This is a genomic window from Moorena sp. SIO4G3, from assembly GCF_010692305.1.
GTDB lineage: Bacteria > Cyanobacteriota > Cyanobacteriia > Cyanobacteriales > Coleofasciculaceae > Moorena > Moorena producens_A.
Genome location: NZ_JAAHIG010000014.1, coordinates 1 through 57,671 on the forward strand (window position 1 = coordinate 1; position 57,671 = coordinate 57,671).

Here is a 57,671-nt window from a genome sequence, read left to right on the forward strand (position 1 = left end):
TGATTTGCGCGGTCTTGGGGGTTTCCCCCATGAGCGACTGCATCAAGACAAGGCGAGCCTGTCTTACGGTAACTTCTAACCATGAGCGACTGCCGTGGTTTCCCCCATGAGCGACTGCATCAAGACATAGAAAGCGAAAATACGAGATTGAGACATTATTTAGCTAGACTACATAGAAAAACTCTCTGCTACTCTAAATCTGAAGAGATGTTGCAGTTATCAATTAGGCTTCTTATTTATTATTTAAAATACCATAAAATCCCCCTTTCTGGTGAAACCATTTCATGAATCAGCAATGCCAAATCCTGAGCCTGGACCTGAGCCTGGAATTGGCGACTAAAAAATAAAATCTTGTTGCGATCGCTCTAATAGAGCGGTCTTTTTTTTTATACCTCGGGAAATTGCCAAAACGGGATGCTCCCGGTGCAATCTTGATATATAAGGGTTTCAGAACCTTAACCGCTCGGGGATCTTAGATCCCCGAGCTGAAGCGCTCATGGTCATCTAAAGATGACTACGGAGTTTGAATATGTTGCAACCCTCTGCCCCAACAGGTAATTTTAGAAACTACATGAGGTTTGGAGTGATTCAAATTAGGTCTGAGGCTCGGGAAATACAGTATTCAAGATCCATTTGCCGTTCTTCTGTATAAAGCCAAAGAAAACTGAATTTGCCATGTACGAATCCCAAGTTATGCACTTACCTTTTATATCAGCTTTTTGACAAGAGTAAGCACCAAGGTTTCCCATACCTAAGTTTTGAAGTGAAACACTTTGCTGAGCTTGACCTGAAGCTCCACAATTAACAGGGTTTGTCACGTACTTATATTGCCTCCATGCAGAATCATACTTGCCCTGCGCCTCAAAAAGTGTTTTATCCACCTGTGATGTACCTGGTGGTGGTTGCATTCCATAGATGTGCTGTGTTACATGTCCTCCCGCAGCCGTATTTGCAGTAGCAACGGCACTGTTCTTAACTGTGGTAATATCTCGGCAAGTAGCAGCTAAAGTAGGTGAAGGTATTGTTAGGCAACTAAGAAGGGAAAGAAATAAGGCCGCAGCGCACAATGACAAAAATTTCATGATTAGCTTCCTTCAGAATTCAAGACAACATTTCCTACGAACTCAGATCATTTATAGTATAGACGATTTGAGCAATTTCTACAGTTTTTTCGAGTTAGAGGTTGTTTTTCTCAACTCACTCCATACAATAGATCCTTTTTTATCGCAGATTGAGGATTAGCGATCCAAAACTGTAGCTCGACTTGCGGCGTTGCATCATTGCGGGATGATATTCAAATTCTCAGAGGCTGAAACCATTCGACTTCTCTCAGGAAGTTTTTGGATCGAAAGTCTAAAGACTGTTCTTGATGGGAGCAGGTCAATTTTGTAAGAACACTTGAACTACAAACCCTTGAACTACAGTGTTTTCGGGGCTTCAGTACCAGTCATGATTTTTTAGTACATTTGTTCTACGAATTTGACCTTCTCCCCAACATAACCTTCCAAACTGAAGTTCCCCCATACACGTGTACTATGAATCCCTCAACTCTTGCGGTGCCTACATTTTGACAGATATTACAAATGTACTACTAAATACAAATCGATTCATCGCCTTATGTAGTGCTGATTTTGGCGCTTATCTATTACTGAAGTTCCCCTGTACAAATGTACTATCTACGCCCAAAAGTTATGCCAATCCTAGCTTTGAGTGCTGTAGAACAATAGTACTACTGGGTACAACCAGTTTGAGAAAATGCTTGTACCTATTGCTATGATTATCTTTCAGCGTACTAGACTAGTGTGGCGCGTACGCGAATGGCTGTTCATTATAGCACAACTTAGTATCCCATGGCCAGAAAACCCTGTAGCCATGTGAAGGTTTGTTTTTGATTAGTGTACACTCTATAATAAAAAATTAATAGACTGAAGTTCCCCTGTACATTTGTACTACTAGATCACGGAAAGGCTATCCCCATAAGGGATAAGTTTTATTTAGCCTGACCCTTGTGTGCCCATGTAATTTTCCAATTTTCTTAAGATTTAAGGTTGGGTAACTTCGGCTATAATGTAGTCATGTATATAGAACGAGTTCCCAATCGAAATTCACCACCTGCTGTCCTTCTCAGGGAATCATACCGAGAGGGAAATAAAGTTCGTAAACGCACCCTAGCGTTCTCTGTCTAAATTACCTGATGATGTCATCGAAAATTTACGCATTGTACTCAAAGGAGGAGTGGCCGTTGAAAATTATGGGGAGGCTTTTCAGATAAAAAGAAGCTTACCTCATGGCCATATTTCAGGGGTTCTAGGCACTCTGAACAAATTAGGAGTTCCAGAACTAATAGATGGGAAAGCTTCAAAAAATTGGGCAGTTATCATCGCCATGATAGTTGCCCGAATAATTGACCCCTGTTCAAAATTGGCAACGGCTAGAGGATTAAATCAGGAAACTTGTGGTTCATCTTTGAGCCATCTACTCGGAGAACGAATCAACAGATGAAGATGACTTATATGAAGCCCTAGATTGGCTAATAGCTAGACAAACAAGAATTGAAAATGAACTGGCGAAAAAGCATTTAGAAGAGGGTGCATTAGTTCTGTATGATGTCAGTTCCACCTATTTTGTTCGCGAAGCGTCGGCTTTGCCGAAAGGAAAAACCTGTCTAAGAGCGAGCTACGGTTATAGTCGAGACAAAAAAAGCGGTGCGACCCCGGTCGGGTTTCCCGACCATGGGAACGCGCACCAAGAGAGAGGAAAACAACAAATAGTATTTGGCTTGCTGTGTAATCGAGAAGGATGTCCCATTGCTGTGGAAGTTTTTGAGGGAAATACATCCGACACTAGCACAATGGCCTTACAAATGGAGAAAGTCCGTCATCGCTTTGGACTCTCCAGAATCATCTGGGTTGGAGATAGAGGCATGATTACTCAAACCCGCATCAACCAAGAGTTCTCGACAAGGGAGGATCTCGATTGGATTACAGCCTTAACTGCTCCTCAAATCAAACTCTTGGCTGAGCAAGAAGTGATTCAACTGGGACTGTTTGATGAACAAAATTTAGTGGAAGTCGAATCAGTAGATTATCCGGGGGAAAGATTAATCGCTTGTCGCAATCCAATAACTGCTGAATCGAGGGCTCAAAAACGAGAAAAACTCTTACAGAAAACAGAAGAAGAATTAGAAAAAATTGTCCAAGCCACTCTCCGAGAAAAAAGGGTTTTAAAGGGTGCTGACCAAATTGGCCTCCGAGTCGGAAAGGTGATTAACAAGTATCGAGTGGGGAAGTTCTTTGAACTGGAAATCACGAACAACAGCTTTTCCTACACCCGCAAGCCCCAAGACTTAAAAGTCGCCTCTGCCTTGGATGGATTATATGTGATTCGTACTTCTGTAGAAACCGAAGTTTTAGATGCTCCGGCTACAGTGAAAGCTTACAAAAGTCTGTCTCAAGTCGAACAGGCTTTTCGCTCTTATAAGACGATGGATTTAAAAGTCCGTCCCATTTATCACCATCTCGAAAGCCGAGTCAAATCTCATGTTTTTCTTTGTCTGCTGGCTTATTATGTGGAATGGCATATGAAGCAGGCTCGCTTCACCGATTCTTTTTGATGACGAGGACGACACCCCCATTGATTGGGATGGAGTTACTCCTGTTAAACGTTCAAAAAAAGCTAAATCCCACGGCTCGTAAGAAGCGGACAGCCCAGAACTTACCCGTACACAGCTTTTCGACTTTGATGACAGATTTAGGAACAATTACTCTCAAAACAATTGCTTCTAAATTAGAGGGGGCTGATCTGACTTTTTTGAAAATTACTCAACCCACACCAGTCCAACAAAAGGCGTTAGATTTACTTGGTGTTTCCCTATTTGTACCCAGTAAATGACCGAGATAAAATCTGCTATTCCTTACCCTGCATAGGTTGCCCTTTTTGTCAAAGGGGGAACTTCAGTCAAAAACAGTCCGCAACTTGCTTTCCTTTGCTCATTATCGGTTCAAGCAATTCTTAAAACATAAAGCTTTTGAGACAGGCAAGCTTGTGGTTGATGTCTGGGTCGCCTACACTAGTAAAACTGTTAGCTGGACAGGGGAACTCGTAAAAATTGGTGGAAGTAAAATCATCAAGTCTCAAATTGATGGTAAAAAAATGGATAGAGATATAAATGGCGCTCGTGGGATATTCCTGAGAGCTTTGGTAGATACACCCTGGGTGAACGATCACCTTGCATTGGCGGGCTAATGTCTATCTTGGTAGACTTTGGTAGCTAAAAAGTATCGGAACTATAGCAATCCTAAACTCTGTGATTCTGAACTCCTGCAACTGCTTGATTACTCCGCTTCCCCAATCAGGGTAAAAGCCGCCCATTCCACTGGATTTGGGTACTGTTTAAGAGTCGTAAGCATGGCTTGACGCAGAGCAACTGCTTTGTCAGGTGTTTGTTGTAGCTGGCGATAGAATTCAGTCATCAGGTCAGCTGTGGAGTCATCAGGTACTTTCCAGAGGGAAACAACCACACTAGGTACACCAGCAGCAACTAAAGAACGGGATAATCCAATCACGCCATCACTGGTAACTCTACCTCTACCAGTGTTGCAAGCGCTTAAAACTACTAACTCAGCACTAAGCTTGAGGTCGAGTATTTCACTAGCACTGAGAAAACCTTTATCTGTTTTAGTCGGAGCAAGGGCGATCGCTCCTGGTAAACCTAATCCCTGGAAGTCATTCAGTAAGCCGTGAGTAGCTAGATGTATGATCTTTGCCTTTGACATTTGCTCAACTACTGCTTCCTTGGTGGCTTGATTGCCAATCAGGGCTTGAGTATTGAACATCTTGGCGATCGCTAGCGCTTCTGTTTCTGTTCCAGGAAGAGGGGGCAAACCTTGAGGCATAGTGGGATTACCAATTACTAGCATCTCTTCTCCTGAAACCTGTTCCCGTTGCTGGTTAGTTAAATCCAGCACCTGAATCGAGGGAGCAGTGAGCATAGTATGTTTTTCGATCAGGTATTGACCAGAAGCGTCTTGTAGTGCTGGGAAAGGTACTAGAAACAAAGATTCGTGGGGAATAAAAGTAACACGAGCTTCGGGATTAGTAGGTAAGAGTTCGGCAATTGGTTCAATGAGCAGTTGATGCAGTTGTTTTAATCGTTCAGTTTGACCAGCTCTCTCTGTTTTAGTCAATCTTTCTCTGGGAACTAAATCAACTAGGGATGGGCTTCTTCTTAAAAAAATCGATTTACGAGTGATAACAACCAATTCTTTCAGAGATGTATCCAGATTAGTTAAATCAACCTGACGAAAAGCGATTTTACCTGTAGGTTTAATTACCCAAATGTAAAGCTCTTTGTCTTGAAGTTGCCGCACACCTTGGGCTTCGACAACTTCTTTGATAATCGAGTATAAAACTATTGTCGAGTTTTGTTGTTGGGTAATTTTTTGAATTTGTTTGATGTTCGGAGGAGCAATCGGTTTGTGATTTTTGAGGTTTGGTTCAGACTCTGATAAACCTCTCGCTAATAGTTCAACAAAGGCTCTTGCTCGTCCTCTTTCAGTAATTTCTAGGGCTTGATTGAATTGTTTTCGTTCTACTAAATACTCTTGTAAAGTGCTATAAGTTGTTTCATGAGTTTCAAATATTGATACTCTCTCAAGGTCATTGCTGCCTAAGTTTGACCGCAAAGACTCCCAAATTTCAATGGCAGCAAAGAGAGCCTCATTTGCTTCTTGAGGATTTCCGGCTTGATAGAGAGCATCACCTAAGTTACTCAAAGCTCGTCCCTTGGCGTGGCGATCACCTAGTTGCTTGGCAATTTTTAAACTTTGGCGTTGGTAGTTTACTGCTTGGTTGTAGTCTTCTAGAGCATGGTAAATTATTCCCAAATTTTCTAGGGCTACTAACTCTCCATAGTTATCTTGCAGTTTTTGTGCGATCGCTAAACTCTGCTGAGAGTATTCAATTGCTTGGTTATAGTCGGTCAGGGTATAGTAGACCAAGCTCAAATTAGATAATGCTCTTGCCTTTCCAGGTAGGTTATCGGATGTTTTAGCGATCGCTAAACTTTTTTCTTGGTATTCAAGTGCTTTGGTATATTCCTTTTTAGCGTAGTAAGCTAATCCGATATTGCTTACTATATTCCTTTCCAGCTCAGACTCATCGGTTGAGTTTACTAGTTCTAGACCCTGTTTATAGTATTCAATAGCTTTGTCATAGTTTCCTATTGCGCCATAAGCTGCTCCTAAGCCACTAAAAGCTTGCGGTTTTCCTCTTAATTTTTGGTCTGATTTGGCAATAGTAAAATGCTGTTGATGATAGTCTATAGCTTTGCCATATTCTCCCAATCTATAGTGAGTTACTCCGAGGTTATGCAAAGCTTTTAATTCTCGCAATTTATCGCCAAATTTTCGTGCAAATTCTAAGTTTTTATGATAGCATTCGGCAGCTTTAGTGTAATCTTTAGCAGCAACTTGTAAGGAAAATCCTTGAGAATTTATGAGTAATTGTTCTTCTTCCAGACACTCTCGAATTTCCAGTACCAGGACTGTCAGTCGTTCTAGTTCAATTGCTTGAGTCTTGTTTGACCTCTTGCTCTGATTGACCGCCAAATCTGATCGATTAACCTGGGTTGGCAAGGCAGAGTTTTGATTGTCTGACCTTGGTGATGGTTTTCCTGGGGAAGGATTGGGAGGATTTACAGGATTTACAGGATTTACAGGTTCAATAATTACTGTTGTTGAAGGTTCTGGCGGTAGTAGTGCTGGAAAATCTGACTGTAGTTGTGGTGGTAGGGTTGCTAATGGCTTTGGGTCGATGACTGAAGCAGCTTCAATAATGGGTGGTTCTATAGGCAGGAACGCTGGAGCTTCAGGTGGTGCTGGGACTAGAGAGCCTGAACTTTTGAAAGTAAAATTCTGGTTTTCGAAATCTAGAATTGAATTAATATTAGGAGTATTAATTCCCATAGCATCAAAAAGAGTAACGTTGCCACTCTCACCATTACTACTAGCAGCATTTATATCACCAGCATTAATACTTCCCTCTGTAGCGAATAATTGAACCTCTCCTCCTTTACCTTCGACAGAGGAAGAATCAACTACCCCAGCACTAGTATCAATATTTCCTGTATCGCTAACGGCAGTAATATCACCACCATCACCATTATTACTGGAAGCCTTGAGACTCCCGGTAGTGATATTACCTTCTGCTTTCAGGTCAATATTTCCACTATCACCACTTACCGCCGTTGAATCCAGTGTGCCACTACTAGTATCAATCCCTCCTTGTCTACTATTGAGGAAAATTCTGCCACCATCGGAAGTAATTGATGCTGTCCGAAGATTACCTTCTGCTTCAATAACTACTTGCTGACCAGCGCTGATATCCTGCACCACCACATCACCAGGATTAATACGTCCCTGTCTAGCGAATAATTGAACCTCTCCTCCTTGACCTTCCACAGAGGAAGAATCAACTACCCCAGCACTAGTATCAATACTTCCTCTATCCCTAACGGCAGTAATATCACCACCATCACCATTATTGCTGGAAGCATTGAGACTCCCGGTAGTGATATTACCTTCTGCTTTCAGGTCAATATTTCCACTATCACCACTTACTGCCGTTGAATCCAGTGTGCCACTACTAGTATCAATCTCTCCTTCCCTACTATTGAGGAAAATTCTTCCACCATCCGAGGTAACTGATGCTGTCCGAATATTACCGTCTGCTTCAATAACTACTTGCTGACCAGCACTGATATCCTGCACTACTACATCACCATCTTCAACCTGGATACCAGAACCGATCAGTTGTACTGTACCATCACGATTTACCTCAATTCCTGTAGCATCACCGCCGCCAACTGTCAGCAGTTCCGGTAGGGAAAGGGGAGTGAAGGGAACAGTGGCAGAGGGGGAAACTTCTAAACTGAGAATATTACCTCGCTGGGAAATACGGAGTAAATTTTTTCCAGGCACAGCCTCAATAGTAACTTGACCACCAGGGGCAGTAAGAGTGCCATTACTGATCACAGTACCACCTACTAAGGTTAAATTCTGCCCCTCTTTAACTGCTAAATCCGCTAAATTGATGATCCCACCTGGTTGGGAAACAGCAAAATCAAAAGTATTGGGCTTGCCTACCAAAGAAGCATAGTCATTGCTACCAATGGCGTTAAACCACCCGCCATCAAAACCAATACCAGTAGCGGTGCTGGCGGTAAAAGAAGCAGGTAAATCGATGCTGGCACCAGCACCAAAGACAATCCCGGCGGGGTTAATCAGGAATAAATTGGAATTACCCCCTGTAACCTGGATTAAGCCATTAATTACAGAAGCATCACCACCAGTGACTCGCCCTAGGATATTTTCGATATTAGGATTAGAGAGAAAGTTGGCAATCTGACCTTCACTCAGACCAAATTTCTGGAAGCTATGAAAGAGATTCGCACCATCTCCCGACAGCTGACCACCATCAATGTTGAATTGGTTACCCTCAGGGTTGACAACAGTACCAGTACCATCGTTGGCTTCAACTATCGGTTGCGCTTGCACAGGGGTTGGCAACGGGCAACAGGTCAAATAGGTTGAAGAACAAACAAGCAGGAAAAACTTAGTTGCTGCTGATCTTCCCTTACCCATGATCTGGCTCAACAGGTGAAGACAGCTCAATGTTAGTCTCATAAGTTATGGAATTCATCGAGAATCTGGGTCGAATACACCCTTTTCAAGAAAGTAGACCTAGATTTAACAGGGGGCTACTAGAGCGGATTTGGTATCAAAGCTCTACAGCTTCATTCCTTCGGAGAAATCCCCCTTGGGATGAGAACACTTGGTTTAATCTTTGGGAAATATCCAGCATCTCAGTTTCCTGTCAACTATGTATTTATCAGGGCTAATTCCTCCGTTTTATGCAGATTGTTGGTTTTTGTTACAAAACTTAACATACAGACTCGTTGGGCCTGTCTGCTTGCCTCAATAGCCCATGGCACCGAGAGTGGGATCGAGACAAAAAAGCTTTCGCGTAGCGGCTCGTACCGAGCCTCGGGTTTTGTAATGAGCAATTTGAGGGGGTGGCAGGTCAGCTATAGTTCTGTTGAGAAAGTACTATGAACGCCATAGCCAGAGGGCAAATCTCAAGGGCAGTGCGCCTGTTTTCAACATCCCGATCATGCCGTAAACATATCAATAATTACTCCAACTACTGTTAGTTTAAAAAATCTTAGTTAACTTGGATTACCTAGCAGTTTATCCCGCAGCTGCTTAATGCGATCGCGTAACTTTGCTGCGGTTTCAAATTCCAAGGTCTTTGCTGCTTCCTTCATCTGTTCTTCTAACTGATTAATCAACTCCGGAATCTTCTCCAAAGGTACATCATCCACCTGTTCAAACACCGCTTCCAACTGTTGGGAATTCAACCGTCGGGAGACATCCAAAAATGTCAAAATCGGGTTGTTTGCTGTTTTGCGAATCGGCTGTGGTATAATGTTATTTGTGATATTATACTCAATTTGAATCTTACGACGGCGATTAGTCTCATCAATCGCTTTTCTCATGCTTTTTGTAAAGGTATCAGCATACATAATGGCTTGCCCTCGGACATGACGTGCTGCTCTGCCTATAGTTTGAATAAGCGATCGCTCTGCCCTGAGGAACCCTTCCTTATCGGCATCCAAAATTGCTACCAGAGAGACTTCCGGCAAATCCAACCCTTCTCGCAACAAGTTCACCCCAACCAATACATCAAATTCACCCTGGCGCAACGCCTGCAAGATTTCAATCCGTTCAATAGAGTTAATATCCGAGTGCAAGTAGCTTATCCGAATATCCCGTTCTTGCAGATACTCTGTCAAATCCTCAGCCATGCGCTTGGTTAAGGTTGTTACCAGCACCCTTTCCTGACAATCCACCCGCTGCTTAATCTCAGCCAACAAATCATCTACTTGACCTACTGTAGGACGGACAAAGATTTCTGGGTCAAGCACTCCGGTAGGACGAATGATCTGTTCCACAACTCGTTCTTGAGATTGTTCCATCTCCCAATCCCCAGGAGTAGCAGAGACAAAAATACACTGATTCACCTTTGCCCAGAATTCCTCTGCCTTCAGGGGTCGATTATCTGCTGCACTGGGTAAGCGAAAGCCATGGTCAATCAACACTTGCTTTCGAGCGCGATCGCCATTGTACATTCCCCGAATTTGCGGCACCGTAACATGGGATTCATCCACTACCAAAAGCCAATCTTCGGGAAAATAATCAATCAAACACTCTGGTGGTTCCCCAAGCTGGCGTCCAGCCAAGTGACGAGAATAGTTTTCCACACCATTGCAGTAACCAATTTCGAGCAACATTTCTAAATCATAGCGGGTACGCTGTTCCAACCGTTGCGCTTCTAACAAGTTCCCAGCTTGCTCTAATTGAGCCAAACGTTCCTCAAGTTCTACCTTAATAGCATTACAAGCTTCTTCCAACCGTTCATCGGGAGTAACAAAGTGACGAGCAGGGTAAATATTTACTCCCTCTACACTTTGGAAAATTCCACCGGTAACTGGGTCAACGTAGTGAATAGCATCAATTTCATCTCCGAAGAATTCTACCCGAATAATTCGGTCTTCATAAGCCGGACCAATTTCTAACACATCCCCCTTCACCCGGAACCGTCCGCGTCCCAATTCTAAATCATTCCGGGAATACTGTACTGAGACTAAATCCCGTAAGAGTTGGCGTTGGTCAACTTCGGTATTCACCCGCAGAGGAATCGAGGCTTTTAAATATTCTGAGGGGATACCCAACCCATAGATACAGCTAATGGAAGCCACCACAATGACATCCCGCCGTTCAAAAAGCGATCGCGTAGCTGAGTGCCTCAGCATATCAATTTCATCATTAATTGACGCGGTTTTCTCAATGTAGGTGTCAGTGACCGGGATATAAGCTTCCGGCTGGTAGTAGTCATAGTAGGAAATGAAATACTCCACCGCGTTATGGGGAAAAAACCCCCGCAATTCGTTACATAACTGGGCAGCCAAGGTTTTGTTGTGGGCAAGTACTAGGGTAGGTTTGCCGACTTTTTCAATTACCGATGCCACGGCGAAAGTCTTACCTGTCCCCGTAGCACCCAGTAGAGTTTGGATACGGTTGCCAGCCTTGAGGTAAGTGGTGAGTTGGGAAATAGCTTGGGGTTGGTCCCCTGTTGCTTGAAAAGGGGCTTCGAGGTTAAATAGCATCTTAGACGCTTCTGGCACAGCTAAAAAAAAATCCGTAAAAATACTATCTATAATTTCATCATAATTTCTGTAAATTTATAGGTACTGATGGATAGATTATTACCCAAAGTCATTGTCTTGATGCAGTCGCTCATGGGGGAAACCCCCAAGACCGCGCTGCATCGCTAGATAGTTTTAATACTTGGCGAAAATCCGGAGGGGAGGATGACAATTATCTGCTTAACTGCTAATCCCTTAAAGGGTTATCATTACGGATAAAGGATAATAGGTAATGGCTAATGAGTAACGGGTAATTCTACCAATTTTATAGCCATCACCATTTATCATTTACCATCGACTCTCCCATCTTTAATGGGAGAGCATTTTCATCTTTTGCTCAATCAGATAAGCTTTTTTTATTCAACTAATAGTTAAGTTTTTATTAAATAAATTAATATCTCCTTATAATGATGAAATAATAATCATATATTATATCGATACTTCCTTTTATTATTTGAGTAATTGTTGATTTTTGTAATGATTAATCGGTAATTGACATGCATATAATTATTACCGATTATCCCTTACAACCCCCCAATTCATCAAAACTTGTATGTATTCAAAAAAAACAAGTATAAACTCCAGAAACTTTTCTTGATTTAATATCAACATAAAAAACTAGCAATTATGAACTATAGAAATGCTATTCAGCGTATTGAAATATTGTTAGTCGAAGACAATCCTGGTGACTTAGATCTAACTAAAGCTACTTTAAACAATAGCAATATTCGCAATAATATCGAGACGTTTACTAATGGTAAGGAAGCTATGGCATTTCTACGTCGAGAGTCCCCTTATACTAAGGCACCCCGTCCCGACGTAATTTTGCTGGATTTGAATCTACCAGTGATGGATGGTCGTGAAGTGTTAGCACAGATTAAATCTGATCCAAAATTGAGTCTGATTCCAGTGATTATTCTCACTTCCTCAGATTCTGACCAGGACATCCTCACAAGCTACAAGCTAAACGCCAATGCCTACGTCACTAAGCCCTTTGAATTAGAGCAGTTTGTCAAAGTATTGAAGTCAATTGAAAACTTCTGGCTAAGTATTGTTAAACTGCCACCAAAAAATTAAGCATTTCCAATTCATGGTATAGCGTTTGTATCTGGTAATAGGTAATAGGTAATCTAGAATTGATAGTTGATGATTAGGGAGCATGTCACTTATGCAGAACATTTGTACGCTTATCTGGGTAATGGGTAATAGGTAATGGGTAATAGGTAATAGGGGGAGCATGTCACTATCGCCTAATATTTTTACCTGATCTATAGCCCCCTGATGGGTAAAAGCCAAGCTCATATGGTACTAAGTTGATCTGTTCTGCAACTAAGACCGGCTCAATTACAGAATTTTTAGTTTTTGTCAAGTAGTTCATTTGTTATGCAAATTTGACCTGCTCCCGATGATTACCTATTACCTATTACCGTCTTGATGCAATAGCGAGTGGGGGAAACCACGGCAGTCGCTCATGGTTAGAAGTTACCGTAAGACAGTTGAGCCTTAATCAATAAGTTTTACCCCTTTTCTGCATAGCCGACCAACCATAAAGGCTCAACTGTCTAAGGTTTCGTCTCCGGGGGGAACCCCCAAGACCGCGCTGCCTCCCCAAGACCGCGCTGCATCGCTATTACCTATTACCTATTACCTATTACCTATTACCTATTACCTATTACCTATTACCTATTACCTATTACCTATTACCTATTACCTATTACCTATTACCTATTACCCATTACCAAAAATCCCGAGACTATTTGATAACTGATTAACCGGACTTGATCGTAATAGTAAATTGACAATTAAAAAATTTTAATTGCTTTTGGTATACTACAAATCTTCACTGAGAACTTCATGGAAAGCAAACCCAGGGGCAGCCAATACAAAGACAATGGTAGGAAGACCAGCAGTTTTTAGCTGTAAGCTTTCGTAATATTGAGTAAACTTATCGTCTGGTATAGCCATACCCATAAAGATTAAGTCAGCATCAGCGGATGACTCATTAAGAATAGTATTAAAAGAACGCCCTTCGGAAACCAGCACCTGACAAATAACCCCAATCCGCAATTGTTTCACCCAATTACTTAGGTTTGCCCGTGCTGCTTGAGCTGCTATTTCATTAGGAACCACCAACTTGAGGTAAATCTCAGCATTTTGCCACTTCAGGTCGCTGCGCAATAGATAGGCGAGGAGCAACATCAGGCTACCATTGGCTTGCTTACCGCCCCACCAAACATCAATCCGTTGACGACTACCGAAACCCTGCTCCCGATTTTCCCGCAGAATCACTACATTACGCTTTGCCTGGTGTATGTGAGTAATCAAGCGACAGTAAGGCTGGCGACGGCTAAGGGTTTCGTTATCCCCGAGTAAAACTGTATTGGGAACTAGTGGTCCTATACCGTAAGTGTCTACCAGTTGCCGGGCTCCGGTAAAGGGATCCGGTGCTGTTACCAAGCGCACTAGAGCTTGTACACTGCGCCGTTCGAGATACTCACTGATGGTTTGTTCTAACTGTCTCTGCTTAGCAACACTATGGGAACTACTGGGTAAAATACTCGAAACGGTCACTAAACCGCGATTATGGGTCAGAGCATCGGCTAACTCGATCAAAGACCATCGTTTAGTGGGAGCTCCTGACAGCACCAAGATGTGGGGTCGCCAGTTTTTCGGATCAGGGTGATGACTAATCTGAAAAATACCAGTGCGCAACAGTGCCATCCAAATGCCCCGGCGTACATCCCCCCAAGCCGTGCGCAGTTCCCGCTGCTGTAACCAAAGGTAAACCCCCAAGACAATAACAGCTGCTGCCACTGTGGCAAAGGCATTGATCAAAAACATTACGATCAGGCAACCCAATGCCCCTAACAGTGACAGAAACCAATTAACTTTAAAGGAGGGTCGGAACGAAGGACTTTGCAAAAAGCCCTCAATGGCAGCTGCTACATTCAACACCAGATAGGTGGTCAGAAAGAACATACTTAGCACTGGTGCAATGATATCTAATTGACCAAGGCAAACTGCAGCAGTAGCTATTCCCAACGTTACAGCGGTACCAATCCGTGGTTCATCATCTCGTCCACTACCCGTACCTAGGAATCGCATCCAACGGGGTAATACCCCATCTCTAGCTAATGCCTGTAAAATCCGGGGAGCACCCAGAATACTCCCTAAAGCACTGCTGAGAGTAGCACCCCATACCCCAAGTAGGATTGACGGACCCCAAAATGCCATCTGCTTCATAATCAAAGGATTGGCAATTAGGGCATCTCCCCCTACCCGCATCGATAGAATAATTGGTACGATCATATAAACGGCATATCCTGTGCCTACTGCTGCCAGAGTACCGATGGGAATGGCGCGGATCGGGTTGCGTAGATCACCGGACATATTCACCCCAGCCATGATACCGGTTACGGCAGGGAAGAAGACAGCAAAGACACGCCAGAAGGATTCTTTGGAGGTCACCCACAGCTCAATATTAGCTACATCATAAGGGTAATCATGGTTACCGACGAATAGAGCAATTAGGGATAGCGCGATCGCAGCCATAATAAAGTATTGAATGCGGATGGCGAGGCTAGCGGAAGTCAAAGCCAGTATTGCCACTAAAATAGTAGTAATTAGCGCTACATAAAGCTGGTTGAGGTGGGGAAAGGTCTGAACTACGCTCTCGGCAAAACCAATAGTGTATAAGGCGACTGAGAGAGCTTGGGCAAAGTAAAGGGGAATTCCTACGGCACCGCCAGTTTCAATTCCTAGGGAACGGCTAATCATGTAATAGGCACCACCAGCCCTAACAATGCGGTCAGTTGCGATCGCAGAAATAGACAGAGCCGTCAAAAAGGTAATACTGGTGGAGAGGGTAACAATGATGAGGGTACCCACTAAACCAACATTACCAAGTACCCAACCAAAGCGCAGGTACATAATAACCCCCAGGATGGTGAGAATCGACGGAGTATAGACCCCACCGAATGTTCCCAAACCTGAAGTTTTTTCCTGAGTAGGCTCGACAACAGGAGATGAGCGGCGACCAAAGAATAACTTCATATGTCTAAAACACGAATATAGTGCATTAAGCTAATCTGACTATAGGGAATAGGGAATAGGTAACAGAGATTTTCATTCCTTTGGTGTGGGCGAAACGCCCATGGATTTCTGACTTGAAAAAGCCGTCGAGGCAAGCAAGTGCGAAGCGTCCTCGGTGAAATACCAGAGATGTTCATACTTTGTTCTTTGTTGTAAATTCATTTTTGATGGGGGTATAGCTGGAAAATTTTTCAAGTCCTTGGCAGACAATGTCAGTTGGTGAATTGATCCAGGTCCATGAACAACTCCACCAGTTCTACCCCCAAGCCACCGACATTGCAACTCAAGGATGTTACAACGTTGGTAGCCTGGGCTTTTGGTTCAACATTGGATGAATTTCACACCACAGGACTAACTGCTGTCATGGGGTTTTGGGCAAACAAGTAGAAACTGCTAATGAAACGAAGAGAACAGAAACGATAGTCTTTTACTCTGACAGTCTTTTAAGCTGACTACAGAATTAACTTGCTAAATTCCCAACTTTATGCACCCCAATCACGAATTTAAGACATTTTTTGCTCAATGACCAATAATTACCCAATATGGGTAATATCAACTCCGGTTAATCACTTGGTTGATCAATCCAGTCTTCAAGAAGAGCGCCAGTGTGTTGTACTTAACCGGACAATTCTATGTAGAATTCTGTTGGGCTAGATAGTCAGCCCACAGCCTGCGATACCATTCAACTGTAGCGTGAATGACAATAAGCACTATGGAGCCTGATTCTCTACCGACAGAGTTAATTTTGACCCACCCACGTCAGACCATTGGCAATGTTCAACTGGATTGGATACCTCAACCCGGTAACTATCTCGACTTTAAAGGTAAAACCTACACAGTTTTAGAGCGCCGCCACCGCTACTGTCTTAAGTCAGGGCGCTATCGTTTGTATAAAATTGCTCTGTATGTGCAGTCTTCTGGACACCCTAGTGAAAAAAGCCTGCTCCAGGGGCGTTGGGTAATTGGGGATGCCAGCTGCTATTTCAATGCTCACTCTGAATTGATTCGTTGTGCAGTCAATCCAGACGGACCGTGTGATTCTTGCCGCTTTTACAAACCCTTGAAAACCGGAACTAACTCACTAAGGATTACCTAGAACTTCTCCTAGTTCTAAACGCATACCATTGGCAAAATCCCAAGCAGATTGAGCACGTTTGCCAGCTAATTGCACTTGCTGCAACAACAACAGTCCATTTCCAGTTTGAATAATTGGACCGATTGCCTTGGCAATCTTGACAACTTCTCCAGGACGACCTGAACCAACATCAAGAGTAGACCACTCCTGCGATCGCATTTTTAACTGTGAAGGCAACTCGGATAAGTAAGCCGAATCTAAGGGAGCAGTGGCACTGATTTTCAGAGATTTACCCCGAAATGAGGTAACGCAGTTTGGGAAAAATCCCCGAATCTGATTGTGTAACTCCAAGTTGGAGCGTGACCAATCTAGGCCATAATCTGACTTTTGAATCAGTGGTGCATAGGTAGCCTCAGATTGATCTTGAGGAATTGCTTGGATTTCCTGTAACTCTTGCTTCAGTAGGGTTTCAATCAACAAATCAGCTCCCAAATTGCTCAGAGTTTTTGCCAAATCCTGGGCAGTATCCAATAGTCTGATTGGTGTATATGCTTTCAAGAGCATTGCTCCAGTATCCATTCCAGCATCCATCAACATCGTCGTGATGCCAGTTTGGGCTTCACCATTATATAGACACCACTGGATCGGAGCTGCTCCGCGATACTTAGGCAAAATTGAGCCATGTACATTGATACAACCTCCCGTAGGCATATCCAGAATCTCTTGGGAGAGAATCTGCCCATAGGCAACCACCACAAAAGCATCAGCCTTTACCTGCCTGAGCTGAGTTAGGGTTTCCCTATGCTTTTTCAGGCGCTGCGGTTGCCAAACTGGTAGTTTATGTGCTAATGCTATTGATTTTACTGGGGAAGGAATCAGCTGGTTACCACGTCCTCGACGCTTATCCGGCTGAGTCACCACACCCACCACCTCAAATTCAGGATGGTTCAACAAACCTTCCAAACAAGGTAGAGCAAATTGGGGAGTACCAAAGAATACAACTCGCATCTAGAAATTACCAATAACTAATGGGTTGAAGGTTAGCTGGTTGAAGGTTAGCTGGTTGAAGGTTAGCTGGTTGAAAGTTAGCTGGTTGAAGGTTAGCTGGTTGAAGGTTAGCTGGTTGAAGGTTAGCTGGTTGAACGCGCACGCGTGGCCTTTTGGCCAAGGTTAGCTGGTTATACATCCAGATTTGAGTTGTTAAGGCTCTAATCTTCAACCTACCCTACAAGGGACGCCCAAGGGAAACAACCAAATAACTTTCAAGCAAATAACCTTCTAACCTTATAACTAATGACTAATCCACAGCAATTTCCACCCGACGATTACGTTGCTGATTAACCTCAGTATCATTAGCGACCAGAGGACGAGTTTCTCCGTAGCCAATAATCAGCCAACGGTATGGATCGTCTAAAGCACTACTAAGATACTGCTGAACTGCTTTGGCACGCTTAAATGAAAGGTTTCGATTCTCTTTGGCTTCGCGGGGGTTGTCGGTGTGGATAGCAATCCGGATTGTACTGCCGGGATAGGCTTGCAAATCTGTGACAATTTTCTCTAGGATCAAACCTGCTTCTGGGCGTAACGTACTTTTACTTTTCTGAAATAAAATATCACTGGGCAACGTGACTTTCAACTTGTCGGCAGCCGAGGCAGCTAATCGATTGCCATTGCTATTACCAACTAATGGAGCATCGCTACTTAGAGTCGATGGTTCCTTGAGGAGCAAAGTGATCCCTTGGATGCGCTTTTCGAGAGATTCATTCCCTCCCGAGGTTCCCAATTGAGTTTCCAACATTGTCACGTCCTCACTCAATCTCTTCAGTCGCTTGTCTAACTCACTTAGCTGAGCTTTGACCTGGACTCTTTGAACCGGTGTCAATTGTTTTAGTAGATTGGCTTCCGTTGGTTCCCGAATTGAACTAAAATTGAAAAACCTTGATTCTCCCTTGTTATCCAGATGCTCCAGTAATTTTAATATCAGGGGTTTTTCTGGATTCGGGTTAGGGTAAGCATTGGCAACAACAATGCCAAATATCAAGGCCAAGCCACTCCCTACGCCTAGCAGTAGTAGCCTGAAAATTAAGATCAGTAGGCAGTTCAGTATACTTATTGAGGTTTCAGGTCTGTTATTGGTGTTGGAAGTAGCGGGTTGAGTCACACCGAATTTTGTTAGATCTCCTTCAACATAATGAGGCAGGATTCTCCAATTGTACTCCGTTAGGGGTCAAACGCGGGTATTTAACATTATATAAGAATTCAAGAAAACCAGGTTTAATTAAAAATGATTATCATAACACTAACCCCTCCAAACCAACCAGTTAATTCCAATTCCAAGCCTAACAACTTTTAACAACTTTTGTGTGAGGGCTACCCACTTCAGCCAAGACCTCTTAGGGGAAGGAAAGAGTGTTAATTGTTAATTTTTCCCTGGCTTATTTTCTTTGTCTGCCTTCGGTACCTTCATAGTGGAGGGTAATGGTAACTGACTGAGTCGAAGTGTAAGAAACCCCCTCCGTAATGCAGGGTCGGTAGGGCGAGTTGATCACTTTTGAGCCTTTTACACCTAAAGTTAAGGAACTATAGTCTAGTTTCTTGGGGTTGCTCCTCTAACTAGAAACGCTAATTAGTAACTGAAAGACCAATCAATGTTGAAAAGGCAATTGAGTTTAGCAGGATGGCTTAAAAATCAACCACTAGGACTCTTGTTAGCAACTTTGATGTTGATAACATCTAGCCTATTTGCTGAGAAAGCCAAGGCTAATGAATCCTTCGTAGCCAGTCAATCATCGGTGATATTTTCCCAGCCTTTAAGGGACGCAACAGAAGCTATCAAACCTGATCTAACGGAACCATACGTTCAGAGTGACCCGCTCAACAGTCCTTATCCTATTCCTTGGAATTGGGTCTTGGAAACCCACGCTGAACTGGTTGCTAATCAGAGTTTTGGGTCTAGGTACTATCGCAGCCAATCACTAGTGTCTCCCGATGGCAAGTATGCTGCCTATAGTCGGATTCAACTACAAGCACAGCCGGAACTGTACCGCAGCCGCATCAGTAGTGTAATGTTTCTAGAAAATTTGCAGACTGGAGATTTGCGCATCATAACTGCATCTTCTCCCTTAGCTAACCATATAAATGATGATAAATTAAGCGGCGCGATCTCTATTCTGATTCCGGTGTCTTGGACAGAGTCAAGCGATCGCCTTCTAGGGCGGCAATTTGAAGGTTTTTTTAATACCTCAGATGCTTCTGATTACGCAGTAATTTGGGATCGGAACCAAAATACTGTCACCACCTTGGCTCCTAAGCGCATTCATTATACTAATGCACTGTTGCTAGGCTGGAGTCAAGCTAATCCAGATCAAGTGCTATTTCAGGCTGGTGAGTTGGGCAATGAGTATTGGCCAATGTGGTCTGTTGAACCCAATGGTTACACTGCTCTTACCTTTGAGGATGAACCTATGGTTTATGGTGAATCAGTAGAACACATTTGGTCTGGTGCCCAGGCACGGTGGTAATGCCCAAGTATTAAGGATAAGGATGAAGGATGAAGGATAAATTTTCATAATTCATCCTTCATCCTTCATCCTTCATAGTTTACCAATTATCTTTGGTGTTGTGCTACCAATTTTTTTAGGTAAGAGTAAGCTTCTTCTGGTGAAAGAGTGAAGATTTGACCTTTGCATAGAATTTCGTACCTTCCTAAGTAATAACCATGTCCACCAATTAAACCCATCTTTGCGGCTTGATTGCCAAGCTTGGTTAATTCCTGTCGAATTGAATAGTCCAATTCTTCTATTGGTTGATCAATAACTTGATTAATAGTTTGTTCCTTCATGTTTGACCGCTCCTCGTTTATTTATAATACTGCTTTATGCACCCCATAACCCATCGACCTGGCGATAGCGGTCAACAAATTGGGCACTTGCCTGGATTAACTGCATGAATGTACTCACTTCCTGATGTCGGCCATCCCCGTTTATAGGATGCTTCTTCAGGTTTACCCCAACCTAACTGCAATATAATTTCCCAAAAGTTGTAATTCTTATATTCATAGAGATTTGCCCATTCCGTTTTTTGGGCGACCTCTTTTACATCATTGGGCATAATTTTTTGATAGTCTTTACCAAAATTAATACTTAGGTATAAGTCCATACCTTGGATGCCTGTATACCAAAACTCTAAGAGGTCAGCTTTGGCAGCTTTAAGGATTTTCAGGTCACTGTCTAGGGCGGCTAACTGCTCATCAATAGCAGGATAACGTAGAGTCTTTCCTTTCATAGTCAGTTCGCGCCAAATAATGCCTGAAACTTGGTGTTGCCGTTGGTAGCTGTGAACTGCGGCTTTAAAGTCGTTATAAGCACTGAACTTTTGAATTCCCTCCGGTTTCAGAAAGCGATCAATCACAGGGTTACCAGACACCGAAGCTGCCAGATTAAGACGTTGCCCATTCATGCACGAACGACGTTCTTGAGCCAAAATTTCGATTAGCTCCTGTGTGCTGTAAACCTTGGACATCAGCACGGATGTTAACTGTACTTACAAATAGCTTAACCCGTAAACGTGACAAAAAAATAGGGTAAACGCCAATGGCAGTTCACTCATGACTAAAACAATTGTCTTCATGTTACGTTGTGGGAGTTTGATTGGATGGATGTCTCAGCACTAAGCCAATTAAATCACTCTGATGTTAACTGAGCATTTATATCATTGACAGTGCGCAGCTTTAACTCTACAGATTCTGAACGGGGTAGTAAGTTAAACACTTCCCGAAACACATCATCTATCTGTTCATAAGGAACTTGTCCAATTTCGTTGAGTACTACCTCTGCATTTTGGTCAATCAGTACTGTCTGGGGAATTAAATCTTGGTAGTAGTATCCCGCTTCTGTGGGTGTATAGGTAGCATCGGCTAACAAAGTGTCGATGTTGACTGGAATAAAACTCGCTGCCCTACCATAAGGCTCCTGTAACTTAGAGATAGTCACAGAATATAGCTTGCAATCCCTACTGTCATCTACGTAGAACACCAACAAAGCTGGCTTTTTCCTGCGCAAAGAATCTTCTAAGGTAATTCGTGGTGGGACTATAGAGCCATTACCAGCATACAGAGCAAAAATATTACCATCAAAGCTGTCATCATCGAAACTTGCTAATGCTGATGGTGTTCCCAGTAGATACCAGCAGCTCAGTAAGCCGACAAGAATCAATAGGCATTTGGAAACAAATCTGCGCCTTACACAGGAACTATATGTAATAGTCCTGTATCGGAATCCTGCTAAACCGTCTATCATACCGAATTATTAGCCCTTATCTCAAATCCGAGGTGAATCCAAGTCCAAGGGTTTCAAAAATCGCAACAATCACTATAGCAATTGTAATTCAGTTGTGAACCCTAGTGCAGGCATATTGGCTGCACTACCAGCATAACTAGACTTAGGCGTACTTAGGCGTGAGTCAACCGGATGAATGATCAATGGTGACGAGGGTGTTTTCTCTCCCAGCAGAGAAATGCTACGGATGACTAACATCATATACTGCACCCACGCGATCGCATATACTGCACCCACGCGATCGCATTCATCACTGTATCACTGTCAGATCAGCAGGAGCGACCCAAGGGCAGTTTACCTGCCCATTGGAACGCGCGCCTTAGATTTCCGATCAGGGAAAATTATGAAAAATCCTCGGTTGCTGATGCCCAAGGCACAGTTGATCAGCAGAAGTGATGGGCAACACCACTCCAGCGAAAGGAATTGATAGTCAACTGCCTCAACCCTTGCTACCACAATATCTAGGAATATACCAATTACTCTTAGGTGTAACATTATTCGGTTCAGCCGTCAGGATAATCGTACCATCCTCCCCAACAGTCCAACCCTGAGCTTCCACAATTTTCTTCGGACGAGAAGGAGTAGGAGTAGAGGCAGTTCGGCGTTTCCCTCTCATGGGCAAGTAACTGACCTCAGGGGTAGGAGTAGAAGTAGCTTCTTCGATCTTCTCTTCTTCAGTATCAAGGGTGATCCAATCTACCAGTACAGACTGTTGATTGATTGGGTCTAGGGGACTCGGGGGTAAGCCACCTCGTCCAGTAACAATGAATTCACCCAGTTCATCTACAGCTACTTTTCCACTCCTGGGACAGTTGGCAACAATTAATGCTGAAGGGTCAACTACTGATGTTGGTAAGTTTTCAGGATCCTGTGCTGAGTTGGTAATATCCCTAGTCACAGGCCCAGATTGACCGCTGCTAAAGCTAATAGCTGCTATTTCACTATCATTATTCTCAAAAGCAAGGGATTCGATTATCTTTCCATCTGAGTCTGTAAACGCACTGGTATCTTCCAGTACTTTCATATTGAATAAGCCCTCGAGGGTGATGTCGATTCTTCCACCATCCCCTTTCTGAGCATTAGCAAATATATCGCTACCTTTCTCATCATTAGTTAAAGGCAGCGCTAGTAATACTCCACCAGAAATATCGATATTTCCACCATCGACCCCATTTCCTGTAGCGCTAGCCAAAATTAGGCTGTTGTTATCGAGTATGATCACTCCTGGTACATTGATATCGATAGTTGCTGCATCTTTGTCTTCGGTTTTTTGTCCAGTAGCAGCTATAAGTTGGCCGTTGTCTAGGGTTAGAGAATCAGCCTTAATTTCCAGTGTGCCAGCCTGTCCTAGCTTGCTCTCATCCACTTCAGTCTCTGGAAAACCATTCTGAGTTAATGGTACAGCGCTTACTGCTATTCGTGCTCCCTTCTCGACAGTTAGCTCGTCTGTTTCTATAGTCACATTTTGAGCCGTACCCCCTTCGGTTGCTGCAGCGAATATTCCTGCGGGAGATTTAGGATCCTCTGGTAGATTTGGACTTATAGGATCATCTGGTAGAGTTCCACTTAACAGCACTGAGTCTTTAGCCACCACTTCCACGTTTCCTGCGCTCCCTGTTTCGGTAGAAGCAGAAATTTCGCTGTTGTTTACGGTCAAGGTGTCTAAATCTAATCTTATGTCACCACCTCGGCTTTTTTGGGAAGTGGCGATGACTTTAGCACCATCGGTTACTTTCACGTCATTGGCATCAATTTCGATATCACCACCCCGAAAGTAACTTTGGCTTTGAGCATTCAAAAGTGCACCATCTGATAGACGAAAGGTCGGTGTTTCTATCTTAATAAGTCCTCCTTCAGCCTTGGCTTGATTTCCAGTTTCGGTAAATATGCCACTTTCTCTTTTCTGTGTTTGATCGGAATTAACCCAAACCCCAGAGATGTCAACAAAATCTGTGGTCTTGACGTCAACATCACCTGCTTTTATTTTGCCATTAGTAGAAGCTTGTATTCTCCCTCCATTTTTGAGGGATAGAGAGCGAGCTTCAATGTAAATGTTAGCAATGTTAGCAGCGCCTTCTTCTAAGGTTTGATTGTTTCCCGCATCCCGACCTATGTTAGTTTTGATTGCGCTACTTAAGCCGGTAATATCAATCTTCTCCTTAACCTTTATGGTGATGTTTCCAGGATTTCCCTTACTGTTACGATTAACCTCAGCAGTGATACTGCTCTTATTGCTTAAGGAAAGTAAACCAGCTTCAATGATTATGTCGTTAGCATCACCTGTAGCTCTCCTTTGGGATTGCGCTTCAATTTGAGCCCGATCTTCCATGATGAAGTCTCANTACTCCCTACTCCCTACTCCCTACTCCCTACTCCCTACTCCCTACTCCCTACTCCCTACTCCCTACTCCCTGTTCCCGTTGCTAAATCACTAATTACTAATCACTAAACCCATGCCAAATACATTAAACAGACAAGTAAACGGAGATCCTGCCCCCCAACAACACCAAGAAACCTTGACTTCTCCAACACCAGCTTCATCTCGGGATGATTGGTCTGAGGCCACTCAAGAACTACTCGATAGTTTACCCCAAGTTTGGACAAGGGGACTGATGTACTTTCTAATCACATTTGTTGGCCTGATTTTGCCCTGGGCTATACTATCTCAAGTGGATGAAACCGGTACGGCTAGGGGACGACTAGAACCGAAAGGAAACACGGTGAGGCTGGATGCAGCTGTGGCGGGAACCGTAGAATATATTAAGGTAAAAAAGGGAGATAAAGTAGACGCTGGACAACAGTTATTAGTATTAGAATCTGAGTTAGTTAATTCAGAGCTAAGGCAAGTACAAGATAAGTTAAAAGGTCACTTAAATCGCTTGTCTCAGTTAGAGTTGCTGAAAAATCAATTAGTGGTAGCATTGGCAACTCAGCAGCAACAAAATCAAGCTCAAGTGTTGGAAAAACAAACACAAGTAGACCAAGCGCTACAGAATCTGGAGGCTCTGAAGAATTCCTATGATTTACAACAAGAAGAAAAGTTAGCTCAAGTTAATCAGGCGCGTCAGACCTTTAAACTTAGTCAAAAGTCTTTTAATATAATTGAGAATCGTTTGGATAATGCTGAGCGGGAGGTGAACCGTTACAAGGATGCCTATGAGGAAGGGATTGTTTCGGAAATCCAAGTAGTAGACCGGGAAGATTTGCTACAGGAGAGGCAACGGTTGTATGAACAAACCAAGTCAGAGATTGAGCAGAGTAAGTTACGTCTAACTGAACAACAGAGTAGTTATGAACGAAGCCTTCGACAAGCGCGAGCAGAGATTGAACAGGCACAGTTACGACTAAAGGAACAACAAAGAAGTTATCAGACTCTGAGCCACTCGGGTAAATTAGCGCTGCTGAGGGTGGAGGAACAATTGAAGAATTTGGATACACAAATAACTACCCTCAATTCAGAAATTGCTCAAAGTAAGGGTGAGATTAACTCGTTGCAGCTTCAGTTAAAGCAACGAGTGTTAAAGGCACCGGTCAGTGGTACGGTGTTTGAATTACCGATTCAAGCGGCTGGAGCGGTAGTGCAGTCAGGAACTATGGTGGCGGAAATTGCACCCTCAGGTTCGGTGTTGGTAATTCGAGGGCAGATGGCAACGACTGAAAGTGGTTCTTTAGAGACAGGAATGCCAGTGAAGCTTAAATTTGATGCCTATCCGTTTCAGGATTATGGAGTTGTAGCAGGACAGTTAGTAGACATTTCTCCTACTACCTCTGAGGTGGATACTCCTAATGGTAAAAGAGCAGTTTATGATTTAGAAATTGAACTGAAGCAGGATTGTATAGCTTCGGCTGATAAGTGTATTCCCTTGCGTCCTGGAGATACGGCCATGGCTGAGGTGATTGTGCGCCAGCGTCGGATTATTGATTTTATTCTCGATCCCTTTAAGAAGTTACAGCAGGGAGGGTTGAAGTTGTAGATGTTGGGTGCATTTCATATTTGTAAATCTATAACTAAAAGAAGTGTGGGGAGGGTGGGGAGAGGGGGAGATAGGGAGATGGGGAGATAGGGAGATAGGGAGATGGGGAGATAGGGAGATAGGGAGATAGGGAGATAGGGAGATGGGGAGATAGGGAGATAGGGGAGATTTTTATTAAAGGTAATTGTCATAAAATGATATTAGCTTTCTATTGCCAGATGAAATTGATCTTTATCCAACTTCCGACTTCCCTCTTCTGACTTACCTGTTCCCTGTTCCCTGTTCCCTGTTCCCTGTTCCCATAACTTCTAGTTTCACATCTAAACTGATAATTATAAAACCACTAATCAAGAAGTAAATTAGGTCAAAACTTATGGTTAATTCTCACCCAAAGATGACTATTACTAAGGAAGATATTTGGCATCAAGTTAAGCTATCGGGTAATATTCCTGAACTAGTTGAGGAGATTCTTAATCGTCAGGTAATCAAGGATGCTGTGGATCAAGCGGGGATAACTATTGAGGTTGAAGAACTTCAGGAAGTAGCTGACCAAACGCGATTAATGAACAACCTCAGTAGTGCTGATGAAACTTGGGCTTGGTTAGAACAACGTGGTATGTCTCTGGATGATTTTGAAGAAGTTGTCTATGACACGGTTACCTCTGGAAAGTTAGCTGATCATTTATTTGCGGATAACGTTGAGTCTTATTTTTATGAAAATCAGTTGGATTATGCGGGTGTGGTGATGTATGAAGTGGTATTAGATGATCAGGATTTGGCTCTGGAACTTTTCTATGAAATTCAGGAAGGGGATGTCAGTTTTTATGATGTGGCTCACGACTATATTCAGGATCAGGAGTTACGTCGAAAACTTGGCTATCGGGGGATAATGTACCGTAACGATTTGAAGCCCGAGATTTCCGCTGCTGTTTTTGCTGCTACTCCGCCAGAAGTGCTTAAGCCGATTGTGACTGCTCAGGGAGTGCATTTGATTTTGGTTGAGGAGATTGTTCAAGGGGAATTGGATGAGCAGCTCAGGTATCAAATTATCTCGGATTTGTTTAGTGGATGGCTGAAGCAACAAATTGGGAAAATTGAGGTGGTGAAAAATCTGGAATCAAAGTTAGAGGACTAAATTTAGTAGATATTGCTGAATTAATCAAATAATCCTCTGATAGATACCAGAGGATTATTTTATACCTAATTAGGTATTTTATCAGAACACCTAGTTCTAAGCTTTTAGTATTTTTATTATTTCTGCGCAACATTTACCTTTACATTTAATAATTTTACCCCCTTTTATTTTTATCTTATCTCCGCCGATGATCCCGTTGATATTATGCTCATCGAGTTCAGTAATGAAGCTTTCAGAAACAGGTGAAATAGCAAGGTTAGAGATTGTAATGTTAGCCATTAGTAAATGTCCTATTCAGTCAAGTTGTCTTGTTTAGGATTAGAGGTTTGATTTCCTAATTCCATGAGTATCCTCTCGAGTTTATTCCAGGATGGCAAGGGGTTAATCAAGGAAAAAAGTGACAAAAGTAATTCAGTTATATCTTGGTCGATTGCCAGTATATATATACTAGGTGTTTAGAGGTTTTATTGCCTTATTCCATGACTATCCTCTAGGCTTTATTCCAGGATGGCAAGGGGGTAATCAATGAAAAAAGTGACAAAAGTAATTCAGTTGTGTCTTGGTTGATTTGAAAAATAACCCTACTAGTGGGTCAAGTCATAACAAGTATTAAGTAAACCTGAAGAAATCTCTAGGTTTTTATAACCAAAATTAAATTAGTTATATTTTTGTTGCTTGTGCGTCGCTCCCTTGAAAGCTAGACCTGAGAAAACCTCATAAAACAATTCCACCCAAGATAAATCTTGGGTGGAATCAGAATCAGTAGTATAGCGCTACGCGCAAGGCAAGAGGCAAAAGGCAACAGGCAAAAGTTGACTACAACGCTTTTGCTGATTGTATAAATGTCAAACACCTTAATAGGTAGTGCTATAGAGTTCCAGGGATGGAGTTGAGTGAATTCACATTAGGTATCACTGCTTGGGAATCAAAAGCGATCGCTTTTAGCGGAAGCGTTCGCAAAGCGTGGCCAAAGGCCGAAGCTTCCGGAGCGTAGCGTGGCCTACGGTCAATCGCACAAGCGCGGAAGCTTCGGCTTTGCCGAAAGCGTAACCATTCCCGTAGCGTGGCCTAAAGGCCAAGGTCAATCCCATAACTTCAGTTGACTGTAGCGCTACATACCTATGCTCTGAGTAACTCAATGGCTATATTATCGTGATGGCATCAGTTGATCAGCTTTCTGCTTGCTTTAGGCAGGCGCTTTAGTAATGAACCTGCACCGAAGGCACCAACCAAAGCTAATGTACCCCAGGCAGCACTCGGTTCAGGAACTCTGTAGCTCAGGGGGTAGGGTGTAGGGTGTGGGGTGTAGGGTGTAGGGAAAAAAGACCGAGCTTCCTGACAGGAAACAAAAGGGGGATGCTCTGATGAAGGTTTGCTATTACTGTTTTGCTGAGTGAGATCTTGGCTTGCTACAGGGTATGTCCTTGTTGTAAGCAGAAATTTGATATTGATAGACCCTTAAAGGAGTTACCGACAGGGAGGATGATCCGGTACTGGGTAAGTAATGAGGAAAAAGTGCAGTATGCCGTATATCAGAGGTTGCTTAAAGCTCCTTACCACAAAGAATAGCCGCCAGAGTGGGCGGGACAAAAGTTTTTAGAGAAATTCAACTACTTGCCGCCCTTGGATTGGCGACGTAATTCTGTACTTATCGGAGCATCAGCAGAACAGCAGAAAAAATACAAGAATTATTTACAAAAAGTTGCCAAGTTGGGAGACTTGGGACAAGAGTGGGTTTGGGAACAGCTTTGCTTGGAATTAGGGGTTTAGTTGTGACGCGCAGCTTTTTGTCCTTGCTATAAAGTGAATAAATTTGCTAGAAAGTGCTAATAATTGTTTAAAGATTTCTTTAGCAATAATTTGGAGTAACTAAACATAACACTTAACGAGGCAATAAAGTCCTGTTAAGGTTATGAAACCTGGTATCACTGTTGCAATATGCCGTTATTATGCGATCGTATCTTTCTCCATTATAACTACCAGTTCTAATAGCCTCGTCAACTTAAATCTTTCCAATAAAACTTACGAGGCAAATTAAGCGTTTTGCTCTAGTCTCCGCGTATAACATTGCAACCATGCTACGTAGCGACCCATTTGATATTCTTGACTACTATCTATGATCTCATCGCGAATTTCCTTGTCCCAATCATTGCCATCCCATCCGTCAGCATAAATTTTACCATCACAATAGTTCTTTACTTGGAGAGATTGATCGGTTGCTTTCGTAACAGGCATCTCATCATTGCCCACACAAACTGTATTCCACGCAGCTTGGGAGATTATATTCATATAATGCGGAAAACCTGCCTGGAATTTATCAGTCAGCATACCACTATGCCCCATATCAGCAACTTGGATATAAACATTCTTCATACGAATATTTTCTGTGTCGCTAAATTTCCGATGATATTCTAGCCCCAAAAGGGGATCTGTAGAATTGATTCCAACCAACTCTCCTGCGTATGAGGCAAAGGGATAGTCTTTTTTAGTTCTGATCACAATGTGATATTCCATTGTATCTACAGAATTTACCATCTGGTGAAAGGTTTTGACATTCTCAGAAAGAGGATTGTCCCCACCAACTCTCATGCAAACAGGATCGAGTAGGACGACCCGCTTTAACTTGTTACCAAATTTTTGATGAAGTCCAGGCAAATTGCTTATACCCAAAAGGCAGCCTCGGCTGTGTGCGACCACAAAGATATCTTCATATTGGTCAAAGGATGGGTTATCCCAATTTTTGATGCAGGCTTCGATAATGGTTTGTGAAATGTCTGTTAGCCCGCGAACATCTTTCGCGGAAAGCCCCGCTGGATTAACATTGAACCAAGTAAAGTCATCCCACAGCTTGTTTGCTGCCCATTTGAGGGAATCCAGAATCGCCTTTGCCTTGATAGATGAACCGTACTCCCAATTAGTGTAGACGTGCTCGCGCCATAAATATCGATTCTGATTACACCAAATATTGGGATACCAGTTGACAAAGTTAAACTGGAGGATATCAACTTCACTAACTTGATCGCTAGGGAAAATCGTTTGATATTCATGTTCATCTGTACCACCAAACACAATTAGTAAACGATTTTTGGACATAATTAACCTGTAAATTATTATAGTATGGCTATATCTGTGTTTCCGGGAGGTTTATTCCTCAGAATTCTCGAAAGCATTGTTATCCAAGGCTTTTAAACCTTGGATCTCTGAATCAGCGAAAACCTATAGTCATTCTGGATAGCCAGCAAGAAAAAATAAACTTTACACTTTTTTTCCTAAATCCCAAGTTTAGGGGCAGTATCAAGGTTAGACTGGATGTAATATGTCTTCTGCCCTGTACTTCAAATGGAAAGCCAGAGCGAACACACTATTAATAGCAACAGCGAAGTTATTTTGTCAATACCTTCAAGAAAGCAGCACGACTGAACATGGACTTGAGAATCTCCTATTAACGACCGGTGACCAATTATCGGTAATGGTGCTACATTGATAATGTACGTACAGTGCGCACAAGAAATGACTGAAAAAAAAGGTGGCTCCAAACCGAAGCAATCAGAGGTTTGGACTAAGGTAATCGGAGATTCAATCTTAAAAGTCACCAGCTATGAAGACAAATTCATCCCATCCTTGTGGGATAGCCAGGGGATTGTCTGGTGTGGTGGCTATGTTTCCAACTCCTAAAAGGCGAGAAATATGGCAGTCATGTCATATAATTGAAACTTCCGATTATTCTTTGAGGAAGGACTAGCAGACGTTGACCCAGAGTTATTAATCAGACTCCCATTCAATGAACTGATCTATATCAACAACTCTGGAAATGTGGAACGATTGATCAAGGATTTGGATGTAGAGAATCCAGAAATAGTCCCTCTCTTAGTTGATCAATGGGGAATAATTATCGATGGCAAAAGTCGCCATGCAGCAGTTGAAGCCTTAAATTCACGTTCAGATGGCAACAAATTCCCAAGAGTTCCCGTAGAGATCAGAACCTTCTCCGACAACCTGGAACGACTAAGGCAACTCAAGTTACGCAATAGCTATCAAGTCAAGACCAAGATGCAGCAATACATAGAAGCTCAACTAATGCTGCAAATTGAGAAACAGGAAGTTGAGCGGAAAAAGAGAAGAGGAGAGGATACTGCGATCGCAAGACATGGCAGATCGATTGATCGAGTTGCAGCGACGGTTGGTACTGGTAGAACTACCTTACAAATTGGCTTCAATGTGGTTGAGGCTATTCAAAAAGAGGAGAATGCTGATCTTGCCAAAAAGTGGTCAAAGCTTTTGGAAGAACGAACAAACAAGATGGCCTATGACATCATAGCAGGACCCGACCGAAGATCGTGAGTCTGTGATAGATCAGCTTTATAACCCAGAAGGAAGACTGAGGAAGAAAGTCTCTGTTGAACGTGCTTATAATGAGGTCAAAGCTGAACGACTGATAGATGCTGAACTAGACTCTTCTGGTAATAGTAATGATGCTTCTGGTGAAGCTGTTGATGGAGAGACTAACGACTCAGATATGGGGAAGTGTATGCAAAGGGCTTCTAAGGAGAGAGTAGTTTGTTACACGAAAAAAGCGATTTATTTGTGTGACTCTGGAGTTTTATTCAACAAGAAGACTCAGAATATTATTGATCAGCACGAAATGTCTATATGTGCTTGGAATGGCAGGATAGAGTTTGTACCAGGGGACTTGCTAATAATTGTCTTATCCCCCACACCCCACACCCCACGCCCCACACCCCACACCTGACGTCTTTGTAAAAAACATACCCTTGAAAGCTTCTCCCACTTCTCCCTAAAAGAACCTAATCCCTAGTGCCTGATCATCTTGATCCAAAAATGAAATCAAACTTTACACAAACAACATAAAAATCCACCAAAATCTAAAATTAGATAAAAATCATCCAAAAAAACGACAAAATAAGCCACAAATTGGCCAAAATCATCCAAAAAATCCACAATACTAGGGAAATTTGACGATTAAAACCAACATAAAAGCCAACATCCACCCTCGATCATCAAAACAATGAGTTAAAGACTTTTTAGTTACAGATATGTCAGGACATCAGTCAAAACCTGATTTTGAGGGTGCATGTACTAGTACAGGTAAATATTTAACAGGGTTTCAGCGCAAACTACTACAAAAAAGTCTACGAGCCGATTTACCCCAGCATTATCGTCAGCGCATTGAAATTATGTTGCTAGCGGATGATGGTAACTCTCAAATTGAAATTTGTCAAACCTTGGGATGTTGTCCAGCTACAGCCAGACATTGGATATTGATGGCACGGACTGGGATGGCGCACAACTGGCAGAATAACCCCATTGGTCGCCCTAAGGCAGTAAATCAGGAACATCTAGAGCGATTGAAGGAACTGGTAAGCCAGAGTCCAAAGGAGTTTGGCTATCCATTTCGGCGCTGGACAGCTAACTGGTTGAGTAAGCATTTAGCTCAGGAATTTGGGATTGAAGTCAGCGATCGCCATATTAGTCGGTTGCTAAAACAAATGGGATTGTCTACCAAAGGCAAACCCCGTAACCCCGAGTCTAACACCACTGAGAATGATACACCGTCGAAGGATAAAGCTTCAAATACTAGTAGCGATCGCGTAGCGGCTCGTACCGAGCATCCCGTAGCGGCTCGTACCGAGCATCCCGTAGCGTGGCCTACGGCCAATCGCATTATCATTTGTGACCTGCAATCAGCTTCTAGTGCTGATTCTCGAGAATTGTTATCCACCACTCTCTCTAGATCAGATTTAGACATCCATGGTTCAAAGTGCATCTACTCCGTTGATTTCCCCTGAACAACTCAGCCATACTCTCGGTACAGCTCTCCCAATACAGGAATGCCAGCGCTTTCTCAAACACTTGACATTAATAGAGCCCAAGGTAGGTAAATTTTGGCAAGGCACTCAGGCATCAGCTGGTATCTACATTATTATTGCTGGAAAAGTAAGGTTGCTGAATCAGGCCGGTGACTTAATTGCCAGCTTAGAAACAGGGGCATCATTTGGGGAATTGACCTTGTTTCCCTCCGCTGACTTAGCCAGCTATAGCGCTAGAGCTTCTCTGAAGCTAAAGCTATGCTTTGTACCGGGGGAAGTCTTGTTTCCCCTGATCAATAAGTATCCCGAAATCCGAGAGCATTTTTGGAGTCAGGCGCAAGCTCGTAATGCCCTACTAGTTAGCTCCCCTACTCCCCCTATCACTCCATCTGACTATCCCCCCATCTCCCCATCCCCCCATCTGACCATCTCCCAGTCTCGGTCTGGGGAAGCCAAGTCCCAGAAATCCCAGAAAAAAGTTAGCAAAGCTTACTTTCCTAACCCGACCCAGCAAGCAGGTCATTTATGGCAACGGGTAATCCGACGCTATCCGTTTTTTGCCCAGCAGAGTGGTTCTGACTGTGGTGCCGCCTGTTTGGTAATGGTATCTCGCTATTGGGGTAAACGGTTTAGTGTGAATCGCTTGCGGGATATCGCTAATGTTGACCGCAATGGCGCATCATTGCGAGGACTATCAGCAGCAGCGGAAAGTATTGGCTTTTCTACTCGTCCGGTTAAAGCCAGTCTTGACCAGCTAGCGAAGCAAAAATTGCCAGCTATTGTCCATTGGGAAGGTAAACACTATATTGTCGTTTATGAAATTACTCGGAAACGAGTGATTGTTTGTGACCCTGGCATTGGTCAACGTAGTCTCACCCATCGAGAATTTAACGCCGATTGGACCGGTTATGCACTGCTGCTACAACCAACAGCATTACTCAAGGATGCTATTGAAACGACTACTCCCTTCTGGCAATTCTTTGAATTAATCAAACCCCATGGGTTAGTAGTGTTAGAGGTATTTCTTGCTTCCTTATTTATCCAGATATTTGGATTAATTACACCTCTATTCACCCAGCTAATTTTAGACCGAGTGGTGGTACAGCGCTCTGGGCTAACCTTAATGGCGGTGGGCTTAGGGCTGCTGATATTTAGCCTGTTTCGAGTGGCAATGATGGGGTTGCGCCAATATCTACTAGACCATACGGCTAATAAAGTAGATGCAGCACTGATTGTAGGATTTATTCGCCATACACTGCGGTTGCCTCTTTCGTTTTTTGAGTCCCGCTATGTTGGTGATATTATATCACGGGTTCAGGAAAACCGCAAGATTGAGCGGTTTCTTACCGGTGAAGCCTTATCAATTCTGCTGGATTTAGTAACGGTATTTATCTATGTAGGATTGATGGTTTGGTACAGCTGGAAAATGGCGTTATTGGCCTTAGTAATTGTGCCGCCATTCTTATTACTAGCCTTAATCGCGACACCGTTTTTACGGAGAATTTCCCGAGAAATATTTCAATCGATGGCTAAAGAAAATAGTTATCTAATTGAAGCGCTTTCTGGTGTAAGTACCGTTAAATCCACCGCAGTAGAACAAACAGTACGTTGGCATTGGGAGGAGTTATTAAATAAAGAAATTAAGACAAGTTTTGATGGGCAAGTTATCAGCAATCGTCTGCAAATTTTTAGTAATGCTATTGAAGCCGTAGTAACCACAAGCCTGCTGTGGTATGGAGCGTGGTTAGTGATTCAGAATCAGTTAACCATTGGACAATTAGTGGCATTCAATATGCTGTTGGGAAATATTATTACTCCCTTCAAGCGGTTAACCGTGTTATGGAATCAATTCCAGGAAGTAGTAATTGCTATGGAACGGATTAATGATGTGTTGGATGCCGAACCAGAGGAGGATTTGCTCAATCAAGCCCGTCAATCGTTACCATCGATTCAGGGTCACATTGCCTTTGATAACGTCACCTTTCGCTATCACCCAGAGAGTGATTTAAATGTACTGGAAAATCTATCATTTCAAGTGAAACCAGGACAAATGGTAGCCCTAGTTGGACGCAGTGGTTCAGGCAAAACGACGATTTCTAAATTGGTGTTGGGATTGTATCCACCCACAGATGGAAAAGTATTGATTGATGGCCTTGATCTTACCACTCTGTCCTTAGGGTCTTTGCGATCGCAAGTAGGAGTAGTAGACCAAGATACGTTTTTGTTTGGTGGAACGATTAGGGAAAATATTAGCTTAGGTCATCCTGCCGCTAGTTTAGACGAGATTATAGAAGCAGCACGATTGGCAGGCGCTGATGAGTTTATTAAACAGTTGCCCATGGGCTATGAAACCCAGATAGGAGAAGGGGGAGGGACATTATCTGGTGGACAACGGCAACGGATTGCGATCGCACGGGCTTTGTTAGGCAATCCTAAGTTATTAGTTTTAGATGAAGCCACCTCCCATTTAGATGCAGAATCTGAACGGATTATTCAGCATAATTTCACTCATATTCTCAAAGGTAGAACAACATTCGTCATTGCTCATCGGTTGTCTACAGTCCGGAATGCGGATTTAATTTTAGTGCTGGATAGAGGAGTATTGATTGAGAGGGGAACCCATCAGGAATTAATGGCAAAACGGGGACATTATTATTATCTGAATCATCAGCAATTTAGGCAATAGGCAATAGGCAATAGGTAATAGGCAAGAGGCAAGAGGCAAGAGGCAAGAGGCAAGAGGCAAGAGGCAAGAGGCAAGAGGCAAGAGTTAAATTTTTGTTTTTGTTTTAGTTTTTTAGGATTAAAAATGTCACAAATAAAAGACTTTAAAGATTTGCTAATTTGGCAAAAAGGTATGCTCATAGCTGAGAAATGCTTTTTTCTAACTCAAAAATTTCCAAAAGAAGAACTATATGGGATGACTCAACAAATAAGAAGAGCTTCATCATCTATCCCAGCCAATATATCAGAGGGCTATGGAAGAAGAGCTGCCGGGGACTATAAACGCTTTTTAAACATTGCTCAAGGTTCAGTTAATGAGTTACAAACTTTTCTGATTCTAGCTGTTAGAGTTGGTTTAGGTACGCCAAAAGACATTGAATTGATTTTAGAAACTCTTAAAGAAGAAACTAAAATGATTGCCTCTCTTATCAATAAACTATCCTAGGTTAGAACTCTTGCCTTTTGCCTCTTGCCTCTTGCCTTTTGCCTCTTGCCTTTTGCCTTTTGCCTCTTGCCTTTTGCCTTTTGCCTCTTGCCTTTTGCCTCTTGCCTTTTGCCTCTTGCCTTTTGCCTCTTGCCTATTGCCTCTTGCCTATTGCCTTTTCCCTATCACTAATCCCAATAACTCAGAACTAAAATTATGCCCAATACATTAAATGGACACTTAAATGGACATCGTCCAACTCAGCTACAAGACACTAATCATGATCAAGATAGTTTAAACGCCCCAAATTTAGCTAAATTGACTGATGATTGGTCTTACGCTACTAAAGAATTACTCGATAGTTTGCCTCAGGTTTGGACAAGGGGATTACTGTACTTTATAGTAGTGTTTGTGTCTATTATTTTACCCTGGTCGATGCTCTATAAGGTAGATGAAACCGGTACAGCTAGAGGAAGACTTGAACCAAAGGGTAAAACTGTCAGGCTGGATGCTTCTGTAGCCGGTACCGTGGATGAAATTAAGGTTAAAGAGGGGGAAAAGGTTGAGGCTGGACAAAATTTAGTGATTTTGAAATCCGGGTTAGTTCGTACTGAATTGCAGGAAATTAACGATAAATTAAAAGGGCAATTGAGTAGGCGATCGCAGTTAGAATTACTAAAAAATCAGTTAGTGGTAGTCTTGACAACTCAGCAGCAACAAAATCAAGCCCAAGCCTTGGAAAAGCAAGCTCAAATTGACCAAGCGCGACAGACTATAACTAATCTTAGGAATTCCTATAACTTACAAAAAGACGAAAAATTAGCTCAAGTTAATCAGGCTAGGCAAACTCTTCAACTTAGTAAAACTGCCTCTAAGTTAATAGAAATTCGTTTAGCTAATGCCCAGCGAGAAGTGCAACGCTATCGTAAACTTTGGGAACAAGGAGTTGTGCCAGAAATTGATGTATTAGATAAGGATGATGTGGTACAAGAAAGGCGACGCTTCTATGAACAAACTAAGTCTGATCTTGAACAAGCTAAGTTACGGATTATGGAAGAACAAAGTAGTTATAAACGGACAATGGGTCAAGCCCAGGCAGATATTGAGCAAGCAAAGTTACGATTAAAAGAACAGGAAAGGAGTTATCAGAGTATAATTCATTCCGGTAAGTTATCTGTACTTAAAATAGAAGAACAACTGAATAATATAGAGACCCAAATTACTACCCTAAATTCAGAAATTGCTCAGAGTAAGCGTCAGATTGAGTCGTTACAGCTTCAGTTAAAGCAACGAGTCTTAGACGCACCGGTAAGTGGAATGGTATTTCAGTTACCGATTCAAAGACCTGGTGCTGTAGTGCAGCAGGGAACTATGGTAGTAGAAATTGCCCCAGAGGATTCATCATTAATTATTCGAGCCCAGATGGCAACCACTGAAAGTGGTTCTTTAAAGAAAGGAATGCCAGTTAAATTGAAATTTGATGCCTATCCGTTTCAAGAGTATGGGGTGATAGCAGGAGAATTAGTGGAAATTTCTCCAACTACCTCTGAGGTGGAAACGCGAAATGGAAAGGTAGCAGCATACAACATAGAAATTGCCTTAAATCAAGATTGTCTTCCCACAGGTAAGGAGTGTATTGGGTTGCGTCCTGGAGATACAGCGACTGCTGAGGTGATTGTACGCCAGCGTCGGATTATTGATTTTATTCTCGATCCCTTTAAGAAGTTGCAGCAAGGAGGTTTGAAATTATAGGTGATTTCCGGGATGTGATATCAGTCACTTCAGGGCATTATCACTTAGTGCATTTATTAATTTTGAGGGACTTTGAGTCTGGATTTTAGGGAGCTGGGAGTAGGGAAAGAGAGGGAAGTGTGGGAGGTGTGGGGGGGGTGGGGAGCAAGTGGTGTGGTTTCCACCACTCGCTATTGCATCAATACAATGTATTTAAAAATACCAAATTCTCGTCAACTACTTCTTCTCTCTCCCCACACTCTTCTTGTCTCCCCCCTCTCCCCACACTACTCCCTCTCCCCACACTCTGTTCCCTATTCCCTATTCCCTATTCCCTATTCCCTGCACCCAGCACTATAACTTTCACAGTTTAAATTACTAGGATAAACACGATGTCACCAGCTATCACAATTACCAAAGACGATATTCTTGAAGAAGTAAAGCTATCTTGTAAGATTCCTGAGATTATCGAAGCAATTACTATCCGCAAGTTAATCGCAGCTGCTGCCGCTGAGGCGGGTATCCAAGTAGAAACAGAAGAACTTCAAGACGCAGCAGATCAATTCAGGATACTTAGCCAACTCGGGAGTGCTGAGGACACTTGGGCATGGCTAGAAAAACATGGTATGACCTTAGAAGAGTTTGAAGCCATGGTATATAATGGCGCTATTTCTGGAAAGTTAGCTAAGCATTTATTTGCTGATAAAGTTGAAGCATATTTCTTTGAAAATCAGCTAGATTATGCTGGTGTGGTGATGTATGAAGTAATCATAGATGATCAAGATTTAGCGATGGAACTCTTTTATGGGATTCAGGAAGGGGAGATGAGTTTCTATGATGTTGCTCATCAGTATATCCAGGATAAAGAATTACGTCGCTCTGGGGGATATCAAGGAGTAGTAAGTCGTGAGCAGATCAAGCCGGAGATTTCTGCTGCTGTCTTTGCGGCTAAGCCACCGGAGGTTCTCAAACCCATTGTGACCTCTAAAGGCGTACATCTGATTTTAGTGGAGGAGATTATTGAAGCGCAATTGGATGATAAGCTGCGGTATAAAATCTTATTAAATTTGTTTAGTGAATGGATTAAGCAAGAGGTTGAGCAATTTGAAGTTACGAAAAACCTTGACTTAGATTACCAAGCTGCCTAGGTTTTGAGTGGAATCTATAATCTAGATTCTAGATTATATAATTAATAATTCTACATTATAATCTTGGTCTTTAAGCTTTTTAAATTCAATGCCCTCTGATCATGATCAGGGGGCATTTTTGATGATTTATATTGCTAATTTAATTTCTCGATATTGAGACTGTATTGGTGAATTTAATTATTAATTAAAACCTTGTTAAAATATAACGACGCGAATTAATAATAGAAAGACCACCATGAGTAAAATTAAGTTCCTTGTCGGTTACATTATTGAGCAACATTTTATTTTTGTGGGATATATCAATATCTCCAATTATAATCTTAGCCGTTTGTTTTGTCAGGTTAGCCATTTTGTAATTTTCTCGTTAACAATGTTAATTTCATTCGGGACAATATTTGTTTTAATTACCTTATTTATATTATCTATTGTTGTGATATTTATCAATTAAAATATAACTAATAAATGACAAAATTTAACTATTTTTTGCTTGTTTTTAGTCCAATTTAGTATCGTTTTTGTTGTCAAAAATGTAAAAACAATCATTATTAAGCACATAATCCAAACAGTTATGTCTTTTTAATGCTAGTCACTTCAGTCAAAACAAAACAGTACTCAAAAGCTATATAGCAGTACGGATTAAGGTTAGGACATTGATACAAGCTCAAAAGCTGTTATAGTAAACTTTTGCCGTCTTGATGCAGTCGCTCATGGGGGAAACCCCCAAGACCGCGCTGCATCGCTTTTGCCTTTTGCCGTCTTGATGCAGTCGCTCATGGGGGAAACCCCCAAGACCGCGCTGCATCGCTTTTGCCTTTTGCCCTTGCCCGTAGGGCTATAACCTCCCTTTAGCCCAGACCAGGCTTAGCTCGCCCGTCCAAAAAAAAAGCCCGCCTGGGCGGACTGGATTTTCAAGGGAGTTTTGAAGTTCTAAGTTTTAACCCGAATTTGGAATCACTATTAACGTCTCAACACACCAGCTTCCTGCTCGATTCGGTCTAAAGCCTTCTTGGCTCTAAAAATAACTCTCAATAATGCCACCTGACTACTCCAAGCTGAGCGTGGTAACAGGGGCAAGGGAGACTCTACCTCAGTCTGAGAGTCATCAATGGATAACTCTAAATTACTAGTTTTCAAATTACTAGTCTTGTGATCGGAAACTGGAGTATTATCTAGCGCTATTGAATCAGTGGAGATATTAGTCATAGGAATGGCTTGCTCAAAGGGATAATTAGCTTGATGTCGCTTGATGTCGCTTGATGTAGGGTGGGCAGTGCTTGATCGAGATTCATGTGCTGGCCATAGCTTTGGTAGCCACTGCCCACCGAGGATTAATCACAAGCTTGATGTAGGGTGGGCAGTGCTTGACAAACGATTCATGTGCTAGCAATAGCTTTGGTAGCCACTGCCCACCAAGGATTAATCACAATAGTGCCAGATCTTAAATTAACTGCTACTACTAGCTAAAGATGGCACCAACTCCTCTTGTTCCTGCCAACCTTTTGGCCAAAGTATACGATCAGCACTAAAGTGAAGTGGATCATTGTCTGGCCAAGGAGCATCAATTGGTTCCTCAATCAGAACAAATTCGCCATTATCAAAAGGGTTACCTTCTGCGCGATGCTTGATTTCAACTCGCTCCCGAATACCCTGTTTCTCCTGAGTAAGAGCGCGGTGGTGACAGTAAGGATTATTCCCTCTGCGGTCAAAGAAAACATGAGCAGTCCAACTGCAGCCACCACGACACAGTTGAGCAAATTCACAACTCTTGCAGAAACCCCACAGATGGTCTGTGCCTTTAGGAGTATCAGCCCCTAGATTAAACCGCAACTCCTCGGTCTCTTCAATAATTTCACGTAGGGAGTGGTCTCGGATATTACCTCCAGTGTAGGCGGAAGTCGGCAATGAGGGACAACCTTTGATAGCACCATCGGCTTCGATGCCTAAGCTAGATAGTCCAGCATTGCACCCCTGCCAAAATGCCCAAGGATTATCCTCTCCCCGTCCCCGCAGCAGTCGTTCATAGGGACCATAGTAACCAATATTATTACCAGCTTGAACCTTTACCCCTTCCCGAAAAGCCCGACGGGCCACCCGCGCTATCATCGGGTATACATCTAGCAACTCATAGGGTTGCAGCAGAATCTCACTATTATCCGCCGCATTCCCCATGGGTACAGTCAACTGAATTTGCCAAGCGAAGACTCCTGCATCCCGGATGCGCTCGTAAATCTGGGGAAACTCTGGTGCACTGAGGCGATTAATTTGAGTGTTACAACCGAAGGGGATACCGGCCTCTTTGAGATGGCTCATGGTCTTAAACGCCCATTGCCAAGAACCTTTCCTACCCCGCAACCGGTCGTGTGTGGCTTCTAAACCATCCACGGACACAGAAACTACTCGAATCCCAGCATCTTTCATCCGGCGGGCTGTATCTAAGCTAATCCCAAACCCTCCAGTGGTCATGCCACAGACCATTCCAGCGGAGGTAATCGCTTTGGCAATATCGAGCCAGTCAGGACGTAGAAAGGCTTCACCTCCAATTAAGGTGACTTCTGTAATCCCAACGTCGGCCAGTTGTCTGACCATGTCTAGGGCTTCTGTAGTGGAAAGTTCTTTAGCCCTGGTATGACCAGCCCGAGAACCACAGTGTTGACAGGCTAAATTGCACTTAAGGGTGATTTCCCAGACGGCATAACTAATTCTGCGATAGGTCATCACAATTCTCCCATGTTAAGTTATCTCGAAAGAGGGACAGACATCAGCTGATCTAGCAGTTTTCAATGGGGTGAGGTACAGATTTGTGGGTTTTAGGGAATAGGGAATAGGTAACAGGGAATGGGAAAACGGGAATAGGGAAAAAATCCTGTTTACCTCATAAGTATATAAAACCCTAGAGTAAGCCAATCACAAATTAGTGACTTGGGTGTCAAAAAACTACCAATTAAAGATATCAATTCAAGTAGGGTGGGCAAAGTAATCTAATTTAGACTATTCAAAATAATCAAAATTTTTTTTGCCCACCGGACGAGCTAAAAACTGGTGTTTTTTTTGCTACTCCCTTACCGACTAACTATCTGTAGCATCCATAAACTGAAATGGTATGATCTGTGTCTGTCGGAATCAACCTGAGCTTATTGCTCAAACTTCCTTAAGATAGTATCGTCTATGACAACACCATACATCAGCTGAAGCGGCGGCCAAATCACCCCATAAATTTGCTGATTACTTCCCTTTATGCCCATAACTTGACTAGCCCCACCAAAAACAGCTTCTAGTTCTTGTTGATCAAGATCCCTCAGACCATCCTCAGCAGCATTTGACTCCAACAATTGGCCAGTATAGTCTTCAAGCTCCTCTTGGGTGAAGTCATAGCCAGCGCTTTGCACGATTTGGCGACATTCATCTTTACTGTTTACTCCTTGAATTTGGGCACGGAATGCTTGATCAGTGCCTAGCCTTTCGTAGAAGGCTTTAACATTTTCTAAAGACATAGTTTTCTCCTGAAATTACTGAAATACTGTTCGTAGCATCGGTTAAAAAACAGAGCTAAAAACTGGTGTTTTTTTTGCTACTCCCTTAACGACTAACTATCTGTAGCATCCATAAACTGAAATGGTATGATCTGTGTCTGTCGGAATCAACCTGAGCTTATTGCTCAAACTTCCTTAGAGAGTATCGTCTATGACAACGCCATACATAGGCTGAGGCCACCAATCTTTAGGCGGCCAAAAAACCACTCCATACATTGGCTGAAAAATAGGTTGTTTTATGCCCATACCTGTAGTAGCTCCACCAAAAACAGCTTCTAGTTCTTGTTGATCAAGATCCCTCAGACCATCCTCAGCAGCACTTGACTCCAACAATTGGCCAGTATAGTCTTCAAGCTCCTCTTGGGTGAAGTCATAGCCAGCGCTTTGCACGATTTGGCGACATTCATCTTTACTGTTTACTCCTTGAATTTGGGCACGGAATGCTTGATCATTGCCTAGCCTTTCGTAGAAGGCTTTAACATTTTCTAAAGACATAGTTTTCTCCTGAAATTACTGAAATACTGTTGGTAGCATCGGTTAAAAAACAGTACCGTAGCTAGGGCAGTATTTTCTGAAATAGATGAAGTTTTCATCCCTAATAAAATTTTATTCAATAAAAAAAATAATTAAGTAGGGTTTTAAAATTTTGTTGCGACAAAACTTTAAAATTATGTCGTCAACTTTGCTGTATGGGATAAGAAAATTATTTCGTTAGGGGGAGGATAGCAGCATCATTACTATGGCAGCAACACATGACGATAGTGATTAGGACTTACCCACAACTGCGTCATCAAGCCAATAAGTAAGGGTGCATCTCATATTTGTAAAAAAGTGGCGTAGGGTGTGTTAGGGACGGGCTCGCCAAGACGCAAGCCATAGCAAGTTTTGGGACAGTCCGTCCCGTAACGCACCACCGCGTCAAATAGCAAAAGTGAGATGCACCCATAAGTAATAATACCAATTAGTAAAAGTAGGACTACAGATGCAGATGAGGAGATGGGTCAAATTCCTATTAAGGGGAATTATACGGAGATAAGATGACAATAAAAACAACTAAATTTCGAGATATAACTAAAACAATTATGTCCCTAAAATCTGTGGCAATCAAATTTTCGATTGGCGAGTTAGCCCCAGGGGGAAGCGATCGCGTAGCGTGGCCAAACGCGCCCCGCGTGGCCAATAGGCCAAGGCCAATCGCATTCGATATCTGTGTGGAAACTTCCACCTCTTCCGCTAAACTAGCTAATATAGCGTTTCTAAATGAAATCTAAACCTAGGAAGTCTTTTTTTCTTGTTCAAGAAAAGTCTGTATATCTTTCCCCTATTGCCTTTTTCAGCAATTCGTGTGTTTACAACCCAGATACAAACGCCCTTATCATTGACCAGTGTCTCCTCCTGCACCTCTGACTCGTCTATCCCAAGGACAGCTGAACGTATTAGAAACCTGTCCCCGTAAGTTCCAACACATTTACTTTGACCAGCTGGGAACACCGGTGTCTCCCGAACAACAAGAGCGTCTTACTTGGGGAAGCCGCTTTCACCTATTAATGCAACAGCGGGAACTTGGGTTACCAGTGACATCCTTAGTAGAAGAGGATACCCAACTCGACTACTGGCTGACTGGTTTAGTCAATGCCGCACCAGAACTTTCCCACCCAGAGCCTGAAAGCTTCCGGGAAGCGGAACATTGCCGAACCCTGTATTTCCAAGGTTATCTACTTACAGTTATCTATGACTTATTGATTGCAGGGGAAGACTCAGCCCAAATTCTCGATTGGAAGACCTATCCTCAACCTAAAAATCGGGATTGGTTAGCCCAAGACTGGCAAACACGCCTGTATCTCTACATCCTAGCGGAAACTAGCGATTATTGGCCAGAACAAATTTCCATGAGTTACTGGTTTGTCAAATCCCAACCCTCTGCCCAAAGTCTTAAATTTACTTACAATAGCGCACAACACCAGAAAACTAGGGAGGATTTGACTCAGTTGTTGACCCGGTTGGCTGGGTGGCTACAAGGGTACCAAGATCAAGGTTTAGCTTTTCCTCAAGTAGCAGCATCCCTTGGTCGATGTCGTGATTGTACCTTTGCAGTGCGTTGTGAGCGTTACGGGAATAGGCTCAGCAACGATAGTACGGAATTACTACCCAATTTAGCTGATATCCAAGAAGTTTCCCTGTGAGCTACCATCTCTGATTGGGTTAGCTCCTAGCACCAGTAAGAGTTAAGCAGAGATCCCCGGGGGAACCTCTGCTGTAGCTAGTGCGCTAACCAGCCCATAGGCTACAAAGTCTGGTCAAGTAGATTTGACCAGGCTCAGTGCCGCTGGCTTCTTTGCGTTTCCTAAGGTTATAATAACACAAAATCTCTAAATAACACAAAAAACTTAAAATACCTATTGAATCGTTTAACCCTTAGTAGGATAATTGGGATGTCAAAGTTGTCAAAAGATGTGTCAGAAGAAAAACAAGTTAGCTACAAACTATTTTTGCCTGAATCCTTACGGGCAAAATTCAAATCTATGTGCGCTCTCAAGGGAGTCACTATGAATCATATCTTATTGGAGTTGATCGAAGAATGGATAGACGAAAATAAACCTGCTTCATCCCCTAAGCAGAAGAAGAGTTAATCCGCTGATATAGGTGGAACAGTGCTGAATGCGAAATGGTGAGTGCTAAGTGCTGAGTTATTGGTAACCAGCTCATAGTCTGTTATTATAGCCCTGCTCTTGCTGAGGGTAACAAACACCAATACCTTTTAAGGGCGCACGGTGTGCGCCTTTAAGATAACTAAGTAACGACTAAGTAATGCGATTGGCCGTAGGCCACGCTACGCGAACGCTAATGAAAGACAATTCTAAATTATTTGAGGAACTAAAAGATCAAGCCCTTGATTCAGACCATGAGCAAGGGTTGATAGCCCTTAGTGAGGAATTGCTGAAAGAGTTTGATAGCGGTTCATCACAAGCTGTCACTGATATGGCTCGTTATCGGTTGGAAAAACATCGAAGTGCTTACAAAAAAGCCTACACAAAACTGATGGCTACCATTGGTCTATAGCATTTACATTTAAGTTGTGAAAATACTCGCGCTTGGGAAAGGCAAGAGGGAAGAGGCAAGAGGCAATAGGCAATAGGCAATAGGCAATAGGAAAGAGTTAATAAATCATTGTATAGTAATTTTTGGTAATATAAAAAACTGTAATATATTTTAACAATTATTTTGTCAAGGCTATAGGAAGAGTGTCTATGGAAAACTATCGACTGGTATCAGTCAAAATCAAGGGCTTTAGAGGCTTTCCTGAACAAGCGGGAGAACGGGAATTTAGATTTGATCAAGCTTGCACATTAATTGTAGGAGCTCAGGGTGGAGGCAAAAGTAGTACCCTGAATGCCATTGAGTGGTGTCTATTTGGCAAAGATGTCGCTAATAAAAGTGCTACTAAAATTGAAGAGCGCAAGAATTGGTTAGTGAAAAACCAATCGTCAAGGGAGACTACTGTCGAAGTTATCTTTGAAGGGAATGGCGAAATCCTGAAGGTATATCGGAGTGACCGCAAACGTCGTGGTAATCCCAAGTTTTACTATCAGATTAATAATGGTTTGTGTCATGAAGATGAAGCTGAATTGCGGGTGCTGCTGGGTGTAGAATTGTCTGACTACATGAGTTGTGTGTATCTACATCAAGAAACTATCAGTGCGCTACTGATTCAGGAACCAAAAGAGCGCAAAAATGCTCTGGATCGCCTCATGGGGTTGACGGATTGGCGCAATCTATTGGATGGAATTAAGCGAGCTAAAGCCCAGGAAGAGTTTAAGAAAGTTGATCAAGAGTTTAGTCAGATTATCAGCAAAATTGAGACGGCAAAAGCGATTAAGGAAAATGACTTAGGTCTAGCAGAAGAAGAAGCTATCTTTCATGATATTCCCCTGAGCAAACTATCCCTCAATGGAGCAAAAGCTATTTGCCAAGGGGTTGAAAATGCAGTTGAAAATTTTGCCAAAGACTATGGATTGCTGGTGCCCTCTTTACCAAGATACCAAACTACTGATGATTTGGAACGATTTGTAGATGGTGGTAAGGAGGCGATTAAGGAATTACGTAATGCGCAGCCCGACTGGGAACGGCAGAAAGAATTGCTGAATCAGCAAAGTGAATTAAATCGTTTGAAAGCTAACGTTGAGACCAAGGTTATGGAACTCAACCAAAAAGAAAACGAAATTCAGCAACTCGAAGATCAATACGGCATGCTACCAGACATTTTTGCAAAAAAAAATAAAATTGAACAAGAAGAATTACCGGCAAAGCAAGCGAGTATAAACACTATCAACAATCGTGCCGGTATCATTATCGAAACCATAAAATTTCTGAAGTCAGTACAGGAAGATAAAGCTCAGAATTGTCCCGTTTGCTCTACACCAATTAATCCAGTTCAGTTGCGTCAGCAATTAGAATCCTGGCAGCAAGACATGGCGTTACAGCTAAAACCGATTCAGAAGGAGATTCGGGAATTAGAAACAGCAGTAGAGGAGTTCCAGAGACTGATTAAAACCTTGGAGCGGTTGCAAGGGGAACGATTAGATAAGCATAAGGGATTACAACAAGCAAAAAATGCGATCGCAGTAGCTTTAGAAACAGAAATTAATGATTATGCTCAGGCTCTGGCTCTGCTCAATCAAGCCATTACTGAAGTAGATCAGGAATTAGCCAGGATTCGCACCGCAGTTGAGCAAAGTAATCAGCGTATCGATAGCATTGATCAAGACTTAGAAAACATTAAACGGATTATTACTGTCCTTCGTTATCGCCAAGAGGTGGATAATTTGTTTTCGATTCAAGATTGCCCTGAATATAAAGAAGTTGAAGCAGCAAAAGCTGACTTGGAAGCCTTCTGTGACCGATTGTTAACTATTGGTGAAGCCGTACAGGAAGTGCTAGGAAACTCAGCTAAAGAGAAAATCGATACTACCAGAGCAGCAATTTCTAGTATATATCGTCAGCTGGCCCATCGCAGTGACTTTCCAGATATTGAGATTGACCCAGACAAATATGAAGTGATGGCGGTGGGATATGGAGAGTCAGAAGTTGCCTTACGACTGTTGAACAAGGGTGATATTAATTGTGCTGCTTTGAGTATATTTCTAGCCCTAGCCACCTCAGAGCAATTGACTCATAATATCGGCTTCATGGTGCTAGATGACCCGTCGCAAAATCTAGACCCAGTCCATAAAGAACGGTTGGCTCAGGTGTTGGATCAGGTATTGGAGAAAAAGCAATTGATTATTGCCACTTCAGAAGATGATTTCGTCGAGCAGCTGAGTTTCAAGCTAACTAAGCCCAACCAACTCTACCGATTGGGACAGTGGACACCAACTCGTGGACCAACTATCGAGGGTAATGGGTAATAGAATGTAGAATTAAGAATGTAGAATTAAGAATATGGATGCATCAACATTAAACCATTTAAGCAGCATTAAACAACACCTGAATAGTCGGTCTAGAAAGGACAATGGCTTTGGCAAAACTTGTCAAATTTTCCTAGCGATTACCTTCTGTCGCTTGGGTTTTCAGGTAGAAAACTATTCCTCTCAAGGTGTAGATATTGATAGTTGGAATCACCCCTACTTTCCTAATCTTTCCATTGAAGTGAAGACTACCACCAAACATACGGTGACACTAGGACAGAAGGATGTGGATGGTTTGAATAAAAAAGCGAGAGAAGGATATGAACCTATCTTTGCGGTTTTGAGATTAGAGTTATTGTCAAATTGGATTATCGCTAAAGCCAAGGGAATTAAGGCAGGTAATCATCCTTTAGGGAGACTACAAACCTCAGTAAGGGCAATTCCAGAACTCCAAGATCAGGTGAATCAGATATTCTCTAGGGTTGTCAATGACTATGGCGCTATAGTATCAAGTATTCCAGCGGAAGAAGTTCTCACCTACTTGGATAAATGTTTGGATAGGGAGAAACTAAAAGTATTGCCAAACCCAGGTGTTATGGGACTGCGTGCAGGGCATAGGTTTTAGGGTTAGGGTGTGTTTTTTGCCCTAAGCATTCAGCTGATAGCTGATCGCTAATAGTTGAATCCTTAGGGTTGCAGCACACCATAGCCTTGAACCTTTCTCAACTTCAATTAGACTCACTAATAGACTCACTAATCAACAACTGAGCAGGCAATCGCTGAAAGGAAAGCCGTTCATTGTTCACATCTACAAAGATAGTGTCCCCATCATTAAATTCACTCCTGAGAATTCCCTTAGCGATAGGAGTTTCCAACTCCCGCTGAATAGCTCGCTTCAGGGGTCGTGCTCCAAAAACAGGGTCATACCCTAATTCTGCCAAAAAGTCAAGAGCAGCATCGGAGAGTTTTAGGGACATCTTGCGGTCTGCTAACCGTTGCTCTAAGCGCAGGGTTTGCAGCTGGACAATATTGCGCAACTGATGTTTTTGCAAAGTATGGAAAATAATCACTTCATCAATCCGATTGAGGAATTCAGGGCGGAAACTAGAGCGCATTGCTTCCATGACCCGACTCCGCATTTCCTCATACTTGGAGTCATCCCCAGCTACATCCAGAATATACTGGGAGCCAATATTGCTGGTCATGATAATAACGCTATTCTTGAAATCTACGGTATGCCCTTGAGCATCAGTAACTCGACCATCATCAAGGATTTGCAGCATGACATTAAAGACATCCGGGTGTGCTTTTTCGATTTCGTCAAATAGAATTACCGCATAGGGACGTCTACGGATGGCTTCGGTTAACTGACCTCCTTCTTCATAACCCACATAGCCTGGAGGAGCACCAATCATTCGGGAAACGGTATGCTTTTCCATATACTCGGACATATCGATTCGCACCATAGCCTCTTCGGTGTCAAACAGATAGGCTGCTAAGGCTTTTGCCAATTCTGTCTTACCGACACCGGTAGGACCGAGGAAAATAAAGCTAGCGGTGGGACGATTGGGGTCAGCTAATCCTGCACGCGATCGCTGAATAGCATCGGCAACAGCAGTAACGGCTTCCTCTTGGCCAATCACCCGCTTGTGTAGTTCTTCTTCCAGGTGCAGTAGCTTCTCTTTCTGAGACTCAACCAGCTTACTAATCGGAATTCCAGTCCACTTAGAGATAATTTCCGCAATGTCAGCTTCTGTAACTTCTTCCCGCAGCAAGGATTTACTACTGGTTTGGTTCTCGGCTAGCTGTTGCTCAACGGTTTCCAGGGATTTTTGCAACTCGGCTAACTTGCCGTATTTTAACTTAGCGGCTCGGTTGAGGTCATAATCCCGTTCTGCTTGTTGAATTTCTACGTTAACTCGATCAATCTCTTCCTTAATCCCTTGAATCCGGTCAATCACATCTTTTTCTGATTGCCACTGGGCATTCAAAGTACGCTGTTCTTCTTTAAGATCAGCCAGTTCTTTTTCCAGCCTTTCCAGTCTTTCGATGGAAGCGAGATCAGTTTCTTTTTGTAAAGACAACCGTTCCATTTCCAGCTGGATAATTTTGCGGTCAATTTCATCGAGTTCTTCTGGCTTGGAAGTAATTTCCATTTTTAGCCGTGCTGCCGCTTCATCCATTAAGTCAATGGCTTTGTCTGGTAAAAAGCGATCGCTAATATACCGAGTAGACAAGGTCGCTGCTGCCACTAAAGCACTATCGGCAATTTTCACCCCATGGTGAACTTCATACCGTTCTTTGAGACCTCGTAGAATCGAGATAGTATCAGCTACACTAGGCTGGTCAACATAGACCTGCTGGAAGCGTCTTTCGAGTGCTGCATCTTTTTCAATGTACTTGCGGTACTCATCGAGAGTAGTAGCACCGATACAGCGCAATTCACCCCGTGATAACATTGGCTTGAGTAAGTTTCCGGCATCCATTGCTCCTTGAGAAGCACCAGCACCGACAACGGTATGGATTTCATCAATGAACAGGATAATTTTGCCTTGGGAGTCGGTAACTTCTTTTAGTACTGCTTTGAGGCGTTCTTCAAATTCTCCCCGAAACTTAGCCCCAGCAATCAATGCGCCCATATCCAGAGCAATCAATTGTCGGTCTTTGAGGGATTGAGGCACATCACCCGCTATAATCCGTTGTGCCAAGCCTTCAGCAATAGCAGTTTTCCCAACACCAGGTTCCCCCATCAGCACTGGGTTATTTTTAGTACGGCGCGAGAGAATTTGAATTGTGCGCCGAATTTCATCATCTCGCCCAATAACTGGGTCAAGCTTTCCCTCCCGCGCCGCCTCTGTCAGATCACGTCCATATTTTTCCAGTGCTTGGTATTTGCCCTCTGGATTTTGGTCGGTCACTTTCTGATTCCCTCGAATGTCAGCAATGGTAAGTTTAAGCCTATTTTCATCTAGTTTAAACTTCTGGAATAATGACTTACCAAAGCGGTCATCTTTCAGATAAGCGAGGATCAGATGCTCAATGGAGATATAATCGTCTTGGTATTCTTTACGATAGGACTCTGCTCGGTCTAGCAAGCTATTCATGCTGCGTCCTAGGTAAACGGAGTCGCTATTACCAGAAACCTGAGGTTGTTTTTTGATAAAAGATTCCGTTGCTTCCCTTACTCCTGGCACAGAGACTTCCGCTTTGTTCAGAATACTGGTAGCGAGTCCATCTTGATCCAGCATCGCCTTCATCAAGTGTTCCGTTTCGATTTGTTGTTGGCGTGCGGCTTTAGCAACATCTTGGGTTTGTGCGATCGCTTCCCAGGCTTTTTCGGTAAACTGGTTAGGGTTACTTGGTTGCATCTCTAATCACTCATTCCTGTAACTGTTCACAATTCTAAAAAACCCAGTGCGATCGCATAGATCGGTCTTCACGTCTTCTTTTTGGGATATTGCCGTCCTCAAAGCCAGGTAAGCTGGTTTTCATTTAAATTCTATTGTTTTGACAGCAGGGGAGCAGGGGAGCTTCGGGTGCAGGGGAGCAGGGGAGAGGGTTTGACGGTTTTTTTTCTAACTTAATAATAACCAATTTAAATGCGCAACAGCTTAATAACCCAAGTTGCTAGTTACAACATGCTGTTTTCAATGTGGAATAACAGATAAAAATCGATAATTGCTGCGATTAATCCTAGATGGTTAATGGTTTTAATTTCGGCGTTGGTCAATCATTCCATTAAGCAGGTAAACAAAATTAATTACACATTTTACAAAACTCAAAGTCTTACAAGGTAAGGGTTAAAGAGATTATTATTATTTAATTAATTCTGTTTAAGTGCTTATTAAGCAACGCCAAAAATTTAGGTGCCTTTGCCCTGGGTGCCCCCGTGATGGTATTATTTGCAGCATATTGCTAAATTATTTCATTTGAGATGGTTTTACGTGATTATGTCTTCAAGACAATCCTTTTTCCCCTTCTCTACGCTATCTACGTCAGCTGCTTCTACATATTTTCCGCTGTACAACTTCTCCTCTTAGTGTCTTTGTTACCGATTCTTACACTCCTGTCGCAACGTCAGATCAAGGAGAAGCAGCAAGAGCATACTCTCCACGTTGCTATTATTGGTGCAGGGGTACGCGGCCTTTGCTCAGCGGTCTGGCTAAAGAGACAAGGTGTTGAGGTCACGATATTCGAATCAGGAGACGACATTGGGGGAACCTGGAGCACCTTCGCCTACGATAGTTCAACACTCCAAATGCCTTCCATCGCTTATACTTTTCACCACTCGAACCAGTGGCCGCAGCCCAGAGCTTCCGCAGGAGATATTGTAAAAAATCTGCGTCATATGTGTGAGAAGGAGGAGCTGACAAACCGAATCCGACTGGGTGAGCGTGTCGAGTCTATCTTTCGTGACAAGAACCGAAAGTTCTCGATTAACCACCATGCTGGGGAGCAGTTCGATGGAGTCTTGATCTGCACAGGTCATCTCTGTGAGCGGATGGACATGATGTACCCAGGCATAGAAACATTTGCTGGAGAGGTTGTCTACCCTTATGAGTACGAACCATCCCAAATCCATAGGCCAGGTTCCAAGACCCTTATTGTTGGAGGGGGCGCATCTGCCATGGAGCATATTAAATATGGTTTGGATTCAGGTTGTCAGGCTATCTACTGGGCAGTGCGACGACCAAAGATCCTTCAGGTGGATGATGTAAAGAGGAGTTTGCCACTCCAAGACTTGATCGAATTTTCGCCAATGTGGATGACTCTGATTCCACAGCTCATCCAGTGGATTGAGTGGCCTTTTCTATATCGGCCCATCTATGCTGCACACAATATGGACAATCTTTTCCCTTCGATTTGGGAACGACCGGCTATCCCGCAGTTCAACATTTATCAAGAAATTCAGCAAGGCCGAGTGGTGCCCATCCGTGGAAAGATCACGGGTCTGAGAAACCACACAGTAGAGATTACCACTGCCGAAGGGTGCCAGACTTTGGAGGCCGACACGATCGTAAGTTGTACAGGTTTTCGCTATAAAATACCTTCTTTCTTTCAGGAACAATACCAAGATGACGGAACGATGTTGCTTGCCGACTGTCCAGCCAATGTCACCTTTACAAGCTATGGATTGGGGAATTCCACGATGCATGCCAAGCTGTTGTACATGCACTTGGTTGACCCAAACACACGCCCCAAAGTAGAAGAGAACTGTGGTCCTAACCTTCTGGTACCGCGTAACTGCTGGCAAAAGGATAAGGAAAGACTCCTTCACCTCAGTTTCTACTTTGTGCGTTATCTAATCAGTCAGCGGTCTCGGTTCAAATGGCTGGTGTTTTTTCTCTCCCAGTCCTATCCATCTCTTAGCAAAGTCAGTTGTATCCCAAGGATTTCACGTCTGTGGGCTCCAGTGTTTGCCCCCTTTGGTCTATAAATAGCTGGGTTTAGTGGGATTAAGTACAATCAATCGACCCGCATTGTTTCTTGGCTTAATGTAGAGCTATTGCCACTCTAGAATACAGCAGTCGCTGAGGCCCCAGTTTTTGTGACAAAGCCCAAATTTTGGTTAATGAAGAAATCCTCTACATTCCCTTTAGCGCGAATTATCCCCATTATTCCATCCTCATAGGCAACTTCTGCAGGATAATTATGTAGGGCAAAGTTGGTGAGGCTGTAATTAAACCCATAGGATCCACAATTATAGATAACCAAACGATCACCAATTGCGATGTCTTCTGGAACACTAACGTCCTCAACCAGAATATCTAAAGGTGCTGGCAACTTCCCTGCTAAAGTTGCTTTCTGGGTGTTATTACCATTTCTTCCCAACACTTCCATATATTTATTAGCTGATTTCATGGACAGTCTTAAAAGTTGATGAACTCCTCCATCTAAAATGATGAATTTTTGCCCTTGGGATTGCTTAATGTCAACAACCTCAGTGATATAACATCCTGATTCTCCAACTAAATAACGTCCGATTTCCACAATGCACTGATAGGGATAACGATTATTCCCAAAAAGCGGCTGCAATTCCTGACCAAAAGATTCAATATCAAATTCGTCATCAACAGGGTTGAATGGGATGCCAATTCCTCCTCCAAAGTCCAGCATGGAGATGGGATAACCTTTATCATTGAGGCGGTTAGCAATGTTTATAGTATTGCTCCACGAAGCTAGTAATTGCCTATAGTTTAGAACATTGCTTTCTGTAAAGATATGAATTCCTTTTAAGCTGAGATTGGGTAAGGAATCTATCGTTGCAATTCCTTCAGTAGCGCTTGCTTGATCTATGCCAAATTTGCTGGCGCTACTACCAAGGGTTTGAACTAGCGTAGAAGACTCTCCACCCTGCCCCTTACTGCTTCCAAAATTACCCCTTTGTTGCTGAACTTCACAACTTTGATCAGTTCTGTATGACGGGTTGATACGGACCAGAACATTTTGCTTCTTACTATACCTCCCAGCCAAGTCATTCAGGCGCTGGGCTTCGTTGACTGACTCAAGGGCAATTAGACCAATCCCTGCCTCTAAAGAGGCAGCTAATTCTGCATTGGTTTTTCCTGGCCCTGTAAACACAAGCTGATCGGCTCGAAAGCCTGCTTTGAGTGCTGCCGTAAATTCACCAACTGAACTGATATCTGCCCCACATGCCAATTGAGCTAATTTCTGGCAAATGGACAAACTGCTGTTGGCTTTGAGAGCATAAAAAATTCTAAAATTGCTAGGTAAGTGTTGCTGGAGTTTTGTATATTGAAGGCCAATTTTATCAAGATTGTATAGGTATAAAGGCGTCCCATATTGTTCTGCTGCAATTTGTATTTCCTGTTCAGATAAGAGAATCCGGCGCATATAATCCCCACAAACTAAAATTAACTGACTCTCATTATAAATAAACTCTGATTCCAAGCAAGTTTGTGTCACAGACGTAAAATCAAAGCAAGCATCGTAATAGGTCAGAAGTGATGGCCAAGGGCAGGCAACGAAGCAAATGTACACTCTACAGATAGAAGGAGCAAAAGATGAGTAAGCAGGTCCTGGTGATTGTTCATGCAGCTAACACCAGTACTGGTAAGGTAGGGCAAGCATTGCAGCGACGTGGCTTCATGTTTGATCGTAGATGTCCGGTGGAGGGAGATACACTTCCCACCGACATGAGGGGCTACGCAGCCTGCATCATCTTCGGTGGTTCCCAGAGCGCGAATGATGACCACAACCCAGGGATTCACTCGGAGCTGGAATGGCTGGAGCGCAGTGTCCTTCCACAACAGACCCCAACCCTTGGAATCTGCCTTGGGGCTCAGCTATTAGCTCGTGTGATGGGTGCCAGGGTTGGCCCTCATCCAGATGGCCTAGTGGAGATCGGGTACTTTCAGATCCACCCATCTGAATATGGACAGACCTTCCTTGAAGAACCCCTCTGGGTCTACCAGTGGCATGCAGAAACCTTCGAAATACCTTGTTCTGCAGTGCATCTTGCATCCAGTGAGCGGTTCCCGAACCAGGCCTTTTGCTTTGGCAATTCTATTTACGGTCTTCAGTTCCATCCTGAGATGACCGATACCACTATTACGCGATGGTGCCGTTCCACAGCTGGTTCTCGGCAGCTTTGCCAACCTGGCACCCAGAAACTTACCGAGCAGCTTAGTGGGTACCGGGCACATGCCCCAACATCTGATCGCTGGCTAGAGCGTTTTATGAACCACTTTCTAAATAACTCTAGTAACGGTTAACAGAGGAGGAAAGTGCTGATAGGATACTTATTGTTTCCATAACTCATTACCAAGGGATTATCTCCATTTTCTTCAATCCAACAAAGCCTCAGCATGATGGCTGATATGGTCTTTTATAAAGGTGGCGATAAAATAGTAACCATGGTTATAGCCGACCTGGAGACGGAAAGTCAGGGGCTGATCTGCTTTTTCACAAGCCTTCTCAAACACCTCAGGGAGCAACTGCTGCTTCTCGTAAAAGGGGTCAGCGGTGCCTTGGTCAATCAATATTGTATGGTTATAGTTGGCTGTCAGCACCAGTTCGCTGGCATCGTAAGCTCGCCATTGCTCTTGGTCTGTCCCGAGGTAAGTGGTGAATGCCTTCTGACCCCAGGAGCTGCGCATGGGAGCAGCAATGGGAGCAAAGGCAGAAACGGATAGGTACTGCTTGGGATTCCTTAAAGCACAAATCAACGCACCATGACCGCCCATAGAATGACCAAATATACCTTGTTTCTCCACTTGCGCGGGGAAATTTTGGGCAATTACCTCCGGTAACTCGTGGACAACGTAGCTATACATTTGATAGTGAGCTGACCAAGGTTCAAGGGTGGCATCTACGTAAAAACCAGCACCAGACCCCAAGTCCCACTCATCGTCCTCACCTGGAATGCCTGTATTCCGAGGGCTGGTATCTGGAGCCACCAACATCAATCCATACTTGGCTGCAAATCGCTGAGCCCCTGATTTTACCATAAAGTTCTCTTCTGTACAAGTCAGACCTGACAGGTAATATAGAACTGGAACGGATTGGACTTTCGCCTGAGGGGGTTGGTATACGGAAAACCCCATCTCGCTCCTACAAGTCTGAGAGTGATGAGTGTAAAAACCTACTGTACCGCCGAAGCAACGGTTTTCTGAGACGAGGCGAAGGTCTGTGGACATGGGGCTGGTTCAAATGGACGTACCATGAAGGCGAATGTGGCTGTCCTGCATTTTAACGTTTCTTCAGGTGTGTTTGCCGAAGCTGCTCTTAACTTTACTAAACTACCTTCTAAATAAACAATTTTCAACTAACTTGCCTGATGGAATTAATTCTTTACAGTAAACCCGGTTGCCATCTTTGTGAGGGATTGCTTGAAAAGCTAGAGATGATTGAAGGCTTAACCTTTAAACTAGAGGTTCGAGACATTACCAGTCGAGATGATTGGTTCCAATCCTATCAGTATGAGGTGCCAGTACTATGTATCAACCACTGTGGTCAGGAAAAGCTCCTGCCTCGCCCCTCTCCTCGTGCTAGCGTTGAACAATTGCAGCGAATGTTACGGAAATATTTCCCTGTTAGTGAGTCAAAATAGGCGATACATCAGATTGACGGTTGACGGTTTGACTGTTAAAGCTTGATGGTTGACGGTTGACTGGTGGCTGTGATGATTCGATAGATATTATAGTGTCGTTTGGTGGGATAGATATGAAGCTAAGGGAATTATTAGCCAAAATTGCCAATAGTGTGGAAATGCCTAGCCCCGAGGGTCTTGATGTAACCGTTACAGGCATCTGTACCAATTCCCACGCCTGCCAACCGGGGGATTTATTTATCGGAATGCCAGGCACTAGGGTAGATGGTGGAGAGTTCTGGGAAAGTGCGATCGCATCTGGGGCAGTAGCAGCGATAATTTCTCCCCAAGCGGCTGCCAAACATCCCCCCCAGGAACTTTCACGGGAAACAGGAGTTTGTATAATTGCCGCCGATGACATGACCACCGTGTCTGCTCAAACCGCCGCAGCCTTCTACGACTACCCAGCACAGCAGCTAAGACTGATTGGAGTCACTGGTACCAATGGCAAAACTACCACTACCCATCTGATTGAATTTCTGCTCGCTCATAGCTCTAGTCCTATCCCCACAGCACTTTTGGGTACCCTCTATGCCCGTTGGCCAGGTTTTGAGCAAACAGCAAGCTACACTACACCATTTGCAGTTGAATTGCAACAACAGCTCCACTTAGCGGTCAAAGCAGGTGCCCAAATGGCAGTGATGGAAGTTAGTTCTCACGCCTTAGCCCAAGGTCGAATCCAGGGCTGTCCGTTTGAGGTGGCAGTGTTTACCAATCTCACCCAAGACCATTTGGACTATCACCAGAACATGGATGATTACTTCAGCGCTAAAGCCAAGCTGTTTAGTTCTGACTATCTCAAAGGCCGGGCAATTATTAATGCTGATGATTCCTATGGAGAGCGGTTAATCCAACAGTTACCAACTGAGCAAGTCTGGAGCTATAGTATCC

At 43.1% G+C, this 57,671-nt stretch carries 52 protein-coding genes and 1 pseudogene (1 of these 53 running past the window's edge); 30 read left to right on the forward strand and 23 right to left on the reverse strand.

Going from position 1 to position 57,671, the window contains the following annotated elements; all coding sequences use genetic code 11:
• The first annotated feature begins 81 nt into the window (after window positions 1-81).
• On the forward strand, window positions 82-288 hold the full coding sequence (locus tag F6J99_RS04375) for an IS1 family transposase (RefSeq protein WP_293111866.1): 207 nt from the start codon (window positions 82-84) through the stop codon (window positions 286-288).
• A 305-nt stretch (window positions 289-593) separates the two neighbouring features.
• Here F6J99_RS04375 and F6J99_RS04380 read toward each other — a convergent pair whose 3' ends face one another.
• A complete protein-coding gene (locus tag F6J99_RS04380) occupies window positions 594-1,082 on the reverse strand; it encodes a hypothetical protein (RefSeq protein ID WP_293111867.1) in 489 nt (162 codons plus the stop codon).
• Between the two features lie 993 nt (window positions 1,083-2,075).
• Between F6J99_RS04380 and F6J99_RS04385 the strand changes: the two are divergent.
• Both F6J99_RS04385 and F6J99_RS04390 read left to right on the forward strand, forming a co-directional pair.
• Window positions 2,076-3,891, forward strand: a pseudogene (locus F6J99_RS04385) (IS1634 family transposase).
• A 45-nt stretch (window positions 3,892-3,936) separates the two neighbouring features.
• Entirely contained in the window at window positions 3,937-4,245 is a 309-nt protein-coding gene (locus tag F6J99_RS04390; protein WP_365972586.1) for a zinc ribbon domain-containing protein, read from the forward strand.
• A gap of 89 nt (window positions 4,246-4,334) precedes the next feature.
• On the opposite strand, the gene F6J99_RS04395 is transcribed toward F6J99_RS04390, so the two are convergent.
• Both F6J99_RS04395 and uvrB read right to left on the reverse strand, forming a co-directional pair.
• Window positions 4,335-8,684 carry a CHAT domain-containing protein gene (locus tag F6J99_RS04395; RefSeq protein ID WP_293111868.1) on the reverse strand — a complete coding sequence of 1,450 codons (4,350 nt, stop codon included), beginning with the start codon at window positions 8,682-8,684 and terminating at the stop codon, window positions 4,335-4,337.
• Window positions 8,685-9,226: 542 nt separating this feature from the next.
• Window positions 9,227-11,227 carry an excinuclease ABC subunit UvrB gene (gene uvrB, locus F6J99_RS04400; protein WP_293111952.1) on the reverse strand — a complete coding sequence of 667 codons (2,001 nt, stop codon included), beginning with the start codon at window positions 11,225-11,227 and terminating at the stop codon, window positions 9,227-9,229.
• 666 nt (window positions 11,228-11,893) lie between these two features.
• Between uvrB and F6J99_RS04405 the strand changes: the two genes are divergently transcribed.
• Window positions 11,894-12,343, forward strand: coding sequence for a response regulator (locus tag F6J99_RS04405; protein ID WP_075895778.1), 450 nt, complete (start codon window positions 11,894-11,896; stop codon window positions 12,341-12,343).
• A 753-nt stretch (window positions 12,344-13,096) separates the two neighbouring features.
• Here F6J99_RS04405 and F6J99_RS04410 read toward each other — a convergent pair.
• The gene (locus tag F6J99_RS04410) at window positions 13,097-15,319 is read right to left on the reverse strand and encodes a Na-K-Cl cotransporter (RefSeq protein ID WP_293111869.1); all 2,223 of its coding nucleotides are present in this window, start codon (window positions 15,317-15,319) and stop codon (window positions 13,097-13,099) included.
• Window positions 15,320-15,595: 276 nt separating this feature from the next.
• Here F6J99_RS04410 and F6J99_RS04415 point away from each other — a divergent pair, with 276 nt between their 5' ends.
• Both F6J99_RS04415 and F6J99_RS04420 read left to right on the forward strand, forming a co-directional pair.
• The gene (locus tag F6J99_RS04415) at window positions 15,596-15,745 is read left to right on the forward strand and encodes a hypothetical protein (RefSeq protein ID WP_158069476.1); all 150 of its coding nucleotides are present in this window, start codon (window positions 15,596-15,598) and stop codon (window positions 15,743-15,745) included.
• A gap of 325 nt (window positions 15,746-16,070) precedes the next feature.
• Window positions 16,071-16,454, forward strand: a complete 384-nt coding sequence (locus F6J99_RS04420) for a DUF6464 family protein (protein ID WP_293111953.1) — start codon at window positions 16,071-16,073, stop codon at window positions 16,452-16,454.
• Here F6J99_RS04420 and fmt read toward each other — a convergent pair.
• The 3 genes from fmt to F6J99_RS04435 form a co-directional block, all read right to left on the reverse strand.
• Window positions 16,440-17,441 (reverse strand): methionyl-tRNA formyltransferase, encoded by a 1,002-nt coding sequence (fmt, locus tag F6J99_RS04425; RefSeq protein ID WP_293111870.1) that lies wholly within the window; start codon window positions 17,439-17,441, stop codon window positions 16,440-16,442. The two genes, F6J99_RS04420 and fmt, sit on opposite strands and share 15 nt — an antisense overlap.
• Window positions 17,442-17,448: 7 nt before the next feature.
• The gene (locus F6J99_RS04430; RefSeq protein ID WP_293111871.1) at window positions 17,449-17,601 is read right to left on the reverse strand and encodes a hypothetical protein; all 153 of its coding nucleotides are present in this window, start codon (window positions 17,599-17,601) and stop codon (window positions 17,449-17,451) included.
• A gap of 129 nt (window positions 17,602-17,730) precedes the next feature.
• Window positions 17,731-18,480 (reverse strand): OmpA family protein, encoded by a 750-nt coding sequence (locus F6J99_RS04435; protein WP_293111872.1) that lies wholly within the window; start codon window positions 18,478-18,480, stop codon window positions 17,731-17,733.
• A 673-nt stretch (window positions 18,481-19,153) separates the two neighbouring features.
• On the opposite strand from F6J99_RS04435, the gene F6J99_RS04440 reads away from it, so the two are divergent.
• Window positions 19,154-19,954: a hypothetical protein gene (locus tag F6J99_RS04440; protein WP_293111873.1), complete on the forward strand. Its 801-nt coding sequence runs from the start codon at window positions 19,154-19,156 to the stop codon at window positions 19,952-19,954.
• 86 nt (window positions 19,955-20,040) lie between these two features.
• Here the strand turns inward: F6J99_RS04440 and F6J99_RS04445 are convergent, their stop codons facing one another.
• The 3 genes from F6J99_RS04445 to F6J99_RS04455 form a co-directional block, all read right to left on the reverse strand.
• Window positions 20,041-20,274 carry a hypothetical protein gene (locus F6J99_RS04445; RefSeq protein ID WP_070390715.1) on the reverse strand — a complete coding sequence of 78 codons (234 nt, stop codon included), beginning with the start codon at window positions 20,272-20,274 and terminating at the stop codon, window positions 20,041-20,043.
• Window positions 20,275-20,345: 71 nt separating this feature from the next.
• Complete coding sequence (locus F6J99_RS04450) at window positions 20,346-20,954, reverse strand: hypothetical protein (RefSeq protein ID WP_293111874.1); 609 nt, start codon at window positions 20,952-20,954, stop codon at window positions 20,346-20,348.
• A 161-nt stretch (window positions 20,955-21,115) separates the two neighbouring features.
• Window positions 21,116-21,646: a thylakoid membrane photosystem I accumulation factor gene (locus F6J99_RS04455; protein ID WP_293020920.1), complete on the reverse strand. Its 531-nt coding sequence runs from the start codon at window positions 21,644-21,646 to the stop codon at window positions 21,116-21,118.
• 310 nt (window positions 21,647-21,956) lie between these two features.
• On the opposite strand from F6J99_RS04455, the gene F6J99_RS04460 reads away from it, so the two are divergent.
• Entirely contained in the window at window positions 21,957-22,196 is a 240-nt protein-coding gene (locus F6J99_RS04460; RefSeq protein ID WP_293111875.1) for a hypothetical protein, read from the forward strand.
• Window positions 22,197-22,208: 12 nt separating this feature from the next.
• Here F6J99_RS04460 and F6J99_RS04465 read toward each other — a convergent pair whose 3' ends face one another.
• On the reverse strand, window positions 22,209-24,098 hold the full coding sequence (locus tag F6J99_RS04465) for an S-layer family protein (RefSeq protein ID WP_293111876.1): 1,890 nt from the start codon (window positions 24,096-24,098) through the stop codon (window positions 22,209-22,211).
• A 124-nt stretch (window positions 24,099-24,222) separates the two neighbouring features.
• Between F6J99_RS04465 and F6J99_RS04470 the strand changes: the two genes are divergently transcribed.
• Window positions 24,223-25,743 carry an HlyD family efflux transporter periplasmic adaptor subunit gene (locus F6J99_RS04470; protein ID WP_293111877.1) on the forward strand — a complete coding sequence of 507 codons (1,521 nt, stop codon included), beginning with the start codon at window positions 24,223-24,225 and terminating at the stop codon, window positions 25,741-25,743.
• A gap of 373 nt (window positions 25,744-26,116) precedes the next feature.
• Entirely contained in the window at window positions 26,117-26,878 is a 762-nt protein-coding gene (locus F6J99_RS04475) for a peptidylprolyl isomerase (protein WP_293111878.1), read from the forward strand.
• 96 nt (window positions 26,879-26,974) lie between these two features.
• On the opposite strand, the gene F6J99_RS04480 is transcribed toward F6J99_RS04475, so the two are convergent.
• Both F6J99_RS04480 and F6J99_RS04485 read right to left on the reverse strand, forming a co-directional pair.
• Entirely contained in the window at window positions 26,975-27,157 is a 183-nt protein-coding gene (locus tag F6J99_RS04480) for a hypothetical protein (protein WP_293111879.1), read from the reverse strand.
• A 662-nt stretch (window positions 27,158-27,819) separates the two neighbouring features.
• Entirely contained in the window at window positions 27,820-27,969 is a 150-nt protein-coding gene (locus F6J99_RS04485; RefSeq protein WP_293111880.1) for a hypothetical protein, read from the reverse strand.
• Between the two features lie 532 nt (window positions 27,970-28,501).
• Here F6J99_RS04485 and F6J99_RS04490 point away from each other — a divergent pair.
• Window positions 28,502-28,648, forward strand: coding sequence for a hypothetical protein (locus tag F6J99_RS04490; RefSeq protein WP_293111881.1), 147 nt, complete (start codon window positions 28,502-28,504; stop codon window positions 28,646-28,648).
• 264 nt (window positions 28,649-28,912) lie between these two features.
• Here the strand turns inward: F6J99_RS04490 and F6J99_RS04495 are convergent, their stop codons facing one another.
• Window positions 28,913-29,971 (reverse strand): hypothetical protein, encoded by a 1,059-nt coding sequence (locus F6J99_RS04495; protein WP_293111882.1) that lies wholly within the window; start codon window positions 29,969-29,971, stop codon window positions 28,913-28,915.
• Between the two features lie 417 nt (window positions 29,972-30,388).
• Here F6J99_RS04495 and F6J99_RS04500 point away from each other — a divergent pair, with 417 nt between their 5' ends.
• From F6J99_RS04500 to F6J99_RS04545, 10 genes are all read left to right on the forward strand, one after another.
• Complete coding sequence (locus F6J99_RS04500) at window positions 30,389-30,553, forward strand: hypothetical protein (RefSeq protein WP_293111883.1); 165 nt, start codon at window positions 30,389-30,391, stop codon at window positions 30,551-30,553.
• A 138-nt stretch (window positions 30,554-30,691) separates the two neighbouring features.
• Window positions 30,692-31,219, forward strand: coding sequence for a hypothetical protein (locus F6J99_RS04505; RefSeq protein ID WP_293111884.1), 528 nt, complete (start codon window positions 30,692-30,694; stop codon window positions 31,217-31,219).
• 4 nt (window positions 31,220-31,223) lie between these two features.
• On the forward strand, window positions 31,224-31,628 hold the full coding sequence (locus F6J99_RS04510; protein ID WP_293111885.1) for a hypothetical protein: 405 nt from the start codon (window positions 31,224-31,226) through the stop codon (window positions 31,626-31,628).
• A 304-nt stretch (window positions 31,629-31,932) separates the two neighbouring features.
• Entirely contained in the window at window positions 31,933-32,685 is a 753-nt protein-coding gene (locus F6J99_RS04515) for a helix-turn-helix domain-containing protein (protein ID WP_365972594.1), read from the forward strand.
• Window positions 32,648-35,392, forward strand: coding sequence for a peptidase domain-containing ABC transporter (locus tag F6J99_RS04520; protein WP_070390928.1), 2,745 nt, complete (start codon window positions 32,648-32,650; stop codon window positions 35,390-35,392). Before F6J99_RS04515 ends, F6J99_RS04520 begins: the two co-directional genes overlap by 38 nt.
• Window positions 35,393-35,515: 123 nt before the next feature.
• Entirely contained in the window at window positions 35,516-35,875 is a 360-nt protein-coding gene (locus F6J99_RS04525; protein ID WP_293111886.1) for a four helix bundle protein, read from the forward strand.
• Window positions 35,847-36,086 carry a hypothetical protein gene (locus tag F6J99_RS04530; RefSeq protein WP_293111887.1) on the forward strand — a complete coding sequence of 80 codons (240 nt, stop codon included), beginning with the start codon at window positions 35,847-35,849 and terminating at the stop codon, window positions 36,084-36,086. The genes F6J99_RS04525 and F6J99_RS04530 overlap by 29 nt, the downstream gene beginning before the upstream one ends.
• Window positions 36,071-37,606, forward strand: a complete 1,536-nt coding sequence (locus F6J99_RS04535; protein WP_293111888.1) for an HlyD family efflux transporter periplasmic adaptor subunit — start codon at window positions 36,071-36,073, stop codon at window positions 37,604-37,606. The genes F6J99_RS04530 and F6J99_RS04535 overlap by 16 nt, the downstream gene beginning before the upstream one ends.
• 117 nt (window positions 37,607-37,723) lie before the next feature.
• Window positions 37,724-37,945 (forward strand): hypothetical protein, encoded by a 222-nt coding sequence (locus F6J99_RS04540; RefSeq protein ID WP_143727427.1) that lies wholly within the window; start codon window positions 37,724-37,726, stop codon window positions 37,943-37,945.
• A 32-nt stretch (window positions 37,946-37,977) separates the two neighbouring features.
• Window positions 37,978-38,733 (forward strand): peptidylprolyl isomerase, encoded by a 756-nt coding sequence (locus F6J99_RS04545; protein ID WP_293111889.1) that lies wholly within the window; start codon window positions 37,978-37,980, stop codon window positions 38,731-38,733.
• 661 nt (window positions 38,734-39,394) lie between these two features.
• Here F6J99_RS04545 and F6J99_RS04550 read toward each other — a convergent pair.
• From F6J99_RS04550 to F6J99_RS04575, 6 genes are all read right to left on the reverse strand, one after another.
• Window positions 39,395-39,535 (reverse strand): hypothetical protein, encoded by a 141-nt coding sequence (locus tag F6J99_RS04550; protein ID WP_293111890.1) that lies wholly within the window; start codon window positions 39,533-39,535, stop codon window positions 39,395-39,397.
• 155 nt (window positions 39,536-39,690) lie between these two features.
• Window positions 39,691-39,936 (reverse strand): hypothetical protein, encoded by a 246-nt coding sequence (locus tag F6J99_RS04555; RefSeq protein ID WP_070396447.1) that lies wholly within the window; start codon window positions 39,934-39,936, stop codon window positions 39,691-39,693.
• 240 nt (window positions 39,937-40,176) lie between these two features.
• Window positions 40,177-41,448, reverse strand: coding sequence for a nif11-class peptide radical SAM maturase 3 (locus tag F6J99_RS04560; RefSeq protein ID WP_070390932.1), 1,272 nt, complete (start codon window positions 41,446-41,448; stop codon window positions 40,177-40,179).
• 416 nt (window positions 41,449-41,864) lie between these two features.
• Window positions 41,865-42,224: a Nif11-like leader peptide family natural product precursor gene (locus F6J99_RS04565; RefSeq protein WP_070390933.1), complete on the reverse strand. Its 360-nt coding sequence runs from the start codon at window positions 42,222-42,224 to the stop codon at window positions 41,865-41,867.
• 174 nt (window positions 42,225-42,398) lie between these two features.
• The gene (locus F6J99_RS04570; RefSeq protein WP_293111891.1) at window positions 42,399-42,758 is read right to left on the reverse strand and encodes a Nif11-like leader peptide family natural product precursor; all 360 of its coding nucleotides are present in this window, start codon (window positions 42,756-42,758) and stop codon (window positions 42,399-42,401) included.
• Window positions 42,759-43,275: 517 nt separating this feature from the next.
• Window positions 43,276-43,488 (reverse strand): hypothetical protein, encoded by a 213-nt coding sequence (locus F6J99_RS04575; RefSeq protein ID WP_293111892.1) that lies wholly within the window; start codon window positions 43,486-43,488, stop codon window positions 43,276-43,278.
• A gap of 160 nt (window positions 43,489-43,648) precedes the next feature.
• Between F6J99_RS04575 and F6J99_RS04580 the strand changes: the two genes are divergently transcribed.
• From F6J99_RS04580 to F6J99_RS04600, 5 genes are all read left to right on the forward strand, one after another.
• Window positions 43,649-44,446 carry a PD-(D/E)XK nuclease family protein gene (locus F6J99_RS04580; RefSeq protein ID WP_293111893.1) on the forward strand — a complete coding sequence of 266 codons (798 nt, stop codon included), beginning with the start codon at window positions 43,649-43,651 and terminating at the stop codon, window positions 44,444-44,446.
• A 249-nt stretch (window positions 44,447-44,695) separates the two neighbouring features.
• On the forward strand, window positions 44,696-44,893 hold the full coding sequence (locus tag F6J99_RS04585) for a hypothetical protein (RefSeq protein WP_293111894.1): 198 nt from the start codon (window positions 44,696-44,698) through the stop codon (window positions 44,891-44,893).
• Between the two features lie 178 nt (window positions 44,894-45,071).
• Window positions 45,072-45,323, forward strand: a complete 252-nt coding sequence (locus F6J99_RS04590; RefSeq protein ID WP_293111895.1) for a hypothetical protein — start codon at window positions 45,072-45,074, stop codon at window positions 45,321-45,323.
• Window positions 45,324-45,511: 188 nt separating this feature from the next.
• A complete protein-coding gene (locus tag F6J99_RS04595; protein WP_293111896.1) occupies window positions 45,512-47,668 on the forward strand; it encodes an AAA family ATPase in 2,157 nt (718 codons plus the stop codon).
• Window positions 47,669-47,702: 34 nt separating this feature from the next.
• Window positions 47,703-48,293 carry a hypothetical protein gene (locus tag F6J99_RS04600; protein ID WP_293111897.1) on the forward strand — a complete coding sequence of 197 codons (591 nt, stop codon included), beginning with the start codon at window positions 47,703-47,705 and terminating at the stop codon, window positions 48,291-48,293.
• 103 nt (window positions 48,294-48,396) lie between these two features.
• On the opposite strand, the gene clpB is transcribed toward F6J99_RS04600, so the two are convergent.
• Window positions 48,397-51,036, reverse strand: a complete 2,640-nt coding sequence (clpB, locus tag F6J99_RS04605) for an ATP-dependent chaperone ClpB (RefSeq protein WP_293111898.1) — start codon at window positions 51,034-51,036, stop codon at window positions 48,397-48,399.
• 566 nt (window positions 51,037-51,602) lie between these two features.
• Between clpB and F6J99_RS04610 the strand changes: the two genes are divergently transcribed.
• Window positions 51,603-53,105, forward strand: coding sequence for an FAD-dependent oxidoreductase (locus tag F6J99_RS04610; protein WP_293111899.1), 1,503 nt, complete (start codon window positions 51,603-51,605; stop codon window positions 53,103-53,105).
• 77 nt (window positions 53,106-53,182) lie between these two features.
• Here the strand turns inward: F6J99_RS04610 and F6J99_RS04615 are convergent, their stop codons facing one another.
• On the reverse strand, window positions 53,183-54,595 hold the full coding sequence (locus F6J99_RS04615) for a hypothetical protein (RefSeq protein ID WP_293111900.1): 1,413 nt from the start codon (window positions 54,593-54,595) through the stop codon (window positions 53,183-53,185).
• Window positions 54,596-54,693: 98 nt separating this feature from the next.
• On the opposite strand from F6J99_RS04615, the gene F6J99_RS04620 reads away from it, so the two are divergent.
• Window positions 54,694-55,404: a glutamine amidotransferase gene (locus tag F6J99_RS04620; RefSeq protein ID WP_293111901.1), complete on the forward strand. Its 711-nt coding sequence runs from the start codon at window positions 54,694-54,696 to the stop codon at window positions 55,402-55,404.
• Between the two features lie 72 nt (window positions 55,405-55,476).
• Here F6J99_RS04620 and fghA read toward each other — a convergent pair whose 3' ends face one another.
• The gene (gene fghA, locus F6J99_RS04625) at window positions 55,477-56,328 is read right to left on the reverse strand and encodes an S-formylglutathione hydrolase (protein ID WP_293111902.1); all 852 of its coding nucleotides are present in this window, start codon (window positions 56,326-56,328) and stop codon (window positions 55,477-55,479) included.
• A gap of 140 nt (window positions 56,329-56,468) precedes the next feature.
• On the opposite strand from fghA, the gene F6J99_RS04630 reads away from it, so the two are divergent.
• Both F6J99_RS04630 and F6J99_RS04635 read left to right on the forward strand, forming a co-directional pair.
• A complete protein-coding gene (locus tag F6J99_RS04630; RefSeq protein WP_293091465.1) occupies window positions 56,469-56,741 on the forward strand; it encodes a glutaredoxin family protein in 273 nt (90 codons plus the stop codon).
• A gap of 113 nt (window positions 56,742-56,854) precedes the next feature.
• Window positions 56,855-57,671: the 5' portion of a UDP-N-acetylmuramoyl-L-alanyl-D-glutamate--2,6-diaminopimelate ligase gene (locus tag F6J99_RS04635; protein ID WP_293111903.1), read on the forward strand. It continues 704 nt past the right edge of the window; only the first 817 of its 1,521 coding nucleotides appear in the window; it begins with the start codon at window positions 56,855-56,857; its stop codon lies off the right edge, out of view.

Excerpts from the sequence above, each read along its gene's own strand:
- F6J99_RS04375 (WP_293111866.1), top strand. The coding sequence starts at position 82 with ATGAGCGACTGCCGTGGTTTCCCCCATGAGCGACTGCATCAAGACATA.
- F6J99_RS04380 (WP_293111867.1), bottom strand. The coding sequence starts at position 1,082 with ATGAAATTTTTGTCATTGTGCGCTGCGGCCTTATTTCTTTCCCTTCTT.
- F6J99_RS04395 (WP_293111868.1), bottom strand. The coding sequence starts at position 8,684 with ATGAGACTAACATTGAGCTGTCTTCACCTGTTGAGCCAGATCATGGGT.
- uvrB (WP_293111952.1), bottom strand. The coding sequence starts at position 11,227 with ATGCTATTTAACCTCGAAGCCCCTTTTCAAGCAACAGGGGACCAACCC.
- F6J99_RS04405 (WP_075895778.1), top strand. The coding sequence starts at position 11,894 with ATGAACTATAGAAATGCTATTCAGCGTATTGAAATATTGTTAGTCGAA.
- F6J99_RS04410 (WP_293111869.1), bottom strand. The coding sequence starts at position 15,319 with ATGAAGTTATTCTTTGGTCGCCGCTCATCTCCTGTTGTCGAGCCTACT.
- F6J99_RS04415 (WP_158069476.1), top strand. The coding sequence starts at position 15,596 with ATGAACAACTCCACCAGTTCTACCCCCAAGCCACCGACATTGCAACTC.
- F6J99_RS04420 (WP_293111953.1), top strand. The coding sequence starts at position 16,071 with ATGGAGCCTGATTCTCTACCGACAGAGTTAATTTTGACCCACCCACGT.
- fmt (WP_293111870.1), bottom strand. The coding sequence starts at position 17,441 with ATGCGAGTTGTATTCTTTGGTACTCCCCAATTTGCTCTACCTTGTTTG.
- F6J99_RS04440 (WP_293111873.1), top strand. The coding sequence starts at position 19,154 with ATGTTGATAACATCTAGCCTATTTGCTGAGAAAGCCAAGGCTAATGAA.
- F6J99_RS04445 (WP_070390715.1), bottom strand. The coding sequence starts at position 20,274 with ATGAAGGAACAAACTATTAATCAAGTTATTGATCAACCAATAGAAGAA.
- F6J99_RS04450 (WP_293111874.1), bottom strand. The coding sequence starts at position 20,954 with ATGTCCAAGGTTTACAGCACACAGGAGCTAATCGAAATTTTGGCTCAA.
- F6J99_RS04460 (WP_293111875.1), top strand. The coding sequence starts at position 21,957 with ATGACTAACATCATATACTGCACCCACGCGATCGCATATACTGCACCC.
- F6J99_RS04465 (WP_293111876.1), bottom strand. The coding sequence starts at position 24,098 with ATGGAAGATCGGGCTCAAATTGAAGCGCAATCCCAAAGGAGAGCTACA.
- F6J99_RS04470 (WP_293111877.1), top strand. The coding sequence starts at position 24,223 with ATGCCAAATACATTAAACAGACAAGTAAACGGAGATCCTGCCCCCCAA.
- F6J99_RS04475 (WP_293111878.1), top strand. The coding sequence starts at position 26,117 with ATGGTTAATTCTCACCCAAAGATGACTATTACTAAGGAAGATATTTGG.
- F6J99_RS04480 (WP_293111879.1), bottom strand. The coding sequence starts at position 27,157 with ATGGCTAACATTACAATCTCTAACCTTGCTATTTCACCTGTTTCTGAA.
- F6J99_RS04485 (WP_293111880.1), bottom strand. The coding sequence starts at position 27,969 with ATGGGATTGACCTTGGCCTTTAGGCCACGCTACGGGAATGGTTACGCT.
- F6J99_RS04495 (WP_293111882.1), bottom strand. The coding sequence starts at position 29,971 with ATGTCCAAAAATCGTTTACTAATTGTGTTTGGTGGTACAGATGAACAT.
- F6J99_RS04500 (WP_293111883.1), top strand. The coding sequence starts at position 30,389 with ATGACTGAAAAAAAAGGTGGCTCCAAACCGAAGCAATCAGAGGTTTGG.
- F6J99_RS04515 (WP_365972594.1), top strand. The coding sequence starts at position 31,933 with ATGTCAGGACATCAGTCAAAACCTGATTTTGAGGGTGCATGTACTAGT.
- F6J99_RS04520 (WP_070390928.1), top strand. The coding sequence starts at position 32,648 with ATGGTTCAAAGTGCATCTACTCCGTTGATTTCCCCTGAACAACTCAGC.
- F6J99_RS04525 (WP_293111886.1), top strand. The coding sequence starts at position 35,516 with ATGTCACAAATAAAAGACTTTAAAGATTTGCTAATTTGGCAAAAAGGT.
- F6J99_RS04535 (WP_293111888.1), top strand. The coding sequence starts at position 36,071 with ATGCCCAATACATTAAATGGACACTTAAATGGACATCGTCCAACTCAG.
- F6J99_RS04545 (WP_293111889.1), top strand. The coding sequence starts at position 37,978 with ATGTCACCAGCTATCACAATTACCAAAGACGATATTCTTGAAGAAGTA.
- F6J99_RS04550 (WP_293111890.1), bottom strand. The coding sequence starts at position 39,535 with ATGCAGCGCGGTCTTGGGGGTTTCCCCCATGAGCGACTGCATCAAGAC.
- F6J99_RS04555 (WP_070396447.1), bottom strand. The coding sequence starts at position 39,936 with ATGACTAATATCTCCACTGATTCAATAGCGCTAGATAATACTCCAGTT.
- F6J99_RS04560 (WP_070390932.1), bottom strand. The coding sequence starts at position 41,448 with ATGACCTATCGCAGAATTAGTTATGCCGTCTGGGAAATCACCCTTAAG.
- F6J99_RS04565 (WP_070390933.1), bottom strand. The coding sequence starts at position 42,224 with ATGTCTTTAGAAAATGTTAAAGCCTTCTACGAAAGGCTAGGCACTGAT.
- F6J99_RS04570 (WP_293111891.1), bottom strand. The coding sequence starts at position 42,758 with ATGTCTTTAGAAAATGTTAAAGCCTTCTACGAAAGGCTAGGCAATGAT.
- F6J99_RS04585 (WP_293111894.1), top strand. The coding sequence starts at position 44,696 with ATGTCAAAGTTGTCAAAAGATGTGTCAGAAGAAAAACAAGTTAGCTAC.
- F6J99_RS04590 (WP_293111895.1), top strand. The coding sequence starts at position 45,072 with ATGCGATTGGCCGTAGGCCACGCTACGCGAACGCTAATGAAAGACAAT.
- F6J99_RS04595 (WP_293111896.1), top strand. The coding sequence starts at position 45,512 with ATGGAAAACTATCGACTGGTATCAGTCAAAATCAAGGGCTTTAGAGGC.
- F6J99_RS04600 (WP_293111897.1), top strand. The coding sequence starts at position 47,703 with ATGGATGCATCAACATTAAACCATTTAAGCAGCATTAAACAACACCTG.
- clpB (WP_293111898.1), bottom strand. The coding sequence starts at position 51,036 with ATGCAACCAAGTAACCCTAACCAGTTTACCGAAAAAGCCTGGGAAGCG.
- F6J99_RS04610 (WP_293111899.1), top strand. The coding sequence starts at position 51,603 with ATGGTTTTACGTGATTATGTCTTCAAGACAATCCTTTTTCCCCTTCTC.
- F6J99_RS04620 (WP_293111901.1), top strand. The coding sequence starts at position 54,694 with ATGAGTAAGCAGGTCCTGGTGATTGTTCATGCAGCTAACACCAGTACT.
- fghA (WP_293111902.1), bottom strand. The coding sequence starts at position 56,328 with ATGTCCACAGACCTTCGCCTCGTCTCAGAAAACCGTTGCTTCGGCGGT.
- F6J99_RS04630 (WP_293091465.1), top strand. The coding sequence starts at position 56,469 with ATGGAATTAATTCTTTACAGTAAACCCGGTTGCCATCTTTGTGAGGGA.